Below are 55,387 nucleotides of genomic sequence, written 5' to 3'. Positions count from 1 at the left end.
GCGGCCTCCGGCGCGGTCGCCGGCCTGGTCGCCATCACCCCCTCCTGCGGCTCGGTCTCCCTGCTCGGCGCGCTCGTCGTCGGCCTCGCCGCGGGCGTGGTCTGCTCGTACGCCGTGAGCTGGAAGTTCAAGCTGGACTACGACGACTCGCTCGACGTCGTCGGCGTCCACCTGGTCGGCGGAATCATCGGCACCCTCCTGATCGGCCTGTTCGCCGAGAAGGCGATGACCGGCGGCGCCGAGGGCCTCTTCTACGGCGGCGGGCTCGGCCAGCTCGGCAGGCAGGCGGTGGCGGTCGTGGCCGTCGCGGCGTACGCGTTCGCGGTGACCTACGGCATCGGCAAGCTGATCGACAAGGCGATGGGCTTCCGGGCCGCCGAGGACCAGGAGCACACCGGCCTGGACCTTACGGTGCACGCCGAGACCGCTTACGATCACGGGGTCCTGGGCCACGGCGCCCCGGTCGCCCACTCCGTCCCCACCGCCCAGAAGGTCAAGACCCAGCCATGAAGCTCATCACCGCGATCGTCAAGCCCTACCGCCTCGACGCGGTGAAGACCGCGCTCCAGGAGATCGGCGTGCACGGCCTGACCGTGACCGAGGCCAGCGGATACGGCCGCCAGCGCGGCCACACCGAGGTGTATCGGGGCGCCGAGTACCAGGTCGACCTGGTCCCCAAGGTCCGCATCGAGGTCGTCGTCGAGGACGCCGACGCCGAGCCCGTGATCGAGGCGATCGTCAAGGCCGCGCAGACGGGGAAGATCGGGGACGGGAAGGTGTGGGCGGTGCCGGTGGAGACGGTCGTACGGGTGCGGACGGGCGAGCGCGGCCCCGACGCCCTCTGAACAGCGGACGCCCTCTCAGCAGCGGCGGCAGGCCCCGGCCCCGGCGTGTTCGGGCGAACAGCGCGCCCCCGGCCGCTCCGGCGACGAAGGCCACCGCCACCACCAGCCACGGCAGCGCGAGGAACGACGCGCTCGCCGACTCCTTGGTGCCGGCCGCGCTGGCCGTCAACGTCACGTTGCCCCAGTCGAGTTGGGGTGCGTCCGACCAGCGCACGGTGAGCTTGACCCGCTCCCCCGGCAGCAGCTCGGAGGGGACCCCGGTGAGGTCACGGCTGAGCAGCGTACGGCCGAACAGGCCCTCCGCCCGCAGCCGCACCTTCGGATCCAGGGTGACGTTCCCGGTGTTGTGCAGGGTGTAGGAGATCGTCGCCGTGCTGTCGCCGAGGCCGGGCACGAGCGGCTGGTGATGGCTGAGGTGCACGTTCTCGACGGTGAGGGCCGGGAGCGTCGGCCCGCTCACCCGTAGATAGACCCGGGCGCCGACCGCCCGCTGCACGCCGAGCGCCAGGGACCCGGCCCCCGGATCGACCTTCTCGTCCAGCGCGACGATCGCTCCGGGATGGTCTCCGGGCTCGGCCCCCTGCGGCACATGCAGCGTGAACGGAACCGTGACCGTCCTGTGCGGCGGGACGGTGACCCGCGCCTTCCCGATCTTCGCCCAGGCCCCCACCCCCCGCATCTTCTCCTTCACCGTCCGGACGGCGAAGCCGCCGTCCCGCGCGGTGTTGTAGGCGTCGGCCGCGTACAGCCGGAAGGTGAGCGGCTTGCCGGTCTTGTTGGCGACGGCCACCTTGTCGGTGATCGTCTGCCCGGGGTCGAGGGAGAGGTAGAAGTACGGCCGCGCCGCGATCTTCGAGGCGACCGGGTAGACGGACCAGCTGCCGTTGTCGGCGGCGCGCGCGGGACCCGCCGTGCACAGGACGCCGAGGATCAGGCTCAGGAGGAGGACATACGGCTTGGCGCGACGCATGGGTGCGGACCCCCGGTCGGAAGCGGGTCGGTGGCGACCGGGTCTTTCACTGTTCGAAAGCCCGGCCGCCACAAGGGAGTTGGCTCAGGTGAGCGTCAGGGTCAGGACCCCGGAGTACGACCCCGGAGGCGTGAAGGCCGGTACGTCCAGGGAGAGTCCGGCGTCGACCGTGAACTCACCGCCGGTCAGCGTGGCGTCCGGGGTCGACGCGAGGGTCGCTCCGGAACTGCCGACGGTGCCCGCGGAACCGGCCGCACAGGTGCTGGGGCTGCCCGACTTGGTCGCACAGCTGGGGCTCCAGCTGAGCTTCCCGGCGTCGATCTTGGCGCCGGGGCCGGTGAAGTCGGTGACCTTGCCGGTGAGCGACCAGCCGGCCGGCCCGCCACGGAAGTCCTTGACGGTGACGGTCTGCAGGCTGCCCGTGGACGCCCCGCCCTGCCCGAAGTCGACCGCCGACAGCGCGACGGAGTCCCCGGCCTGGGACATGGACAGGGTCCCCGCCTTGACGGTGGTCGTCAGCTTCTGACTCCCGTCGGGCACCGGCGTGGTGTCGTTGACGACGTAGGCGGCAGGTCCCGCCCCCGTGTCAGCACTCCACGAGCTCCCCTCGTAGGCCACGATCCCGGTCGTCGTCTTGTCGTTGACGGCGATGGGCGCGCTGAAGGAACCGTCGGTGCCCGCGGTGGCCGTCGCCGTGTCGGCGGTCTGGCTGCCGCCGGACCGCCCGGCAAGGGTCACCGTCGCCCCCGGCGTGAAGTTCTGCCCGCTGACGGTCACGCTGTCACCGGGGTTGCCGGAGGCCTTGTCCAGGCTGATGGCACGGTTGTTGACCGGCGTGGTGGCGGTCGCCGTGACGGTCTCCGACACCGGGGCGGGCGGGTTGGTGACCGTGCACGGGGTGTCCAGCTCCAGGATGTAGCTGGTGTGGATGTTGTAGTCACTGGGCGAGAGCGTGATGGCGCCCGGCGAGGTGACGGTGAACGTCCCGGTCATGGAGAACGACGGGAAGACCCCGTACCCCGGCACCGGATCGTTCTTCTTCGGCCCGGTCACCGTCACATCACCGGTCTGCGCCCCGCCCAGCGTCACCTTGCCCGTCGGCGTCATGATGTCGGCCGGCAGGGCGAGCGCGGTGGGGTTGTTGGCGGCGGGCGTGACCACGGTGTAGGTCACGGTGACCGTGTCGCCGACCTTCGGACTGGTGTTGTCCACCGAGATGTTGGCGGTGGTGGTGCCGTCGATCGGCGGGAGGCCCGCGATGGCCGGCGGGATGCAGTGGGTGGCGAAGTCGACGTTCGTCCCGACGGCACCGGCCGGGCAGGCCAGCGCGCCGCCCGCCGTGACCGCGAGCGCGGTCGCCCCGAACAGTGAGATCCAGCGCCACCGTCGGGATCTTCGTGATCTTGGGGGTGAACCCATGGAAGCCCCCTCCTGAGGGTTGCGGGCGCAGCGGCTCCTCTGCGCCGACAGGGGGCCATTGATGTGGAGGCCGCGTGAGAAGTCAATGGAGATGCCGCAGAAACCTGACGGTTCATCAGCTTCTGCGGCATCCGGAACGAACCGCTCGCCCTATGACCCGGTGTACGTGGTGAAGACGAACGGTCCCGGGGACTGGGCAGCGCTGGTCGTACAGGTGACGGTGATGCCGAAGACGACCATCTTCAGCGAGCCCTGATAGAAGTCCAGGCTGTCGCCGACGGCCACGGTGCCGGGGAGCGGGCCGATGTCCACCGCGGCACCGGCCGCCATGGCCGGGTTCACGGTCCCGCTGAAGACCCGGTTGGCACCGGTGGAGTTGGTCATGGTGAGCGTGGAGGTGATGCTGTTCGCCGACAGGGCGAGCGGAGTGGTGATGGCGCTGGAGGTGAGCTCGATGGTGGCCGTGGTGTTGCTGGTCTGGGTCGCCGTGAGCGTGGCCGTGCCGCCGCCGAAGAGGCCGCAGCTGGCGGTGATGGTGGCGGAGGTCGGGGTGACGGCGGCGGATGCCGTGGGCGCGAAGGCCAGCGCCGTGGCGGCGAGGGCCCCCGCCGCGAGTGCCGCACCGGTGGCTATTCGTTTCATGGGGATGGGCTCCCTTCCCGTTACGTGGGAATGCCATGTGGGGATGGCGACCCCGGTCCGGGTGGGTGCGGACACACCGCGGGGCCGAATCTGACGGTCCGTCGGAACTTACGGTCCCATTGATGCGCGAGCGACACAGACCTACAAGGTTGAAATTTGGCCGACTACGGGGAGGGGCGGCGGCGGTGCATGAGCGACTGCGGGTACGCGAGGGCTGATCGCGCAGTTCCCCGCGCCCCCAATCAGGTGGGACCAGCACAGGCGCGCCCCAAAGGGGCGCGGGGAACTGCGCGAGCAACCACGACGACGCCGCACCCGCCCACACACGTCCACCCACCCCAGTCAACCCACCCCGGCCCCTCCCCCGACGGAGTCAGACAAGTCCTCGCTTCTCAGCGGAGCGAGTCGGGTGGGCGGGTGGGCGGGTGGGCAAAGGTCAGGCCGGGACAGTGAGCCGCACTTCCCCGTCCGCCCCCGCCAGCAGCACCGGCGTCCCCGGCCCCCCAAGATCCCGCACCGCGGCCAGGTCCTCCGCCGTGACCTCCTCGGCTCCGCTCACGACCGCCGCGGCCTCCAAGGACTCCGCCCCCGACGCCACCGCCATCGCCACCGCCGTCCGCAGCGCGCTCAGCTTCAGCGAGGCCAGCTCCACGGTCCCCGCCACATACGTACGGCCCGTCGAGTCCCGTACGGCCGCCCCCTCAGGCACCCCGTTACGGGCCCGGGCCGAGCGGGCCAGGGTGACGATCTTGCGGTCCTCGGCATCAAGCGCGTTGCTGTCGGTCATGCCCCGAGCATACGAACAACCCGGACCGGCCCCGCGCTCCTCCCCCGCCACCGGACGGAGTCAGCCGAGGGCATGGACCTTCTGACTCCGTACAGCCGTGTGCAGCACCCGCCCGGGCCGGTCGGCATCCCGCCCCCTCCCAGCGGGCAACCGGATTCACGGCCGGTCCAGGCGCAGCCGTTCCTTCTTCGGCAGGCCCGCGACGACGAGGTCGTACGAGTCCTCGATCAGCTCTTTCACGAGCCGCTCGGGAAGATCGCCGTCCACGGTCACGGTGTTCCAGTGCCGCTTGTTCATGTGGTACCCCGGCGCGATCGACCCCTCGTGCTCGCCGCGGAGCCGGATCGCGTCCTCGGGGTCGCACTTGAGGTTGACCTTGAGGGGCTCCGCGTCCATCCAGCTCAGCGCGAACATCTTGCCGAGCACCTTGAAGACCGAGATGTCCGGGTTGAAGGGGAAGTCCTCCTCGGCCGCGTTGAAGGAGAGGCAGAAGGCTCGGAGCTGGTCCGGAGTCACTCGGGGTCGCCCTCCGAGGCGTCGGGCGCCGGCACCGGCTCCACCAGCACCGTCACGATCTTGTTGCGGCGGCCGGCGGCCGACTCGGCGGTGAGGGCCAGCCTGCGGCCGTCGGGGAGTTCGACCTGGGCGGCGGCGCCGGCGATCGGCACCCTGCCGAGGGCCTTCGCGAGCAGGCCGCCGACGGTCTCCACGTCCTCGTCGTCGTACTCCTCTAGGCCGTACAGCTCCCCGAGGTCCGTGATGTCGAGGCGGGCGGTGACCCGGTAGCGGTCGTCGCCGAGGTCGGTGACGGGCGGGAGTTCACGGTCGTACTCGTCGGTGATCTCGCCGACGATCTCCTCCAGGATGTCCTCGATGGTGACGATCCCGGCCGTGCCGCCGTACTCGTCGATGACGACGGCGACGTGGTTGCGTTCCTTCTGCATCTCGCGCAGCAGGTCACCGGCGTTCTTGGTGTCGGGCACGAAGAACGCGGGCCGCATCGCGGTGGAGACCAGGTCGGACTCGGCGTCCCGGCTGATGTGCGTCTTGCGGACCAGGTCCTTCAGATACACGATCCCGACGATGTCGTCCTCGCTCTCCCCGGTGACGGGGATCCGGGAGAAGCCCGAGCGGAGCGCCAGGGTGAGCGCCTGGCGGATGGTCTTGTACCGCTCGATGACGACGAGGTCCGTGCGCGGGACCATGACCTCCCGTACGAGGGTGTCGCCCAGCTCGAAGACCGAGTGCACCATCCGGCGCTCGTCGTCCTCGATCAGCGACTCCTTCTCGGCGAGGTCGACCAGGGCCCGCAGTTCGGCCTCGGAGGCGAACGGGCCGCGCCGGAAGCCCTTGCCGGGGGTGAGCGCGTTGCCGAGGAGGATGAGGAGATACGGGATCGGGCCCATGACGCGGGCCAGCGGCAGCAGCACGTACGCCGCGGCCGTCGCCGTGTTCAGCGGGTGCTGGCGGCCGATGGTGCGCGGGGAGACGCCGACCGCGACGTACGACACGAGCACCATCACGCCGATCGCGGCGAGCAGCGCCTGCCAGGTGGTCGGGATCTCCTGGAGGCAGGCGTAGGTGACCAGGGCCGCGGCCGCCATCTCGCAGGCGACCCGGACCAGCAGCGCCACGTTGAGGTAGCGGGTGGGGTCGGCGGCGACCTGGGCGAGCTTGGCGCTGCCACGCCGCCCCGACTTCACCGCCTCCTCGGCCCGGAAACTGGAGACGCGGGCGATACCGGCCTCGGCGCAGGCGGCCAGCCAGCCGACGACGACCAGCACGATCGCGCCGAGGACGATCTGCGGACTCATACGAGGACGACCCGCCTACGAGACCGTCGGCGCCGGCGAGGGCCCGGTCAGGCCCTGCTCCCCGCGCCAGCCGTCCACGATGGCCGCCTGCAGGCCGAACATCTCGGCCTTCTCGTCGGGCTCCTCGTGGTCGTAGCCGAGCAGGTGCAGCACGCCATGGACGGTGAGCAGCTGGAGCTCCTCGTCCATGGAGTGCTGGGTGTCGGCCTCGGCCCCCTGCTTGGCGGCGACCTCCGGGCAGAGCACGATGTCGCCGAGCAGCCCCTGCGGCGGCTCTTCCTCGTCCTTCGACGGCGGCCGCAGCTCGTCCATCGGGAAGGACATGACATCCGTCGGACCGGGCAGGTCCATCCACTGGATGTGCAGCTGCTCCATGGCGTCGGCGTCCACGACGATCACCGAGAGCTCGGAGAGCGGGTGGATGCGCATCCGCGCGAGGGCGTAGCGGGCGATGTCGAGGATCGCCTGCTCGTCGACCTCGGTTCCGGACTCGTTGTTGACGTCGATCGACATGGCGCTGTGCTTGTCTACTTCCCCTTGTGCGCGGACTTCGAGCGGCCGCCCTGGTGCGCGCCGTTCTCCGTGCCGTGCTTGCTGTCGTACATCTCGTACGCGTCGACGATACGGCCCACCAGCTTGTGCCGTACGACATCGTGAGACGTCAGCCGGGAGAAGTGCACGTCCTCGACTCCGTCCAGGATGTCCTGCACCTGGCGCAGACCGGACTTGGTGCCGTTGGGCAGGTCGACCTGGGTGACGTCGCCCGTGATCACGATCTTCGACTCGAAGCCGAGCCGGGTGAGGAACATCTTCATCTGCTCGGGAGAGGTGTTCTGGGCCTCGTCGAGAATGATGAAGGCGTCGTTGAGGGTGCGGCCGCGCATGTAGGCGAGGGGCGCCACCTCGATCGTCCCGGCCGCCATCAGGCGCGGGATCGAGTCCGGGTCGAGCATGTCGTGCAGCGCGTCGTACAGCGGGCGCAGGTACGGGTCGATCTTCTCGTAGAGCGTGCCCGGCAGGAAGCCGAGCCGCTCGCCCGCCTCGACCGCCGGCCGGGTCAGGATGATGCGGTTGACCTGCTTGGACTGCAGGGCCTGCACCGCCTTGGCCATGGCCAGGTAGGTCTTTCCGGTACCCGCGGGACCGATGCCGAAGACGATCGTGTGCTTGTCGATCGCGTCGACGTACCGCTTCTGGTTGAGGGTCTTGGGGCGGATGGTGCGGCCGCGCGAGGACAGGATGTTCTGTGTCAGAACCTGGGCCGGGGTCTCCTCCGGGCCCTCCCCGTTCTCACTCGCCCGCAACATGGCGATCGAGCGTTCCACTGCGTCCTCCGTCATCGGCTGTCCGGTGCGGAGCACCAGCATCATCTCGTCGAACAGGCGCTGTATGAGGGCGACTTCACGGGCATCGCCGACCGCGCTGATCTCATTGCCCCGGACGTGGATGTCGGCCGCCGGGAAGGCCTTCTCGATCACGCGCAGCAGCGAGTCGCCGGATCCCAGCACGGTGACCATCGGGTGCTGGGCGGGAACCTCGAACTGAGCTCGGGCCTGCTGCTGCGCGGGGGTGTGAGCTGTGGGTGTCTGAGTCATGGGCCGGCGCTTAAGGCCTGCGGTTCCTCCTCATCACGGCCGCGTAGCTGAGGGCGGCCTCGCGATACCAAGCGTACGACGCGGGACTGACAACGCCGTAGGCCTTTTCACAGCGGAAGGCGCCCCCACTGCAGCCATGAGCCCTGCATGCGCTCCTGCACGCCGGGGCAGAATCCGAGCCGTCACTGCCATACGTGGTCGGGGGGCCGCGTCCGCTCCACGCCACCTGTCCGCACAGAAAGCAGGTAGCCGTGCTGCTGCGTCTGCCCACGTCGGTGTCCGAGGCCCGGGAATGTCTGGCCGAGGGGGCGATACCCGTCGGCGGAGCGACCCTGATCTGGGCCGCGTGGCAGCGGGACGGCTTCCCGGAACAGGCGGTGTCCCTGCGGGAGGTACCGGAGGCGACGGCGGTCGGGGACGGCGTGCTGGGCGGCGCGGTCCTGCTGCACCAGGTGGACGACCGGGTTCCGGAGCTGCTGCGGCAGGCGGCGAAGGGCGTCGGCACGGGGGCGGTGCGCCGGACGGCGACGGTGGGCGGGAACATCGCCGGGTCGAGTCTGCGGGACCTGCTGCCGGCGGCGATCGCGCTGGACGCGTGGGCCGACGTGCTCACGGCGGACGGGGTCTACCGGGTGGACCTGGCCGAGGTGCAGGCCAAGTCGCCGGTGCTGCTGGCGCTGCGCTGGCGGGAGCCGGTGAAGGGGGCGTACGCGAAGGTGGCGGATCCGGCGGGCGGGGAGGTGCCGATGATCGCCGCCGCGGCGGTGGACACGGAGGGTGTGCTGAGGGTTGCCGTGCGGGAGGGGTATGCGGTGACCAGCGGGAGTGTGGGCGCCGACGGGGGCGGGGTGGAGGAACTGTTCGCCGGTGCGTTGTCGGGGGTGTCGGAGGCGGGCCTCTCGCTGGTGCGGGAGCAGGTTGCCAAGGTGCGGGGGGAGTAGGCCGGGGCTGTGCCGGTTTCGTCGTCGGGCGCGGGCCGGCGGGGGTTGCTCGCGCCCACGCGGCGGAGCCGCAAATCAAATACAGCCCCGCGCCCCTTACGGGGCGCTGCCCAGCCGCCCCTTTTCAGCTACCCAGCTGCGGGCAGGCGTGCCGCAGGGCGGCACGGGTGGGCGCAGCGGCACCGTGCCAGCGCCGCAAGCGAAACCCCCGCCCCAGCCCCCACGCAGCCGCACCCGCACCCTCGGCAGTCACCCCGCGCGCCCGAACCCGATCGTCGGCACCGCCCGCCGCAGGGGCCACGGCCTCACCTGGTCCTCCTCCGGCACCAGGCCCTCCAGGAACGCGTACCGCCGCAGCGCGGCCGGATCCTGTCCCGCCACCGACTGGACCTTCCGCCACCACGCGCCGATCTCCGACCACCCGGGAGCGGACAGCGACCCGCCGAACTCCTGGACGGACAGCGCCGCCGTGAGCCCCGCGAAGGCGAGCCGGTCGGCCAGCGGCCAGTCGGCCAGCGTGCCGGCGACGAAGCCGGCGACGAAGACATCGCCCGCGCCGGTGGGGTCGAGGGCCTCCACCGCGATCGCCGGCACCTCCGCGGACTCCCCGGTCCGCCCGTCGACCGCGTACGCGCCCTCCGCCCCGAGGGTGACGACCGCGAGGGGCACGTACTCGGTGAGGGCGTGCGCCGCGGCCCGCGGGCAGTCCTCGCCGGTGTACCGCCTCGCCTCCTCCGCGTTCGGCAGGAACGCCTCGCAGTGTTCCAGGTCGGCAAGGCCCGCGAGGTCCCACGCACCGGTGTCGTCCCAGCCGACGTCGGCGAAGATCCGGGTCCCCTCGGCGGCCGCCTTGGCGATCCAGGGGTTGCGTTTGCCGGGCGTGAGGGAGGCGACGGCGGCACGCGCACGGGCGGGGTGGCCGGGTGCGTTCTGCTGACGGAACAGCGTGTCGGCGGGCGGCTCGTGCCCGTGCGACACCATGGTCCGCTCCCCCTCGTACGCCATGGAGACGGTGACCGGCGAGTGCCAGCCGCGCACGGTCCGGGACGGGGAGAGGTCGATGCCCTCGCCCTGGGCGAGCGCGTCCCAGCAGTACTCGCCGTAGTGGTCGTCGCCGAAGGCGGCCGCGAGGGAGGTCTTCAGGCCGAGGCGGGCGAGGGCGGTGGCCATGTTGGCGATGCCGCCGGGGCTGGAGCCCATGCCCCGGGCCCAGGACTCGGTGCCGCGCACCGGCGCGGAGTCGAGGCCGGTGAAGACGATGTCGAGGAAGACGGTGCCGGTGAGGTAGACGTCCCAGGGCGGGTCGTCCGGCGTGCGCAGGCCGGCCAGCGGGTCGACCTGCGCGGCGCAGTGCGGTGCTGTTGCTCCCCTGTCGTCGTCGAGGTACTCCGGTTCCTCTCCGGCGAACGCGTTGGACGCGGTCACGGTGCGCTCCCTGACGTGGTGCGGATCCGGTCAGTCTGCACCATGGCGCGGGAGAGGCGGCCGCTCTCGCCGTACGTCCGCCCGAACGAGCGGCGCCACCAGCGGGGTACCGCCGGTGCACGCCCCGCGGGGTGGGCGGGCGCCGGCGAGGGTGAGGTTCACCGGACGGCCCCCACGAGGTCGAGGCCGGCGGTGAGCAGCGCGTCGAGGTCGGCCAGGTCGGCGGTGGACGGGTCGGTGAGCGGGGCGCGCACGGGGCCCACCGGCCGGCCGCGCAGCCGGGCCGCCGCCTTCACCAGCGACACCGAGTATCCGGGCACCCGGTCCCGCAGTTCGACGAACGGCACGTAGAAGTCGCGCAGCAGCTTGTCGACCGTGCCCTGGTCGCCGCCCTGCAGGGCGGCGAAGAAGGCGTCGGCGATCTCCGGGGCGAAGGCGTGCACGGCGGAGGAGTAGGCCGGGACACCGACGGTGGCGTAGGCGCGGGCCTGGATCTCGGCGGTGGCGGCGCCGTTGAAGAAGAGGAAGCCGTCCGGGGCGGCGAGGGTGAGCCGCTGGAGCCGGTCGAGGTCGCTGTGCCCGTCCTTGAGCCCGATGACGCCGGGGATGCCGGCGATCCGCACCAGCGACTCGGCGGTGTACGTGACCTGACCGCGCTGGTAGACGACGAGCGGCAGTACGGTCCGGCCCGCGATCGCCTCGACCTGCGCGACGAGTCCGTCCTGCGGGGCGCCGACGAGGTAGTGCGGCAGCACGAGCAGGGCGTCCGCGCCGGCCTCCTCCGCGATGCGCGCGAACCGGACGGCCTGCGCCCAGCCGTAGCCCACCCCCGCGACCACGGGCACCCGCCCACCGGCCTCCGCGACCGCCGCGCTCACCACCTGCCGGTACTCCTCCTCGTCCAGCGAGAAGAACTCCCCGGTGCCGCAGGCCGGGAAGAGGGCGCCGGGCGCGGCGGCCAGCTGCCCCGCGACGTATGCCCGGAATCCGTCCACGTCGAGGGACCCGTCGGCGTGGAACGAGGTGAGCGGGAACGACAGCACCCCGCCCGCCATCCCGTCCCGCAGCCTCCGCACCACATGCTCCGGCTGTCCGGCCACCCCACCCATCTCCATCTCCCTATATAGACAGCATCCATGTACAAGAACTGAGACTAGATATGCGAACGCACCCCCGTCAACGGCGCACACCGCCCTGCCCCTCTACGATCTGCACATGTCCGAGACAGCAGGCGTCCGCGAGGTGAAGTCCGCGGCGCGCACGGTGGAGCTGCTGGAGCTCCTCGCCGCCCGCGGCGACCGCCCGGCCCGCCTCCAGGAACTGGCGGACGAACTCGGCGTCCCGCGCAGCTCGATGTACGCCCTCCTCCAGACGCTGATCACGAGGGGCTGGGTGCGCACCGACACCACCGGCTCCCTCTACGGCATCGGCATCCGCACCCTGCTGACCGGCACCAGCTACCTGGACTCGGACCCGCGCGTCCGCCTCGTACGCCCCTACCTCGACGAGGCCTCGGAGGTGCTCGGCGAGACGATCCACCTGGCCCGCCTGGACGGCCCGGACGTGGCGTACCTGGCGACCCGGGAGTCCCACGAGTACCTGCGCACGATCAGCAGGGTGGGCCGCCGCCTCCCGGCCCACGCGGGAGCCCTCGGCAAGGCGCTGCTGGCGGAACGCCCGGACGCCGGCCTCCCGCAGGGCCCCTACCGGCCCCTCACCCCCCACACCCACACCACCCCGGACGCCCTCGCCGCCGACCTGGCCGAGGTCCGCGCCCGCGGCTACTCGATCGACCGCGAGGAAGGTGTCCTCGGCATCACCGGCTTCGGCTTCGCCCTGCGCTACGACACCCCACCGCAGGACGCGATCAGCTGCTCGGTACCGGTGGCCCGCCTCACGCCGGAGCACGAGGCGGAGATCGTCGCGGTGATGCAGGAAACCCGGACCCGCATCGAATCAGCGACAACGGGCGGCACGGTCAACTGGCGCTGACCAGACGGCAGCCGACGTATCAATACGCGGCCGAACAGCCACCCGAGAGGCACAGCGCTGTATCGATGTGCGGCTGAACAGCCAACCCAGGGGCGCGGGGAACTGCGCGATCAGCCCCCACTCACCCGCACCCGACCCACCACCACCGAACCCCCCACGGCGCGCGGCGCTCCTACCCCCTCCCCCGCGCCCAAAACCCCACCGTGCCCCACATCACACCCCCCGCCCTTCTTCCGGTCCCCCTCCCTTGATACAAATTCTCCGCGCGTTCCTGTCCCTCGACGGCCTGCGCCCAACCCCCTTCTTGAGCCGCTCCTTTCGCATGCCCTGGGAACGCCCGTGTCCGCCCCCCGCACCACCCCCTGGCCCCTCGTCGCCCTTTTCACGGCCGGGTACCTGGCCCCGTACCTCCTCCCGACCACCGTCGGCAGGCTCGAATCGGGGCTCCCCCTCTCCGCCACCCAGGCAGGCGCCATCGGCAGTACCCTGCTGCTGAGTTCGGCGGCGGCAGGCTTCCTGCTCGCGTCCCGAGTGGACCGCACCGGCCCCCGCACCCTCGCCCGCCTCGGCCTCCTGCTCGCGGTCCTCGGCTACGGCGGGGCGGCCCTGACCACCGCCGTCCCCGCGGTCATAGCCGGCGCAGCCGTCGGCGGATTCGGCTCCGGCACGATCACCGCCGTCGCCGCCACCGGCATCGCCGCACAGCGCGACCCCCACCGCACCACCACCCTCGGCCTGCTCGGCGTCTCCGCCCTCGCTGGTGCCGTCTACCTGACGGTCCCGCACCTCGGCCCCGGCCACGCGCAGCCCCTCGCCGCGATCGCGCTCACCGCGCTCGCGGTCTGGCCGCTCACCGCCCGCCTGTCCCCCCGTACCGCCCCGGCCCTCCCCCGCACCGCCGCCGGCTCCCGGCTCCCGCACCTGCGCTCGGGCCTGCTGCTGGCCGCCGCGATGCCCTGCTGGTCGGCCGCGCAGAACTCGCTCTGGGGGGTCAGCGGCCGGATCGGCCTGACGCAGGCGCATCTCGGCGAGGCGACCGTCGGCGTGGTGTTCGCGGTGGCGCTCGGCACCGGCCTGCTCGGCGTGGTCGGTGCGGGCGCCCTCGGCCCGCGGCTCGGCCGGGCCCTGCCGATCGGTCTCGGCACCGTGCTGATCGCGGGCTGTATCGCGCTCAGCGCGTCCGCGACCGACCTCACGTCCTTCGCGACCGGCGAGATCGCCTGGAACCTGCTCTACCCGGTCGTCCTGTCGTACGTCATCGGCCTGGCCGCCGCCCTGGACCCGCGCGGCCGCTGGGCGGTGCTGGTCGGGTCGGCGTCGTCGCTGGGGACGGCGGTCGGCCCGATGACCGGCAGCCTGCTGGCGGCGCGGGCCGGTTTCCCGGCGATGGGAACGGTCCTCGCGGTGGGCCTGCTGGCGGTCGCGGTACCGCTGACGGCGGTGGCACTGCGGCGCAGGACCACCACCGTCGCGACCCACCCGGCGCACACCGGGGAGACCGCACGGCTGGACGTGGCGGCCTAGCCGAACTCGAACGCCTCCACCTCGGCGAGGTACCGCGCCCGCAGTTCCTCGTCGTCCTCCAGGAAGGAGGCGAGGAAGGAGTTGCGGGCCAGCTCCCGCATCTGCTCCCTGGACAGGCCCAGGGCGTCGCGCACGGCGTGGTAGTTGTCGGCGACGTAACCGCCGAAGTAGGCCGGGTCGTCGGAGTTGACCGTGCACAGCAGTCCGGCGTCGATCATGGCCGGAAGCGGGTGTTCGGCGAGCACGTCGACCGCGCGCAGCCGGACGTTCGACAGCGGGCACAGCGTCAGCGGGATCCGCTCCCGCACCAGCCGGGCGACCAGCTCCGGGTCCTCCAGGCAGCGCAGTCCGTGGTCGACGCGCTCGACGCCGAGCAGGTCCAGCGCCTCGGTGATGTACTCCGGCGGCCCCTCCTCACCGGCATGCGCCACCCGCCGCAGCCCCAGCTCGGCCGCGGCCGCGTACACCTCGCGGAACTTGACCGGCGGATGCCCGACCTCGGCCGAGTCCAGCCCGATCCCGGTGATCCGGTCGAGGTACGGCTTCGCGGCCTCCAGCGTCCGCATCGCCGACTCGGCGGACTCGTCCCGCAGGAAGCACATGATCAGGCGGGTGGAGACCCCGTGGTTCCCGACGCTGCGGCCGAGCGCCCGCCACAGGCCCTCGACGACCGTCCCCATGCCGACGCCCCGGGCGAGGTGCGCCTGCGGGTCGAAGAAGATCTCGGCGTGCCGCACGCCCTGCGCGGCGGCGCGCGCGAGATACGCGTTCGCGAGGTCCTCGAAGTCCTGCTCGGTGCGCAGGACGGCCATGAGCTCGTAGTAGAGGTTCAGGAAGGACTGCAGGTCCTCGAACTGGTACGCCTTGCGCAGCGCGTCGGTGTCCGCGTACGGCAGCTCGACGCCGTTGCGAGCGGCCAGCCGGAACGCCAGCTCGGGCTCCAGGGTGCCTTCGATGTGGAGGTGCAGTTCTGCTTTGGGGAGGGGCATCAAAGCATGGTACGGCCGCTTCACCTGCGCTTCGGAACCGGCACTCGGAGCAGGTCGTAGGCGACGGTCAGCTCGCCCTCGTAGCCGGCGGCCCGTGCCTGCCGTTCGAAGTCCTCGGGGTCGGCATAGCGCTGGCTGAAGTGGGTCAGCACGAGGTGCCGCACGCCCGCGTCCCGGGCGACCGCCGCCGCCTGACCGGCGGTCAGGTGGCCGTGTTCCTCGGCGAGTCCGGCATCCTCGTCGAGGAACGTCGACTCGATGACGAGCAGGTCGCAGCCCTCTGCAAGGGCGTGCACGCCGTCGCACAGCCGGGTGTCCATCACGAACGCGAACCGCTGACCGCGTCGCACCTCGCTGACCTCGTCGAGCGTGACGTCCCCGAGGACGCCCTCCCGCTGGATCCGGCCGACATCGGGGCCGGTGAGGCCGTGCGCGGCGAGCCGTTCGGGCAGCATGCGGCGGCCGTCGGGCTCGGTGAGCCGGTAGCCGTACGACTCGACGGGGTGGGAGAGCTTCCTGGCCTGAAGCGTGTAGGAGCGGGTGACCGCGAGGTCGCCGTCCGCGTCGATGGGGGCCTCGGTGATGCCGACGGTCTCGCGGTAGGCGGTGGCGTACCGGAGCCGGTCGAAGAAACGCTGCCCGGACTTCGGGTAGTGCGCGGTGACCGAGTGCGGGACCTTGTCGAGGTTGATGCGCTGGATGACCCCGGCGAGGCCGAGGGAGTGGTCGCCGTGGAAGTGGGTGACGCAGATCCGGTTCAGGTCGTGCGCGGCGACCCCGGCCCGCAGCATCTGCCGCTGGGTGCCCTCGCCGGGGTCGAAGAGGATGCCCTCGCCGTCCCAGCGCAGCAGATAGCCGTTGTGGTTGCGGTGCCGGGTGGGGACCTGGCTGGCGGTGCCGAGGACCACCAGTTCACGTACGGACACGGCGAGTTATCCGGGAGGCCACTGCAGGCCGCGGCCGCCGATGACGTGGGCGTGGGCGTGCCACACGGTCTGGCCGGCGCCGCTGCCGGTGTTGAAGACGATGCGGTAGCTCTCCAGCTTGTCCTCGTCGGCGACGGCCTGGGCCTCACGCAGTATGTCGGCGGCCACGGCGGGGTCGCCTGCGGCGAGCTCGGCCGCGTTCCTGTAGTGGACCTTGGGGATCACCAGGACGTGCGTGGGCGCCTGGGGGTTTATGTCCCGGAAGGCGACGGTGGTGTCCGTCTCCCGGACGATCGTCGCCGGGACGTGGCCTGCGACGATCTTGCAGAACAGGCAGTCGTCCTGGGGTTCCCCTGCCATGCCGTTTCCTTCCTGGGCACCGTGATCGATCTTCCGGGGCATCGTATCGTCGTCGGGTGCGGGTCCGGTGGGGGCTGAGCGCGCCCACGCGGCGGAGCCGCACATCGGAACAGCCCCGCGCCCCTTAGGTGGGCAGAGTGGGCGGAGTCTTCGCGGGCGTCGTCTCCAGCGCCTCCAGGGCTATCCGTACCGCCTCGTCCAGCTGGGGGTCCCTGCCCGCGCCCCAGTCCTGCGGTGTCTGTACGACCTCCACGTCCGGGTCGACGCCGTGGTTCTCCACGCCCCAGCCGTAGCCCTCCAGCCAGAACGCGTACTTCGGCTGGGTGACCAGGGTGTCGTCGACCAGCCGGTAGCGGCTGTCGATGCCGATCACGCCGCCCCAGGTGCGGGTGCCGACCACCGGGCCGATGCCCAGTGCCTTGATCGCCGCGTTCACGATGTCGCCGTCCGAGCCGGAGAACTCGTTCGCGACGACCACGACCGGTCCCCGGGGCGCGTCCCTCGGGTAGCTGAACGGCCGCATGCCGCGCGGCAGGTCCCAGCCGACGATCCGCCGGGCCAGTTTCTCCACCACCAGCTGGGAGGTGTGCCCGCCGCGGTTCTCGCGGACGTCCACGACGATGCCCTCGCGGGCCATCTCCACGCTCAGGTCGCGGTGGATCTGGGCCCAGCCGGGTGCCTGCATGTCGGGGACATGGAGGTAGCCGAGGCGGCCGCCGGACACCTCGTGGACATGGGCCCGGCGGTCGGCCACCCACGCGTGATAGCGGAGCGGCTCCTCGTCGGCGACCGGGACGACCACCGGGTGCCGCAACTCGCCGCCGCCCGCGGGGGACACGGTCAGTTCGATCGCCTTGCCGGCCGTGCCGACGAGCAGCGGGCCGGGGCCGGTCACCGGGTCGACGGGCCGCCCGGCGACGGCCACGATCGCGTCGCCGGGGTGTACCGCGACGCCGGGTGCGGCGAGCGGGGAGCGCGCGCCGGGGTCGGAGGTCTCGGTGGGCAGGATCCGGTCGATGCGCCAACTGCCGTCCGGGTGGCGGGAGATGTCGGCGCCGAGCAGGCCCTGGCGGGCGCCGCGGCCGCGGCCGCCGTTCGGGGTGACGTAGGCGTGCGAGGTGCCGAGTTCGCCCTGGACCTCCCAGAGCAGGTCCACGAGGTCGTCATGGGTGGCGACCTGCTCGACGAGCGGGCGGTAGCGGTCGAGGACGCCGTCCCAGTCGACGCCGCCGAGGTCGGGGCGCCAGAACTGGTCGCGCATGATGCGGCCGGTCTCGTCGAACATCTGCCGCCACTCGGCGGCCGGGTCGACGGTCTGCCGGACCCGGGCCAGGTCGACGGTGATGTTGGTGTCGCTGTCGTCGTCGCCCGAGGCGCGGCGGTCGCTGGGTACGACCTTGAGCTTGTTGTCGGCCCACAGCAGGACGCGTTTGCCGTCGCCGCTGACCTCGAAGTGGTCGGCGTCCGAGGAGAGGTACTCGATGCGCTGCTGGGCGAGGTCGTAGCGCTCCAGCTCGGTCTTGGGCGCCGGGTCCTCGGGGTGGGCGCGGGAGGCGCCGAGCACGCCGCGCACCGGGTGGCGCAGCCAGAGCACGCCGTCCTTGGCGGTGCGGAGCGTGGAGTAGCGGCCGGCCTCGACGGGGAAGGGCACGATCCGGTCGGCGAGGCCCTCCAGGTCGATGCGGGTGGCGGGGGTGCCCTCGGCGTCCGGGGTCTCGTCCTTGTCGGGGGTCTCGAAGGGACGGCCGTGCCGCTGCGGGCCGAACGGCGAGGGGGTGGTGGCGGCGAGGGTGATCAGGTGCGGGCGGTCGCCGACCACGAAGGCCAGGTCGAAGACGTGCTCGTCGTAGACCGGGTCGAAGGAGCGGGTGGAGAGGAAGGCGAGATGTTTGCCGTCGCGGGTGAAGGCGGGGTCGTAGTCCCGGAACCGCAGCGGGGTCGCCTCGGTGACGGTGAGGTCGGTGGTGTGGGCGATGCGGAGCTGGCAGAGCCCGCCGGCGCCGGGGTGGGACCAGGCGAGCCAGCCGGAGTCGGGGGAGAAGGCCAGTCCGGAGACGTCGCCGTCCTCGCTGCGGTCGACCTCGCGGACCTCGCCCGTCTCCCGCTCGACGAGGAGCAGCCGTCCGTCGTGGGCGGCGACGGCGACCCGGCCGCCGTCGGGGGCGACGGCGAGGTCCAGGACCCGGCCGAGCTGTCCGGCGGCGATCCGGCGCGCGGTGGAGCCGGGCGCGAGCCCGGTCGCGGGGGCGAACTCCAGGGCGTCGTCGCCCTCGGCGTCCGTCACCCACACCACCCACTCCTCCGCGTCCGCGCGGAAGGTGACGGGCAGCCGGGCCCGCACCCCGGGCTGTGCGACGAGCGCCCGCGCCGGGCCCGAGCGGTGGGTCACCCAGTGCACGCCGCCGCGCACCAGGACGGCGCTGCCGCGCGCGGTGTGGTCGGGCGAGGCGTGGCTGAACCAGCGGGCCGCGTTGACCGGGTACGGCTGCCGGTCCACGCGGGGGCCGCCGAGCCGGATGTCCAGGCGGCGCGGTTCGGCGCCCTCCAGGTCGTCGAGGAGCCAGAGTTCACCGGCCGAGGCGTAGACGACCCGGGTGCCGTCGCCGGCCGCGTGCCGGGCGTAGAAGCCGTCGAGTGGCGTGTGCCGGCGCAGGTCGGAGCCGTCGGCGAGGGAGGAGTAGAGCGCCCCGGTGCCCTCGTGGTCGGACAGGAACGCGATCCGCTCCCCGGCCCACACCGGGTACTCCAGGTTCCCGTCCAGCTCCGCGTGCAGCCGTACGAACTCGCCGGCGCCCTCCCCGTCGTGGCCGTCCCGGTCTGTCCACAGCTTGCCCGCCGTACCGCCCCGGTACCGCTTCCACCAGGCCGCCTCCCGCCCCATCGGCGCGGACAGCAGCACGGTGTGCGGCCCGAAGGCGACATGGCCGACCGGGCCGTAGGGCAGGACGGTGGACGGGCCGCCGTCGAGCGGGACGGTGTGGGCCCAGCTTCGCCGGAGGCTGGCCTGGCCGTGGGTGGTGACCGCGAGGACCCGGCCGTCGGCGGTCCAGCCGCGTACCTGGGTGCGGGCGCTCCCCCAGTGGGTCAGGCGGGTCGAGGAACCGCCGTCGACGGGGGCGAGGTGGATCTCGGGGGCGCCGTCGCGGGTGGAGGTCCAGGCGACCGTGGTCCCGTCGGGCGAGATGCGCGGCAGCGTCACGGGGACGTTGTCGGCGCTGACCCGCCAGGCCCGGCCGCCGTCCAGGGGCGCGAGCCACACGTCGTCCTCGGCGGTGAAGGCGACCAGATCGCCGTGGACGTGCGGAAATCGGAGGTAGGACCGCGGTCCGTTCGCTGCACCCTGAGTCACTCGCTCAGCCTATGCATCGGGGCGTGTTCCCGGTGGCCGATTTCGATCACTTGCCCTGCACCGGCCAGCACTTGGGGTCGCCCTGGCACCAGACGGTCTTCGTGACGGTCACGGTGGGGCCGGGCTGCTGCCCGTACGTGGGCGGCCGGTAGGTGCTGTACGTCGGCCCGGGTGTCGCATCGCAGTCGCCCAGCCCGTTCACCCGGAACCACTCCTTGCCGCCGACCTCGGCCACGAGGTTCCCGCGCACACAGGCCCCGCTGACGGCCTTGGTGACCCGGCCGGTGACGGTGATGCTCCGGCCGTCCTTGGTCCGGCCCTGGCAGTCGACGGAGACGACGGTGGTCGAGGTGGCCGACGGCGTCTTGGCGCTCTTCGTGCTCCCCGTGCTCCCCGTGCTCTTCGCCGACGAGCCGTAGTTGCCGGTGCAGGTGAGCCAACTGACGTCGACGTGCTGGCGTTTCAGCTCGGCGGTGGCGGTCTGGTCGGTGGTGTAGGCGACCGTCGCCGTGTTCAGATCGCTCGGCTGGCAGGCCACCACACCACCCACGGCGATCACCGCGAGCCCTGTCACGGCCGCCACCCTGGTCCCGCGCGGCCGGCGCCAAATCCGCCTCAATGCCCCCATGGAGGGCAGCCTGCCACCGTGCCGCCGGTGGCGGTAGGGGGCATACGGCCACTCACGTGTTCGGAGGGGTCCCCCGTGCCGGTGCCCGCTTCCCCAGGGGGTTTCTCAGGTGCGCAGCAGCAGCCACTCCTGCAGCTCCACCAGGTTCCCCTCCGGGTCCTTGAGGTGGGCGACCCGCATGCGTTCCGTCATCGGCGCCGGCCCGTGCACGAGGACCGCCCCCCGCGCGACGATCTGCTCGCAGTAGCCGTCGAGGTCGTCGACGCGCAGCACCACCAGCGAACGGTGCCCGGTCGCCGTGTCCCCCAGCTCGCCCAGTATCGCGGCCATCATCGCCCGGTCCTGCAGGGCGATCCCCGCCGACCCGGCGTGCGGGCTGAACTTCTCGTACGGCCCCTCGCTCGCCCCCGACTGCGGCTTCAGCCCGAGCACCTCGGCGTAGAACCGGTAGCAGGCGGCGAAGTCGCTGACCAGGAGCCGTACTTGGGCGAGTTCCACGGCGTGTCCCCCAGGGTGCGGTGCGGTTGGTTCAGGACCACCGGCCGGTGCGGCCCAGCAGCAGGGCCGCGGCCGCCGTTCCGGCGGTCGACGTGCGCATCACGGTGGGCCCCAGGGTGTACGCCTTCGCACCCGCCTCCTCGAACAGCGCCACCTCGTCCCGGGCGACGCCGCCTTCGGGCCCGACGACCAGCACGATCTCGCCCTCGGCGGGCAGCGGTACCCCGGCGAGGGGCTCGCTGCCGTGCTCGAAGTCGGAGTGGAGGACGGCGGCGAGGTCGGCCTTGGCCAGAAGTGCCGCAACCTGCCTGGTCGTCATCGCGTCCGCGACCTCCGGGAACCGCACCCGGCGGGACTGCTTGCCGGCCTCACGGGCGGTGCCCCGCCACTTCGCCAGCGACTTGAGACCCCGCTCGCCCTTCCACTGGGTGATGCAGCGGGCGGCCTGCCAGGGCACGATCGCGTCGACGCCGACCTCGGTCATGGTCTCCACGGCGACCTCGCCCCGGTCCCCCTTGGGAAGTGCCTGCACCACGGTGATCCGGGGCTGCGGCAGGGGCTCCTCCTGGACGCTCTCCAGGTCCATCACCACCAGCCGGTCCTTGCCCTCGGCCGCCCGCACGACGCCCTCCATCCAGCGGCCGCGCCCGTCGGTGAGGATGACGTCCTCGCCGGGCTGAAGCCGCTTCACGGAGACGGCGTGCCGCCCCTCGGGCCCGTCCAGGACGACCTCGCCGCCGGAGAAGTCGGGCACCACGAGCGGGTCGAGCACGAACACCGGAGCGGTCATGCCCGCTCCCCCTCTCCCTTGGTCGACAACGCTGTCGACGCGGCGGCGAGTTCCTCCGCGAGGGTCTCCACCAGCTGCCCGGCGGGCAGCTCGCGGGCCATCCGGTGCCCCTGCCCGGCCCACAGGGCCATGCCCTGCGCGTCTCCGGCCCTGGCGGCGGCCTTGCGCAGCGGGGAGGTGAGGTGGTGGACCTCCGGGTAGGCGGCGGGCGCGTACGGACCGTGCTCGCGCATGAACCGGTTGACCAGGCCGCGGGCGGGCCGCCCGGAGAACGCCCGGGTCAGCGCGGTCCGTGTGAACAGCGGGTCGGTGAGCGCCTGCTTGTGCGGGTCGGCGGCGCCGGACTCCGGGGTGGCCAGGAAGGCCGTACCCAGCTGCGCGGCGCTCGCCCCCGCCGCCAGTACGGCCGCGATCTGGCTGCCGCGCATGATGCCGCCCGCGGCGACGACCGGGATCCCCACGGTCTCCCGCACCTGGGTGACCAGCGACAGCAGCCCGATCCCGGACCCGTCGTTCTCCGGGACGTCCCGGTGGGTGCCCTGGTGTCCCCCGGCCTCCACGCCCTGTGCGATCACCGCGTCCGCCCCGGCCCGCTCGACGGCGAGGGCCTCCTCGGCGGTGGTGGCGGTGACCAGCGTGAACGTCCCGGCGCGCCGCAGGGAGTCCAGTACCTCCCGGGTCGGCACACCGAAGTGGAAGGAGGCCACGGCCACCGGGTTGTCGAGCAGCACGGCCAGCTTGGCCTCGTACCCGTCGTCCCGGCCGCTGTCCGGGTCGCCGAGCTCGGTCTCGTACCAGGCGGCCTCACCGGCCAGCTGATGCGCGTACACCTCCACGGCCCCGGACTCGGCGTACTCCGGCTGCGGCATGAAAAGATTCACGCCGAAGGGGCGACCGGTCAGCCCCCGCAGTTGCTTGATCTCCTGGTACATCCCGTCGGCGGTCTTGTACCCGGCGGCAAGGAATCCCAGCCCGCCCGCCTCGGACACGGCGGCGGCGAGCTGCGGCACGGAGACCCCGCCTGCCATGGGGGCCTGCACGATCGGAAAGGGCAAGAGATCGGTCAGTGCGGAGGACATGACGGCATGTTGTCACGTCCTCCGAACAAGACCGAATCGGGCCGCCTCTTTGGCACATGCCAGAAATTTCCCCGCCCCACAGCCACCTTGACCTGCTGTCCGACCGAGCCGGGGGGCCTCACCTCACAGCCGACCGAGCCCGCGACGACCTCGCCCCTCGGCCGACCGAGCCCGGGGCGACCTCGCCCCTCGGCCGACCGAGTCATGGGGTGGCCTCGCCTCTTCATCAGCCGAGTCGGGCGGTGGCCTCGCCTCTTCATCGACCGAGTCGGAGGGCCTCGCCTCTTCATCGACCGAGTCGGTGGCCTCGCCTCTTCATTGACCGAGCCGGGTGGTGGGTGGGCATAGGTCCCGGGGGTCCAGGGGGCGGAGCCCCCTGGTGGGGTCGAAGGGGCGGAGCCCCTTCACGGTGCCCCGTCAACGCCCGTTGAACGCGTCCTTCAGCCGGCTGAACAGCCCTTGCTGACCCGGCTGGAACTGCCCCGTCGGCCGCTCCTCCCCGCGCAGCTTCGCCAGCTCCCTCAGCAACCGCTCCTGCTCAGGATCGAGCTTGGTCGGCGTCGTCACCTCGACGTGGACGATGAGATCGCCGCGCCCGCCACCGCGCAGATGCGTGACACCCCGCCCGTGCAGCGGAATCGACTGCCCGGACTGCGTACCCGGCCGGATGTCGACCTCCTCCAGCCCGTCCAGCGTCTCCAGCGGCACCTTCGTACCGAGCGACGCCGCCGTCATCGGAATCGTCACCGTGCAGTGCAGATCGTCCCCGCGCCGCTGGAACGTCGAATGCGGCAGCTCGTGGATCTCGACGTACAGGTCACCGGCAGGACCGCCACCCGGCCCGACCTCACCCTCACCGGCGAGCTGGATCCGCGTGCCGTTGTCGACACCGGCCGGGATCTTCACGGTCAGCGTCCGCCGCGACCGCACCCGCCCGTCACCGGCGCACTCGGGGCACGGCGTCGGCACGACGGTCCCGAAGCCCTGGCACTGCGGGCACGGACGCGAGGTCATGACCTGGCCGAGGAAGGACCGCGTCACCTGCGAGACCTCACCACGGCCCCGGCACATGTCACACGTCTGGGCGGAGGTGCCCGGCGCCGCGCCCTCACCGTTACAGGTGTTGCAGACGATCGCCGTGTCGACCTGGATGTCCTTGGTCGTACCGAAGGCCGCCTCGTCCAGCTCGACCTCGATCCGGATCATCGCGTCCTGGCCGCGCCGCGTACGCGACCTCGGCCCGCGCTGGGACGCCGTACCGAAGAACGCGTCCATGATGTCCGAGAAGTTCCCGAACCCGCCGGCCCCGAAGCCGCCCGCACCCGCGCCGCCGCTCTGCGACAGAGGGTCCCCGCCGAGGTCGTAGACCTGCTTCTTCTGCGGGTCGGAGAGCACCTCGTAGGCGGCGTTGATCTCCTTGAACCGCTCCTGGGTCTTCGGATCCGGGTTGACGTCCGGGTGCAGCTCGCGTGCGAGCCGACGGAAGGCCTTCTTGATCTCTTCCTGCGACGCGTCGCGGCGCACGCCGAGAACGGCGTAGTAGTCCGTGGCCACTTACGACTCCGCCAGGATCTGTCCGACGTACCGTGCCACCGCTCGTACCGCTCCCATCGTTCCCGGGTAATCCATGCGGGTCGGTCCGACCACGCCGAGCTTGGCGAGTGCCTCGCCGCCCGAACCGTAGCCGACCGACACCACGGACGTGGAGTTGAGTCCCTCGTAGGCGTTCTCGTGACCGATGCGTACGGTCATGCCCGAATCCCCGGCCTCGCCAAGGAGCTTGAGCAGCACGACGTGCTCCTCCAATGCCTCCAGGACGGGCCGGATCATGAGGGGAAAGTCATGTCCGAAGCGGGTGAGATTGGCGGTACCGCCGATCATCAGCCGCTCCTCGTTCTCCTCGACGAGTGTCTCCAGCAGGGTGGAGAGCACCGCCGAGACCGCGCCGCGGTCCTCGGCCTCGAAGGCTTCCGGCAGATCCTCCACCAGCCGGGGCACGTCCGAGAACCGGCGCCCCGCGACCCGGCTGTTCAGCCGCGCCCGCAGGTCCGCCAGAGACGTTTCCCCGAAGGGTGCCGGGCAGTCGACCATCCGCTGCTCGACCCGCCCGGTGTCGGTGATCAGCACCAGCATCAGCCGGGCCGGCGCGAGCGAGAGCAGTTCCACATGCCGCACGGTCGACCGCGTCAGCGACGGGTACTGCACGACCGCCACCTGCCGCGTCAGCTGTGCCAGCAGCCGGACAGTCCGCGCGACCACATCATCGAGATCGACGGCGCCGTCGAGGAAGTTCTGGATGGCCCGCCGCTCGGGCGCGCTCATCGGTTTGACGCCGGCCAGCTTGTCGACGAACAGCCGGTAGCCCTTGTCGGTGGGAATCCGCCCCGCGCTGGTGTGCGGCTGGGCGATGTACCCCTCGTCCTCCAGGGCGGCCATGTCGTTGCGCACGGTCGCCGGGGAGACGCCGAGGTTGTGCCGTTCGGTCAGCGCCTTCGAACCCACCGGCTCCTCGGTGCCGACGTAGTCCTGGACGATGGCGCGCAATACCTGAAGCCTGCGTTCACTCAGCATCCAGCGCCACACCTCCAGAAAGTCGTCCCCGCGGCCTTTCGGGTCCTTCGGGCCTTTCGTCTGGCACTCTGCGAACGCGAGTGCCAGCATCCCCGGCCCAGTGTACGGCCGTGGGGTACTGACTGGGCAAGGTCGGTCAGGACCCATGGCGTTCTACGGCTAGCGTCGCGGCATGACGGTGACTTGGGAAGAGCTGGGCTGGGAGCGGGTGGCCGAAGGGGTCGGCCGGTGCCGGCTGCCGGGCTGGGACTGCACGGCGGGCCTGGTTCTGGGCGCGGGCACGGCCCTGATGGTGGACGCCGGCTCGAGTCTGGCGGAGGGCGCACGGTTGCGCATGGAGGCGCAGGCGCTGGCCGACCGCCGTGTGACCCATCTCGCGCTCACCCATCCGCATTTCGACCACGTCTTCGGGGCGGCCGCCTTCGCGGGCGCGAACCTGTACGCGGCGGTGGGTACCGAGGGCGTCTTCGCGTACGACCGCGAGGCGCTCCGCCTGGACGCGGTCCGCAACGGCCTCCCCGCCCCCGAGGCCGAGGAGGCGGCCGACGCCCTGCCCCGCCCCCGCCACCTGGTCTCCGGCGAGTGGACCCTCGACCTCGGCGACGGCCGCCAGGCCCTGCTGGCCAACGTGGGGCCCGGCCACACCGCCCACGACCTCGCCGTCCTGGTTCCCGGCGACCCGGAGGTGGTGTTCTGCGGCGACCTGGTGGAGGAGTCCGGCGATCCCCAGGCCGGCCCCGACGCCGTACCGTCCCGCTGGCCCGCGGCCCTGGACCGCCTGCTGTCGCTGGGCGGCGACCGCGCCCTGTACGTACCCGGTCACGGAGCGGTGGTGGACGCGGCGTTCGTACGGGCGCAGCGCGACGCCCTGGCGGCCCGTTTCGGCGTGTCGCGGTGACCGTGGCCGGGCTTCTCCTATCGTCATCCGAATGCGCCAGTACTCCGCCGACCTGACCCCGCCGTGGAAGAAGCCGAAGCCGGTGCCCGAGGTGGCCGCCGAACCCGGTCTGGTGGTGGAGGAGCCCGGCACCGGTTTCTGCGGCGCGGTGATCCGCTGCGAGGCGGGCACGGTCACCCTGGAGGACCGCTTCGGCAAACACCGCGTCTTCCCGCTGGAGCCGCGCGGCTTCCTCCTGGAGGGCCGGGTGGTCACCCTCGTACGCCCCACGTCGGCCGCCCCCGTACGACCCGCCCGCACCGCCTCCGGCTCGGTCGCCGTCCCCGGCGCACGCGCGCGTGTCGCCCGCGCGGGCCGCATCTACGTGGAGGGCCGCCACGACGCGGAGCTGGTCGAGAAGGTCTGGGGCGACGACCTGCGCATCGAGGGCGTGGTGGTGGAGTACCTGGAGGGCGTCGACGACCTCCCCGCCATCGTGGCCGAATTCACCCCCGGCCCCGACGCCCGCCTCGGCGTCCTCGTCGACCACCTGCTCCCCGGCACCAAGGAGTGGCGCATCGCCCAGTCGGTCACCAGCGACCACGCCCTGGTCGTCGGCCACCCGTACATCGACATCTGGGAGGCGGTGAAACCGTCGTCCCTGGGCATCGGCTCCTGGCCCCGCGTCCCGCACGGCCAGGACTGGAAGACGGGCGTGTGCCGGGCCCTCGGCTGGCCCACGGACAACACGGGCGCGGTATGGCAGGCGATCCTCGCGCGCGTGGGCTCCTACAAGGACCTGGAGCCGGAGCTGCTGGGCCGGGTGGAGGAGCTGATCGATTTCGTCACGGGCAGCGGCGGGGCCTGACCCGGGGCGGTCAGTCCACCAGATCCCTGACCACCGCGTCCGCCAGCAACCGCCCCCGCAGCGTCAGCACGGCCCGCCCCTCCTCGTACGGACCGGCCGCCAGCAGGCCCTCCCCCCGTGCCCGCCGCGAAGCCGCCAGCCCCTCCTCCCTCAGCAGATCCAACGGCACCCCCTCCCGCAGCCGCAGCTCCAGCAGGATCCGCTCCACCCGCCGGTCCTCGTCCGTCAGGACCTCACGCCCGGCCCCCGGCGACCGCCCGGACGCCAGCGCCGCCGCGTACGCCCCCGGGTGCTTCACGTTCCACCACCGCACGCCCCCCACGTGCGAGTGCGCCCCGGGCCCCGCGCCCCACCAGTCGGCGCCCCGCCAGTACAGCTCGTTGTGCAGGCAGCGGCCGGCCTCGGAGGTGGCCCAGTTGGACACCTCGTACCAGTCGAAGCCCGCCTCCGCCAGCACCGAGTCGGCGATCAGGTAGCGGTCGGCGTGGACGTCGTCGTCGGTCATCGGGACCTCGCCCCGGCGGATCCGGCGGGCGAGCTGGGTGCCCTCCTCGACGATCAGCGCGTACGCCGACACATGGTCGGGACCGGCCCCGATCGCCGCGTCCAGCGAGGCCCGCCAGTCGTCGTCGGACTCGCCCGGGGTGCCGTAGATCAGGTCCAGGTTCACGTGCTCGAAGCCGGCCGCGCGGGCCTCCGCGACGCACGCCTCCGGGCGTCCGGGGGTGTGCGTCCGGTCGAGCACCCGCAGCACGTGCTGCCGGGCGCTCTGCATGCCGAAGGAGATCCGGTTGAAGCCGCCCTCCCGCAGAGCCGCCAGATACGCGGGGCCGACGGACTCCGGGTTCGCCTCCGTCGTGACCTCCGCGTCGGCCGCGAGCCCGAACTCGTCGCGGATCGCGTGCAGCATCCGTACCAGATCGGCGGCGGCCAGCAGCGTCGGCGTACCGCCGCCCACGAACACCGTGCGCACCTCGCGCGGGTCGTCGCCGAGGACCTTGCGCGCCAGCCTGACCTCGTCGATCAGCGCGTCCGCGTAGTTGTCGCGGGAGGCGAGGACACCGCCGGTGCCGCGCAGCTCGGTCGCCGTGTAGGTGTTGAAGTCGCAGTAGCCGCAGCGGGTCGCGCAGTAGGGGACGTGCAGGTAGAACCCGAGGGGGCGGGCGGCGGCACCGGCGAGCGCGGACGCGGGCAGCGCGCCGTCGTCCGGAACCGGCTCGCCGTCGGGAAGTGCGGAAGGCATGTCCCCCATTGTCCCGCACGGCCGCGGTCACTCCGCCTGGAGCACCAGCAGCGCCAGGTCGTCCTCCGGCTGTCCGCCGCCGAACTCGTGGACGAGCCGTCTGATGCGTTCGGCGATCAGGTCGGCACTCAGCCCCGCGCAGCCGGCGAGCGCCAGCGCGAGCCCGTCGCCGTCGTCGAACTGGCGGCTGCCGGAGCGGCGCTCGGTGACCCCGTCGGTCACGCACAGCAGACTGTCGCCGGGCGCGAGCTCGATGGTCTCGCTGGTGTACGTCTCGTCCTCGACGACCCCGAGCAGGGTCTGCGGGTGGGCGGCGGTACGGACCTCGCCGTCGGGGCCGAGGACCAGCGGCAGCGGGTGCCCCGCGGAGGCGAGGGTGCAGCGGATGCCGCCGCCGTCGAGGGGGGTGAGTTCGCCGTAGAGGAGGGAGAGGAAACGGGTCTGCGGGCCGTCTCCGGGCGGCGTGGGGCGGCCGCCGGCGGCGACCAGGGCGCGGGCGGCGGCGTCGGCTGCCTCGGTGGCGTCGTCGAGGAGGAGCTGGTTGAGCCGGTCGAGGACGTCGGCGACCCGGTACCCCTCGCGGGCGAGGAGCCGCAGCCAGGGCCGGGCGAGGCCGATGACGACGGCGGCCTCGGGGCCCTTGCCCTGGACGTCGCCGACCGCGAAGCACCAGCGGCCGTCGCCGGCCGGGAAGAGGTCGTAGAAGTCGCCGCTGGGGCCGCCCTTGTCACAGGGTTCGTAGACGAGCGCGCTGCGCACGCCCGGGATCTCCGCGACCGCGCCGGGCAGCAGCCCGCGCTGGAGTACGGCACTGATGGTGGCCTGGCGGGCGTACTGGCGGGCCGCGCCGATGGCGAGGGCGACCCGGCGGCCGAAGTCCTCCACCAGGCCGGTGATCTCGTCGGGGATGCCGTCCGGGCCGGAGCGTCCGATGACGAGCGTGCCGAGCGGGCGGCCGCCCGCGACCAGCCGGTAGGCGAGCGCCGAGCCGAGGGCGCCCTGCGGGCCGAGCGCCGCGCCGGGCCAGGGATACGGCTCGGGCCCGGACCGTAAGCCGCTCTGCGCGCACGGCGGGTCCTTCTCCAGGGCGCGGCGCAGTTCCTCGATGCGGTTCTCGCTGCCGTGCCAGACCCGGGCCAGCCGCGGGCCGCCCGCGCCGCCCGCGCCTGCCGGGTCGCCCCAGCCGCCCCCGCGCCCGGTCGCCTCGTCCTCCAGCCACACCGCGCACCAGTCGGCGAGCCGCGGCACGATCAGCTGGCCGGTGAGCGCGGCCACCAGGTTCTCGTCGAGCTGCCCGGCGAGCAGGTCGGAGGCCTCGGCGAGGAAGGACAGCGCGCCCCGGTTGAGCCAGTCCCGGTCGCGTTCGGGGCGGTGGGAGCATGCCACGCTCTCCGTCGCGGCCACGTGCGCGTGCGTGCGCGTGCCCGCGTGCGCGTGCTGAGGTGGCTCGGGGGCGAGGATCTCGGCGACCTTCAGCTGCTGCTCGTCGGGGAGCGTGCCGCCGCGGCCGGTCAGCCGGGCCCACACCGACTTCGCACCGGTGCGGTACGTCACCCCCCAGGACTCGGCGAGCGAGGCGACCAGACGCAGCCCGCGCCCGAACTCCGGTGTCTCGTAGGGCGTCTCGCCCGGATGGTCGCGGGGCGCCCGGGAGGGATGGCGGTCGGTGACCTCGACGACGAACGCCGTCTCCTCCCGCTTCTCCAGCCACCAGTCGACCTCGACGTCCGTGCCGGCGTGCACGACGGCGTTGGTGACGAGTTCGCTGACGACGACCATGGCGTCCTCGGCGATCCGCTGCTGCTCCGGGCAGAGGAGTCCGCAGTCGGTCCACTCGTCGAGGGAGGCGCGCACCAGGGCGCGGGCGGAACCGGGCGCGAGGGGGCTCCCGGGCAGGGTCGCGTGCCTCTGCGCACGCGGGCCCGCGGTGTCGTGCGCGGGCGCCGCGTCGTGCGCAGGCTCCTCACGGACCCGGGAGACGGTCTCCCGTTGCGTGGGTATGGCCCCCATGTCCAGCTCCCCGAGCAGTTCGGACGAATACATCCCGATCGATGCGGACAGAGTGACAGACTGACTGCGCCCATAAGCACCGAGTTACCGAAGTGGGCCGCCATGAGTGAGAACAGTGCTACGCGCGTGCTCGAAGACGGACAGAAACCGGAACAACTCCGAGCATCCGAACCGCGCCCTCTGCTCGCCGCGATGGCCGCCGCCCGCGACGGCGACCTCTGCAAGGTCCCGGAGACCGGGATCGCGGGGACCGCCGGGGAGGGGATCGTCGCCGGACTCATCGCGGTCTTCGACCAGATCATGGACCGCGGCATTCACTTCAACACCGAAGTACGGCGCGTGAAGCGGGAGCTGGTGCACCACGGCCGCCTGGACGTGCGGCTGTCGGCAAGCCCCGGCCAGAGCGCCCGGACGTCCCCCTTCAACGACGTCAACCAGGTCCTCGACGCCGGGCGATACCGGGCGACCGGGAGAAGTCCATCGCACGCGGCGCCAACGACTACGTTCCCGAGCCGGTGGACGCCGACCGGCTGCTCACCGTCGTCTGCGCGCTCCTGGACCCCGACAGCACGCGGAACGGCGAGACGGCCGACGGCGAAGGGACGGAGCAATGACCGCTGACGAGCGTGCCGGCATCCTCCTGGTCGACGACATGGAGGACAACCTGATCGCACTGGAAGCCGTTCTGCGGTCGCTGAACGAGCCGATCGTCCGGGCCCGCTCCGGCGAGGAGGCGATGAAGGCCCTGCTGCGCCGCCGCTTCGCCGTGGTCCTCCTCGACATCCGCATGCCGGGCATGGACGGCTTCGAAACAGCCGCGAACATCAAACGCCTCGACCAGACGAAAGACGTCCCGATCATCTTCCTGACGGGGACGGAGGAGGACGCCGGGTACACGTTCCGCGGCTACGCGACGGGCGCGGCGGACTATCTGACGAAGCCGTTCGATCCGTGGGTGCTGCGGGCGAAGGTCAACGTCTTCCTGGAACTGCACCGGAAGAACCAGCAGTTGCAGGAACTGCTGGCACGCGAACAGGCGGACTTCGGCGAGCTGAGCAAACGACTGACGATCCTGGAGGAGCGGCTGTCCGAAGAACCTCTCCACGCGGCATCGCTAAGAGAAGAAGCCAGGGAACTACGGCGACTGTTAAGCAGAGCTGAGCGGTCCGGCTAAAGGGGTGCGGGGAACTGCGCGACCAGCCCCCACTCCCCCGCACCCGACGACGAACCCCTAGGCCTCCCGAGTCCCCGCGTACATCTCGTCAATGAGGTGCTTGTACTCCCGCTCCACAACCGGCCTCTTCAGCTTCAGACTCGGCGTGATCTCCCCGTGCTCCACGTCCAGGTCCCGGGGCAGCAGCCGGAACTTCTTGATGGTCTGCCACCGTTGCAGCCCTTCGTTGAGCTGCTTGACGTACCCGTCGACCATCTCGACGGTCACCGGCGCGGCCACCACCTCGGCGTAGGACTTGCCGTCCAGGCCGTTCTCCTTGGCCCACTCCAGGATCGCGACCTCGTCGAGGGCGATCAGAGCGGTGCAGAAGTTCCGGTCGGCACCGTGCACGAGGATGTTGGAGACATAGGGGCAGACCGCCTTGAACTGTCCCTCGACCTCGGCGGGCGCGATGTACTTGCCGCCGGACGTCTTGATGAGGTCCTTCTTGCGGTCGGTGATCCGCAGATAGCCGTCGGGGGACAGCTCGCCGATGTCACCGGTGTGGAACCACCCGTCGGCCTCCAGGACCTCCGCCGTCTTCTCGGGCAGCCCGTGGTAGCCCTCCATGATGCCGGGGCCGCGCAGCAGGATCTCCCCGTCGTCGGCGATCCGCACCTCGCAGCCGGGCAGCGGCTTGCCGACCGTACCGGTGCGGTAGGCCTCGCCGGGGTTCACGAAGGACGCGGCGGAGGACTCGGTGAGGCCGTAGCCCTCCAGGATGTGCACGCCGGCACCGGCGAAGAAGTAGCCGATCTCGGGCGCCAGCGCGGCCGACCCGGAGACGCAGGCCCGCAGCCGCCCGCCGAAGGCCTCCCGCAGCTTGGAGTAGACGAGCCCGTCGGCGACCTTGTGCTTGGCGGCGAGCCCGAAGGGCGCGGTCGCGGCGCCGGTGCGGCGGAAGTTGTCCTGGGTGACCTTGGCGTACTCGCGGGCGACCTCGGACGCCCACTGGAAGATCTTGTACTTGGCGCCGCCGCCCGCGCGGGCCTTCGCGGCCACGCCGTTGTAGACCTTCTCGAAGATGCGCGGCACGGCGGCCATGTACGTCGGCTGCACCACCGGCAGATTCTCGATGATCTTGTCGACGCGGCCGTCGACGGCGGTGACGTGACCGACCTCGATCTGCCCGGAGGTGAGCACCTTGCCGAAGACGTGGGCGAGCGGCAGCCACAGGTACTGCACGTCCTCGCTGCTGATCAGCCCGGTCGCGGCGATCGCCTTCGCCATGTACGACCAGTTGTCCTGCGGCAGCCGTACACCCTTGGGGCGGCCGGTGGTGCCGGAGGTGTAGATGAGGGTGGCGAGCTGGTCCTTGGTGATCGCGCCGACCCGCTCCTTGATCAGCTCGGGGTGCTTCTCCAGGTACCTGGCGCCGCGCTGCTCCAGTTCGGCGAGGGTGATGACCCAGTCGCCGGTCTCGACGCCGGCCGGGTCGATGACGACGACCTGGGTGAGCTCGGGCAGCTCGGCGCGCTTCTCGACGGCCTTGGCGACCTGTGCCGCGTCCTCCGCGATCAGCACCCGGCTGCCGGAGTCGGAGAGGATGAACGCCGACTCCTCGGCGTTGGTCTGCGGGTAGACGGTCGTGGTGGCGGCGCCGGCGCACAGGATGCCGAGGTCGGCGAGGATCCACTCGACGCGGGTGGAGGCGGCGAGGGCGACCCGCTGCTCGGGCTCGATGCCGAGTTCGATGAGACCGGCCGCGATCGCGTAGACCTGCTCGGCCGCCTGCGCCCAGCTGAGCGACTTCCAGTCGTCCGGACCCTGACCGGAGGCCGCGGGCACCGGGTAGCGGTAGGCCTCGGCGTCCGGTGTGGCCGCCACGCGATCCAGGAAGAGGGCCGCCACGGACGGCGGTCGGTTCTCGATCAGTGTCTGTGTGTCGGTCACGACATCCTCCGGGGCCCGCGACGGTGCGGCTGGCTCAGTGCGGCTGGGGTTTACTCACGGTGGGGTTCGCGCTGGTTGTTTAACTCGCGAGTAACTATCGAGCAGGGATCAGAGTAAGCCGCGACCGGCCTGTACGTAAGGGGCATCGGCCTGTCTGTTTCGCCGCATGGTCCACGCAGAGCGACGCTACGCACGCGTAGGGGTCCGCCGCACTTTCGTACGGCGGACCCCTGTTGTACCCGATTTGCGCCCGCGACGGATTATTACCCGCGGTTACTTCTTGCTCTTGGCCGATCCCGCGCTGTCATCGCTGGAGAGCACCGCGATGAAGGCCTCCTGCGGAACCTCCACGGAACCCACCATCTTCATCCGCTTCTTGCCTTCCTTCTGCTTCTCCAGCAGCTTCCGCTTACGGGAGATGTCACCGCCGTAGCACTTGGCGAGGACGTCCTTGCGGATGGCACGGATGGTCTCGCGGGCGATCACCCGGGAGCCGATGGCGGCCTGGATGGGCACCTCGAAGGCCTGCCGCGGAATGAGCTCGCGCAGCTTGGCGACGAGCCGCACGCCGTACGCGTAGGCCGCGTCCTTGTGGGTGATCGCCGAGAACGCGTCGACCTTGTCGCCGTGCAGCAGGATGTCGACCTTGACCAGGCTGGAGGTCTGCTCGCCGGTGGGCTCGTAGTCCAGCGACGCGTAACCGCGGGTCTTCGACTTCAGCTGGTCGAAGAAGTCGAAGACGATCTCCGCGAGGGGGAGCGTGTACCGGATCTCGACCCGGTCCTCGGACAGGTAGTCCATCCCGAGCAGGGTGCCGCGCCGGGTCTGGCACAGCTCCATGATCGAGCCGATGAACTCGGTCGGCGCGAGGATCGTGGCCCGTACGACGGGCTCGTACACCTCGTTGATCTTCCCCTCGGGGAACTCGCTCGGGTTGGTGACCGTGAACTCGGTCCGGTCCTCCATGACCACGCGGTAGACCACGTTCGGCGCGGTGGCGATGAGGTCGAGCCCGAACTCGCGCTCCAGCCGCTCCCGGATCACGTCCAGGTGCAGCAGGCCGAGGAAGCCGACACGGAAACCGAAGCCGAGCGCGGCGGAGGTCTCCGGTTCGTAGACGAGCGCGGCATCGTTGAGCTGGAGCTTGTCGAGGGCCTCGCGCAGCTCGGGGTAGTCGGAGCCGTCCAGCGGATACAGACCGGAGAAGACCATCGGCTTCGGGTCCTTGTAGCCGCCGAGCGCCTCGGTGGCGCCCTTGGTCTGGCTGGTGACGGTGTCACCGACCTTGGACTGCCGGACGTCCTTCACACCCGTGATCAGATAACCCACCTCGCCGACGCCGAGTCCGTCGGCGGACAGCATCTCCGGCGAGTTGGTACCGATCTCCAGCAGTTCGTGGGTGGCGCCCGTCGACATCATCTTGATGCGCTCGCGCTTGTTGAGCTGGCCGTCGATGACACGGACGTACGTCACGACACCGCGGTAGGAGTCGTAGACCGAGTCGAAGATCATGGCACGGGCGGGCGCGTCGGCGACGCCGACCGGCGCCGGGATCTCCTTGACGACCTTGTTCAGCAGCGCGTCCACGCCGAGACCGGTCTTGGCGGAGACCCGCAGCACGTCGTCCGGCTCGCAGCCGACCAGGTTCGCCAGTTCCTCGGCGAACTTCTCCGGCTGCGCGGCCGGCAGGTCGATCTTGTTGAGCACGGGGATGATCGTGAGGTCGTTCTCCATCGCCAGGTAGAGGTTGGCGAGGGTCTGCGCCTCGATGCCCTGGGCGGCGTCGACGAGGAGCACGGTCCCCTCGCAGGCCGCCAGCGACCGCGAGACCTCGTAGGTGAAGTCGACGTGCCCCGGGGTGTCGATCATGTTGAGGATGTGCGTGCTGCCCTGGTCCGGGCCCTCCGTCGGGGCCCAGGGCAGACGCACCGCCTGGGACTTGATCGTGATGCCGCGCTCGCGCTCGATGTCCATCCGGTCGAGGTACTGAGCACGCATCTGCCGCTGCTCGACCACACCGGTCAGCTGGAGCATCCGGTCGGCGAGCGTGGACTTGCCGTGGTCGATGTGCGCGATGATGCAGAAATTGCGGATCAGAGCCGGGGCGGTACGGCTCGGCTCGGGCACATTGTTAGGGGTCGCGGGCACGCAGGGTCCTGTCTCTTGAGGCGCCTTATGCCTCGGGTCGGATCAATACGTAGTCTCCATGGTCCCATGGAGAGGGACCGGGGACCGGTTTGGGCCGTTGTCCGGCTCGCTGGTAACGTGGGCAGCTGTGTCTCATGCCCTCTCAGCGCGAGGCACGACTTCAAGAAATCATCGGCACGGGACCTTCGCGGCCCCGTGCCAGAACCTGAAAAGGCTCTTTCGTGGCGAACATCAAGTCCCAGATCAAGCGGATCAAGACCAACGAGAAGGCTCGGCTGCGCAACAAGGCCGTCAAGTCCTCCCTGAAGACCGCGGTCCGCAAGGCCCGTGAGGCCGCTGCCGCGGGTGACGTCGAGAAGGCCACCGAGCTGCAGCGCGCTGCCGCGCGTGCGCTCGACAAGGCCGTCTCGAAGGGCGTCATCCACAAGAACCAGGCCGCCAACAAGAAGTCGGCGCTTGCTTCCAAGGTTGCTTCCCTCAAGGGCTGAACACTTGATTTGACGCCGGAAGGACCCGGGCGGGCCCTCTCTCATCCGCCCCCGACCGGCACCCGAGGATCGACGCGCGGCCTGCGTTCGCCACGCGGGCGTCGATCGACAGCTTGAACCGAAGGCCCCGGCACTCGCCCTTCCCCAGGGCGGGCACCGGGGCCTTCGGCCTGCCCGGGCGCCTCCTGTGCCCCCTCTTGCTTGCTACGCCCTACTTGCTACCCCTGGCCTCGTGACCGCGCGGCCCGCGCGATCGTCACCACGGCCTTCTCCAGGGCGTACTCGGGATCGTCCCCACCGCCCTTGACGCCCGCGTCCGCCTCGGCGACGGCCCGCAGCGCCACCGCGACCCCGTCCGGCGTCCACCCCCGCATCTGCTGCCGCACCCGGTCGATCTTCCACGGGGGCATGCCCAGCTCGCGCGCGAGATCGGCGGGCCGCCCGCTCCGCGCCCCGGCCAGCTTCCCGATCGCCCGCACCCCCTGCGCGAGCGCGCTCGTGATCAGCACCGGGGCGACCCCGGTCGCCAGCGACCAGCGCAGCGCCTCCAGCGCCTCCGCGGTACGCCCCTCCACGGCCCGGTCGGCCACGGTGAAGCTCGACGCCTCGGCCCGCCCGGTGTAGTACCGCCCGACGACGGCCTCGTCGATGGTGCCCTCGACGTCCGCGGCGAGCTGGGTCACGGCCGACGCCAGCTCCCGCAGATCGCTGCCGATGGCGTCGACGAGCGCCTGACAGGCCTCGGGCGTGGCGGACCGTCCGACCGCCCGGAACTCGCTCCGTACGAACGCGAGCCGGTCGGCCGGCTTGGTCATCTTCGGGCAGGCGACCTCCCGGGCCCCTGCCTTGCGCGCCGCGTCCAGCAGCGCCTTGCCCTTGACCCCGCCCGCGTGCAGCAGCACGAGTGTGATCTCCTCGGCGGGCGCCCCGAGGTACGCCTTCACGTCCTTGACGGTGTCGGCGGACAGATCCTGCGCGTTGCGTACGACCACGACCTTGCGCTCCGCGAAGAGCGACGGGCTGGTCAGCTCGGCGAGCGTGCCGGGCTGCACCTGGTCGGGGTTCAGGTCCCGCACGTCCGTGTCGGCGTCGGCGGCCCGGGCAGCGGCCACCACCTGCTGCACGGCACGGTCGAGCAGCAGGTCCTCCTGTCCCACGGCCAGCGTCAGCGGGGCAAGCGGATCGTCATCAGCAGTCTTCTTGGCCATCGCGCCAAGCATCCCACGGCCCACTGACAACGGGTCCGGCCGCGTCTTCCCCGCCCCGGGCCGCCCGCGCTCCTACGGCTCCTCCCGCCACCCCTCCCACTCCCCCGCGAACTCGTCCAGCTCCGCCGGGTCCAGCCGTCCCTGCTCGTCCCCGAGCAGCACCAGCCACTGCGCGTCCTCCGCGTCGTCCTCCCCCGCCAGCGCGTCCCGCACCAGCCGCGGCTCCTCGTCGGTCCCGAACCGCTCCCCGAGGGCCTGGGCCGCCTCCTCCGCCGCATCGCGGTCCGGCAGCACCAGCACATGTCTCACATCGCTCACGGCCTCATTCTCGGTCACCGCCGACCAGCGCCGGCCACCGCAACGAGTGGGACAAAGCCTCAGTGGCCTGCTCAGCCCTTCGGGACGATCTGCACGTCCAGGTCGACGCGGATGCTCGGCCCGACCACCGCGATCCCGCGCGCCAGCATCGTCTGCCAGCTCACGGTGAAGTCGTCGCGGTGGAGTTCGGTGGTGGCCCGGCAGGCGGCTCGCACCTCGCCCTCCATGCCGTTGCCGAGCCCGAGGTACTCCGTGTCGAGGGTGACCGTGCGCGTCACGCCGTGCAGGGACAGCGCCCCGGTGACGGCCCACCTGGTGCCGCCCCTGTGCACGAACCGGTCGCTGTAGAACTCCAGCGTCGGAAACCGCTGCACGTCCAGGAAGTCGGCCGAGCGCAGATGGTCGTCGCGCATCCGGACACCCGTGTCGATGGTCGCGGCGTCGATCACGACGTGCATCGCGGACCGCTCCATCTGCTCGGCCATCCGTACCGCGCCCGCGAACGAGTTGAACCGCCCGTGGATCCGGGCCAGTCCGATGTGCCGGGCGGTGAAGCCGATCGAGGAATGCGTCGGCTCGATCTCCCAGTCCCCGGGCGCCGGCAGCTCCGGCGGCCGGGCGACCTGGAGGGTCACGTCACCGAGCGAGGCGAGGCAGTTCTCGCCGACCTGCGCGGTGGCCCGGTACGGCGTGAACCCCTCGGCGGACACCGCCAGCCGGTACTCCCCGGCCGGCACGGTCGTCACGAACGACCCGTAGGGATCCGTGCCCCCGCTGACCACCGTGCGCCCCATGGCGTCGCTGACCGCGAACTCGGCTTTCGTCACCGGTTGGTTGACCGGGTCGAGCACCCGGCAGCTCAGCACCCCGGCGTCGGGCGGAGTCCGCACCGCCGCGAGGGGGCTCGTCCGCTGCACCCGGTTCGTTCGGTTTCCCATCAAGCGGCCGAACATCCTCGCCACCCCTGTACGCCTCGCCACCATCCGTTGCCGAAGAAACATTCGATCACTGATGCGGCTTTCAGGGCAACACGGGCCCACATCATGGGAATCCGGCGCATGCGCCGGAACTACCCACGAGTAGCCTGCTACGCGCCAGTAGAAACATGTTCTCCCATCAAGCACGAATCAGCCATTCCGGTTGACTTTCCCCGGATTTCGCACAGTCGGCACACAGTCCAGCTCGATCCCGAACCGCTCCCGGTAGACCCCGAGCACCTCCTCGTCACGCTCCAACTCCCGTACTTCACGCGCCCCGTCGGCCGCCGTCTCCGTCAACGTCCGCCCGCTGAGCGTGATCCGCCCGCCGTCCTCGGTGACCCGGGAACAGACCAGCGACTGTGTGAAGTGCGACGACGGCGAGGTGCTGTGCCACCACGCCCCGGCCGTGAAGTCCCCGAGCACCCGCGGCCGGACCTCCAGCCGGTACTGCGGCCGCCCGTCGCGCAGCACGTCCAGATCCCCGGCCACCGCGCCGTCTTCGCCCCGTACCCCCGCCGCGTCCGGCCCGGCCGCCGCGATCCGGAACGTCCCGCCGGGATCGGCCTGCTCACCCCGTTCCGCGAACGCCAGCGGGTAGTGGCTGTGCGCCCCGAACCCCACGTCGGCGAGCCACTCGCCCCCGTCCGCCGTCCGCACCCGCAGCGCGAGATGGTCGTACGGGATCCCGAGCCGCCCCTCCGCCCCGTACACCCGCCCCGCCAGCGGCGTCACCCCGAACCCGAGCGCGGTCAGCAACACCGAGAAAGCGCCGTTGAGTTCGTAGCAGAACCCGCCCCGGCCCGCGCCCGCCACCTTGTCCAGCAGCCGCTTCCCGTCCAGCACGATCTCCTCGCCGAGGTGGATCGACAGGTTCTCGAAAGGCACGGTCCGCAGATGCAGCAGATGCAGCTCGCGCAGGGCCTCGGCGGTGGGCCGGGCCGGACGGACGGCACCGAGCCGGCGGAGGTAGGCGTCGATCTGCGCGGGGTTCACCGAGTTCATGCCCTCAGTCTCGCGCCACGTACAGCTCCCCCGCCTCCCCGCCCGTGCCGCCTCCGGTCACGGCGAGCGCCCCGTCCCGGTCGGTCCGCAGCACCACCGCCCCCACGGCCCTCAGCTCGGCCACCGTGCCCGGTGCCGGATGCCCATAAGGGTTTCCGAAAGGTCTCCGACTAGCAGTTCTGGAGACACCGGCCATGACGGCATCACCGCAGGTCAGGGGCACAGCGCGATCGAATCGCTCGAACGCGCCCATGACCACTCAACTCCGGGGCGTGTCCTGCCTCCGCCTGTCCGTGCTGAGGGACGAGACCACCAGCCCCGAGCGTCAGCGGGAAGCCAACCGGGGCGCAGCCGCCTCACTCGGCATTGACCTTGCCGACCGGGAAGCCGTTGACCTTGGCGTATCCGCCAGCAAGACCACGCCCTTTCAGCGCCCGGAATTGGGCGCCTGGCTCGGTCGCCCGGACGAATTTGATGCGCTGGTCTTCTGGCGCTTTGACCGTGCCGTTCGGTCCATGGACGACATGCACGAGTTGGCGAAGTGGGCACGCGATCACCGGAAAATGATCGTATTCGCTGAAGGTCCGGGCGGACGACTGGTGCTCGACTTCCGCAACCCGTTGGACCCCATGGCTCAACTCATGGTCACGCTCTTCGCTTTCGCGGCGCAGATGGAAGCTCAGGCAATCCGGGAACGCGTGACCGGCGCGCAGGCAGCTATGCGGGTGATGCCTCTTCGCTGGCGTGGTTCGCGTCCGCCGTACGGCTATAAGCCTGAGGCACTGGACGGCGGGGGCTACACGCTGGTGCAGGACTCCGACGCCGTGAAAGTCCTTGAGCGCGTCATCAAGGAACTCAAGGGAGACCCCAGCAACGGCATTCCTCCCAAGAGTCTTGCGGCAATCGCACGGGGACTGAATGAGGACAACATCCCTTCGTCCCGCGATCACTGGAGCATCAAGCAAGGGCGGGAGACTGGCGGGAAAACCGGCGGAAAGGCTGGTGAGACCGTCGTGCGTGGTCGGTTTACCTGGCGCCACAATGCGCTCAAGGAACTCCTGACCTCTGAGCGCCTGTTGGGATGGAAGGTCACCGAAAAGGGAGTGGTTCGGGACAGTGAGGGACGTCCCGTCATTGCCACCACGGAGCCGATTCTCACTCGCGAGGAATTTGACGACATTGGCGCTGTTCTCGCTGAGCGATCGGTAGACAACAAGAAACCGGATCGGGTGGACACCGTGGCGCTCCTGCTCCGAGTCATTCACTGCGCGGGGTGCGGAGAGCGTATGTACCTCCACCAGCCGTCCCCCAATAGCAAGAGCACCAGCAAGACTCACACCTACAAGTGCGGCTCATACACGAGGGGACAGCAGTGCGATGCCCCGGCCAGCATCAAGCGCGAGTGGGCCGACGAGTACGCAGAGCGCGAGTTTCTGCGGATGCTGGGGGCATTGGAAGTCACCCAGTCTCGCACCATTCCCGGATACGACCCGCAGCCGGAGATTGACGCCACTCTCGCTGAGTTCGAAGAGCACCAGGAACAGCAGGGCCGGCACAAGTCGCAAACGGCTAAGGCAGCCTGGCAAAAGCATGCAGACGCCCTTGACGCCCGTCTCGCTGAGCTTGAATCGCGTGAGCGCGTGGAGCCCCGTACTGAGGAGATCCGGACTGGCAAGACCTATTCGCGACTCTGGGCGAGTGCCGACATGGCAGGCAGGCGAAAGCTGTTGCAGGACGCCGGGGCGCACTTGAGCGTGAAGCGCAGTACGCGCGGAGGGTGGCGCAAATTGGATGAACGGCGCGTTGATTTCGACGTGCGAGACCCGTTCTACAGCGACGCTGCTGCGGATCTCGTGGCCATGGCGGATGAGTTGACCTGCGGCCCCGCCTGAGCGTCCCTCTGCGCCCCGTTCGCTGGGTCCCTAGTGGATCTGGTGGGCGGGGCGCTCTGCTGCCCGCAGACAGACGCTTAGCACCTGCCGTGACCTGGGCTGATCCTTCAAAGTGCGATCGAACCGCTAGTTACGTGACGTAAGTGAAGGCATTCGCGGGTGAGGAGACACGCCGTGGCAGCTGAAGAAATGATCAGGGTCATCATGTCGTGGGAAAACGAGAATTCGCACCGTGGCCGACTGGTCCGCGCGTTCAAGTCCGACATGGGCAACGACCCTGTGCAGCAGGCAAAGCGTCTGGCCATGCTCGGGCTGCATGCTGAGAAGCAAGCGAAGCGTAAGGCTGGCCTAGTCGCCGCCTGAAAACACTGATTCTGAAGATAAGCCACCCGGCAGCGCGCTGGGTGGCTTTTCTCTGACTCTAATTCGTTGCATTCCTAGCCAGCCTCGCAACGTATCGAAACGCACTAGAGCGCATTGCAACGCACTAACCACGAAAGGCAACGCATTCCGATGACATACCAGCAACTCGTTTCACTACTCCGCGTAGCCGAGACCACCCTATGGGACCTGTGCGGTACCAGCGAGGATGCCGCCCGCCTACAGCAGAAAATCGCTCGGGCCCTGGCCGCTGTCGACTCCGCCGAGAACTGCCGCCAGTGCGGTAAGCCCTTGGTACAGCAAGGGCCAGGGCGCCGTAAGACGTACTGCGGGGCGACGTGCCGGTCTATCGCGTACAGGGCTAAGCAGGCCGACTGAGACAGCGAGAGACAGCACGGAGGAGCAACCCGATCTAGCTACTCTCTGTTGTTTGTTCTCTTATCAACAACACTAAATACATTCCCCATTGCTCTAAGGACTTCCTAGGGAGCTAGAGAAGTTGTTCTGAGTACCGAAAAGGAGAACACCCCTCATGCTAATCATCGGCGGAGGCCCTGACTGCGAGTGGTGCGGGAACTCCGTACCTGGCGAACGGGCCCGGTTCTGTAGTGCTGCCTGCCGCTCTGCTGCCTGGCGTGACGAGACTCGCGCCACGCCCCGAGCAAGGGTCACGTGCACGCTGTGCGGAATGCAGTTCCTACCGAGGTACGGGAACCAGAAAATCTGTGACTACAACAGCGGGCAGGCGGACGACGACTGCAAGGCGCTACAGGACGAACTGATGTACACCATTGAGGACATGCAGGAAGAGCGCATGCGGGCCACCTGTGAGCGCGAGGGATGCGACGAGCCGGTCTATCGCCCCGGTCGTGGCCGACCAAAGCGGTTCTGTTCCCCTCGCTGTCGTACGGCCCATTACCGCGCAGAGAAGCGTGCAGCGTGAGCCGCGCTGTGCTGTAAGTCCAAAGTGCGATCGAACCGCTAGTAATAGAGAGAGGGGCGTTACGCGCCCCGAGACATCTGGTAGGGCTGCACCCCCTGATACCGAGTCTCACCCCATGATCTAGGCCCGTGGGCCCGGATTCGCTCCCAGTCGTGCAGGGCTGGTTGAAGCGAACCGGTGCCTACGGGCCTTTTTTCATGCCCTGGAGCCTGCATGCTGCTCGCCCTGCTTTCCATCTTCGCTGCATTCTGCGCCATTTTCAGCGCTGCCGCTTACGTCGACTGAAGGACACATCGAAATGACTGATATCCCTACGCCGGCCGATCTGGTCGCCCTCAATCGCCCCAAGCGTGAGCGCCAGATCATCAGCGACCTAATCGAAAAGGTCGGTAATCACTTGCTCGACCAAGACGAGCCCAGTGCCGAAGCTGTCGGCGTATTCGCGGACCTGGTGCAGGCGCATGCCGATTTGCTCGCTGCCCGTACTGGCGCGCTGGCCAACTACTACGCGAGCCGGTAGCCGTGCTCTACGCCCTCTCGCTGCCCCTGGTGGACATATTCAGCGCAGAGGACGCACCGGCCGATGGGGCGCCGTTCCTCTGCCCTAGCTGCCATTCCCGCGTAATTCTGCGCCAGCCAGAAACGCAGCGCCCTCACTGGTCCCACGGAAGTACTCACAAAGACACCTGCGCCCTGCGCCGTGACGCTGTATCCGGGCACGGCCACGCCAAGCGCACTGCCCACGAAGTCAATACCTATGCGCCGACCGGCGCCCACAATTGATCGGAGACCAACCATGACTGAGTACACCGGTACCGGTACTGAAGAGAACCCCATCACTCCTTACGTTCGCCCGTCTGCGCCGGACCCGGTAAAGGCTGCCATTGCCTCGATGGGCGCTGACGTTGACAGCTTCGCGGCTGCTTTCCGCTCGTCTGCGGACCTGTCGGCGAACCTGCCCGCTGATGTCCGCCAGATTGTCAGCGAGGCGTCCAGCGCGATTACGGGGACTGTCGCCACGGCCACCAACGCGCGCACCAAGGCGGATGGGTTCCGCGCCGATATCCGGCTCTACCCGGCCGGTCGTGAGGCTCTGGCCGGGGAGGCCATCAAGGATGCGCAGGGCAAGATCAGCGAGTCGCTCGCTGACGCTGATGGAAAGCTGATGATTGCTCAGGCGCTGCTCTATGAGGCTGCTCGCCCGACGCTGGCGCAGGCTGACGCGATGACCGCCCGCGCCGACCTGGACATGGTCACCCGCCGCACGACCACCACGAACAGCCCCGGCGCGCTGGCAGACACACTGAAGCAGCTTGCCAGCGGTTCTGACAGCCTGGCTGCCCTGGTGGCCGACAGCACGTACCTGACGCGCTTCCTGGCCGCTAACGGCGTGGAGAGCGACCTAGCGCAGGCCATCGTGACCAGCGTGCAGGGCGCCGTAGTCAAGGCTGCTGCCGAGTCTGGCGACGCCAAGCGCAGCGCTGCCGGTCGCACCTCGCTGGCCCTGGTCGAGCTGCGCAAGGCTCGCGCTGCGGCTACCTCGTACACCCGACACAAGCTGAGCAGGAAGTAAGCAGCTACGCCCTTGGGGCCGAGTGGACCACCTACCAACTCTGGTATCTGCTCGGCCCCTTGGCTTGAGAGGAACCCATGACTGACCCCCTGTCCACCCTGGCGCCCTACCTGACCCCCTCGCGTGAGCCTGCCTACCTCGCTGCTGTGCGCATCGCTGAGGCTGCCTGCGCTGGTCGTCGTGCGCCTGCCCGCGCTGACTGGCTGATGTTCGATCAGAATCCGGCGCGCGTGGTTCGGACCCTCACTGACCACGTGCTCATGCCGACCGACAGCGCACGCACCGATGTATATGAGGCACTCGGCACGCTGCGTGACCTGCTCGACCTTTGCTGATTCGCGTTCAGCTTCACAGAGAGTGACACGGGGGTGGGGGGTGACCCCTGCCGGCCCTGGGGACCTTGAACGCGGGGGAGGGCGCTGGGGGGTGCGCCCGGTTGAAAGAGTGGTTCTACACCCCAATGCCCGATTCCGCGCATCACTAGGAGTGAGCAAGTGGATTACCTGATCACATGCACTCGCTGTAACCAGGACAAGCCAGAGGACGCCTTTGCATTCTGTGCGCACCGTGGCTTGCAGCGCTGGTGCCGACAGTGCAAGACGGAATACCAGCGCGAGCGTCGCCAGCGCCGAAAGACGGAAGGCGCCTAGCTTGCGCTGCCGTCATCGTCCAAGGCTGCCTGCGCTCGAAGAACGAAATTGTCAATTGCCCGGTTAAGTTCCCGTGCAGTGGTCACGGTTTGTTTGAGGAACCTGCGCTGAAGCCGCTGATTTACAGTCTCGGGATTATCCATCGTATGCTTGAGTAGCGAAGCATTGGATGACAATTCGCCACTCAGGCGCTGAATTTTGATGACTTCCTTACTGACTCGTTGAGGCCCAGCCAAAGAGGCTTCCAAGGCGCTGTTTTTAATTGCTCTCGATGCCTGGAAAAGTGAGTCTGCTCTGGCCTCGTCAAGCTCTTCGAGTATGAAGTCACTTACGGCGAGAAACGTTGATTGCTCGCGAAACTCTGACGCCACAGAAATAAACTCCTTATAGGCCGCCAGGCGCGGTTCTCGCCTTTCCCTGCGGTGTTCGGCCCGCGCAGCGATACGCGCCCCTTCCCGCTGCGCCCAACCCGTCGCCAGCGCTGCGCCGATCGTCGCTAGCGACCCTGCAAGTGCCCCCAGCACGGCGGCTGTTCCCGCGTCCATGCCGTCATGCTCCGGGCGGGCAGCGCGCCGGTCAAGCGATTCCGCACACCGCCCCGATTCGGGCGCGTTTCTATTTCTGGAGTCCCCTTGCTGACCCATCATTCAGTAGCTAACTGGGCCCGATACGCAGCCCTGTTGGCCGCCATGCTCATCAGCTTTGCCACCCAGCAACACCTAGCCATGACCCACGGTGTCCCTGGCTGGCCGTCCTACGCCGTGCCCCTGGCCGTCGACCTGTTCCTTGTCTGGGCCGTCCGGTCCGGCCGTGACGTCCTGCTCGCTGTGTCCGTCGCCGTGGCCGCCAATGTGGCCGGAGTGCTGACCGCCGAGTCACTCGCCAGCGTCGATACCTGGGTGTCCGCTGGGCTGCATGCCGTGTTCCCCGTGACCCTCTACCGGATGCACCGGCCAGCGCGCCCCCTGCCGTCCGCTGAGGCGCCTGCCGTGGCCGTACCGGACCCTGTAGACCTTGCGCCCCTGGTAGCCGCTCCAATGCCCGCTGAGGACACGTGGCCGGCTGATGACCTCTGGCAGGACTTTGCCGACACAGCGCCGGACAGCGAGGCGGACGCCCTGACTACCCCGCCGACCGCCGAGGACATGAACGCGACCGTGGCCGTTCTCGCTGCCCGCTATGGCCGACCGGTGACCGGCCGAATGGTCGCTGACCACTTTGGGGTGTCCGAACGCACCGGACGCCGATACCTACGACTGACTGAAGAGGTTGCCGCATGAGTCACAACCGAATCCGTGTCCACCTACGGCCGGACGAGATGGAAGCACTACACCGCATCGCTGAGGAATCAGGACGCACCTTCAACAAGGTCATGCGCGAGGCACTGCGCAAGCTGGCCGACATGGACGAACCAGAGGCGTAGCCAGCGCCCCGCCCCGTACCCGCTACCTCCCCCGGTGGCCGGTACGGGGCTTTTCGAGTTTGTACAGCTACTTCCTGCCGTTGCCGTTCTCCGGGTTGTCGCCAACCTTGGTCTTCAGAATCTCTTTTGACTCGTCGGCCAGTGCTTCACGGGCTGCTTTTCGAGCGTCCAAGGAACGTTTCACAGCGGCTGCACTCCCGACTACTACCAGTGCGCCAGCCACCCCCGCCCTGACACCCTTGCCGAACCCTTTTGATGCGGCAGCTTTTTCGATGCTGCTGATCAGCTTGTCTACGCCCCCCGCTTTGCCTGCGGCTGTCGTGAACTCCTCGTACGGGCCAAGGTTCCCCGCCATACGCCCTCCCTCGAACTTGTGCCCATTCCCGGCACGGAGCACCGATCATGCCCCCTCAGCAGCCGGACGCGAACCCGGCTTGACCTAACGGCGTTGCTCCGCTACGGCGAGTGCGTACCCTGGGTGTTGAGGTGGTGCCGATGTCCACAGGGTTGGCCGACAACGTCAGGAAGTACCGGCGCACGGCAGGGCTGAGCCAAGAGGGGTTGGCCGAAGCTGCCGACCTGTCGCTGAGCACCGTGCGCAAGGCGGAGCAGGGCGGGCACGTCAGCATGGACACCCTTGCGTCACTCGCTGGTGCGTTAGGGGTGTCGACGTCCGATCTGTTCGCCAGCGAGGCGCCTGAGCCCGTGCTGGGTCAGCGGGACGAAGCGAACCGCAGGAGCCTGGCAGAACTGCGCCGTGCCCTCATGCCCCCTATCGGGCTCGCTGCGCCCCTGGCAGAGCCTGGTGAGGCTGCGGAACCATCGGTCATCAGGCAGGGCGTACAGGACGGCCATGCGCTCTACCAGGCGGATCGGTACACCTCGGTTGCCCGGAAGCTTCCCGGCTTGCTGCGTTCCTCCGAAGCGGCCGTTGCGATCCTTGAGGGCGAAGAGCAGCAGCACGCCATGATCGCGAGGGCGCATGCGCTGCTGTTGGCAGGCAAGTACCTGACCCAGGTCCGGCAGTACGACATGGCTTACTTCGCGCTGGCTGAGGCAATCCGGCTTGCCCGCGAGACTGGCCAAACTCAGTTGGCAGCAACGGGAGTTGTCGGTCTGTGCTGGCTGCTGCTCCGGCAGGACCGATTCGACGAGTCGGAGACTCTTGCAGCGCAGACGGCAGCGGAGATCGAGCCGCGCATGTCCGAGGCGACGCCCGCGCAACTCGCTGTCTGGGGTGAGCTGTGGCTACGGGTTGCGGCAGCAGGGCGGAGGAACAACCGGCCAGACGTGGCGAAGCATGCCCGCCGAATGGCAGGAACGGCCGGGGGCGCCCTGGAGCGGGAACACACGGACTTCCCGACGCATTGGAGCGCGTTTGGCCCTGTCACCGCTGAGGCGAAAGCCGTTGAGGATCTGGCCCTTGTCGGTGACGCGCGTGGTGTTCTGCGGCGCGCTGACGACGGGCCCCTGAGCCCCAAGGCCGTGAAGAACTTCGGGCGGCTGAGTACGAACAACTGGGGCCGTCACCGGCTCGACGTCGCACGGGCTCATGTCCTGCTTGGGTCCCACCAGGACGCCATGGACGAGTTGGGCAACCTGCGCGAGACAGCTGACGTGTGGCTGACTCATCAGCCCATGGCACGGCGCGTGATGGCAGACATCCTGAAGACTCGCAAGCGGACGCTGACGGAAGAGATGCGCACCATGGCGGCACACCTCGGGGTCGCTGGCTGAGGTACCACGGAGCGTGGTAGTTCGGCGCGCCGCCTGACTCAACTACCGCTCTGCGCATGTGGATTGGCTCGCCGGCCGCCCGTACGGTCCCCTTACGGATCAGCGGCGAAGGGGGCCGAAGCGATGCACAGAACAGACGGTGACCGGCCGCGACGGCAGCACCTTGCTGACGTGTCGACGGGACACCGGCCCCGGTTGCTGCCGTGGACGACCGAGGACGGCAAGCGGTGCATGTTGAGCACCGACGACCCGGGCGGGTTCCTGTCTCGGCTCGCTGACGACTTCGAGGCAGTACAGCTTGCGATGGGTGCGGACGTGCTCAGCGCTGCGCGCAAGGTGCTGGCCGACCCGATGACCCCCAACGCTGAAGTCAGGTACACAGCGCTGCGCCTGTCCGAGTGCCTGACTGACGCTCTGCGGATCGCTGAGAGCCGGGGGCTGCGCCTGTCTGCGCCCGACGCCGAAGAGGACGACAGCGACAGCGAGAGCCCCGCTGAGGCGTCCGCATGACCCGCGCGATTCTGCGGTACGTCCCGCACACGATCCGGCACCAGGAAGAGGGCGGGTGGATCTACGAAGCGTTCTGCGCTGCACCGGGCTGCGAGGAGGATTCCGGCCCCCAGGACACCCAAGAGGCAGCGCAGGACTGGGCGCTTCAACACACCGGCCGGAACCCTACGCATGATCTCTTCCGGCGCGTGGCGACTGACCATGCCCGCGTGACGCGGAACGAATGACCCCGGCTCGCTGGGCTACGCCGATTGCTCAGCGTATGTCGGCTGCCCCGTCCGTGCGTTGCTCCCCCGTGGCGCATGGGCGGGGCTCATCGCTGCCGATGTGCTCAGCGCTGACTCAGAGCCTCCCGCAGCGCCGTTTCCAGTGCCCTTGCTGCCGGGGCGTACGACGGTTCGCTGAGTCGTTCCCCGCGCATTTCCGCCACGTGGGCAACCTCCCTCACGGCACCCGCCAACTTTTCGATCAGGGTGAGAAGCTCATCCCGAGAGACTTCCGGACGCTGTGCCATGGCCAGCGCGTAGGCAGCATCGTTGCGTGCCGCGCAAATGACGTGTTCCTCGGTCCGGTCGCGGAGTTGCTCAGTGCCGATAGGCTCGGTCATGCCGACTCCCATTCAGTCGGTTAGCCCCGGCGTGGAAGCCTTCACCCTTCCTGCCGGGGCGCTGTGTTTTCTACCTTGATCAGCGTACGGAAATTCGCGGTTCCTCCGGTGCCCTGAAACCGACGCTCATGCACCCCGCCTGACTGCCGTGTGGGTGCGCTGACCAGGGCAGACGTGCTAGAACTGGAAGTCACGACCCTTCGGGTTGTCCGCCCCGCACGAGATGAGCGCGACCCGTGGCGCAACCAGCCGCAACAACTGCGGATCCTGATAGGCGGACCCGTGATGGGCCACCTTCAGCACATCCACCCGGCCCAGTCCGGCAGCGGCCGGTGATCTCAGCAGCTCCTGCTGGGCCGGGGGTTCGAGGTCCCCGAGCAGCAGCATCCGCAGTCCGGCCGAGCGGACCAGCAGGGCGACACTGGCGTCGTTCGGTCCGTCCGGCTCCGGGGCCGGGTCCGGGGGCGGCCACAGCACCCGCCAGTCCAGCGGCCCGGCCCTGCGCCGCTCCCCGGCGACCGCCCGCGTGACCGGGACACGGTGCTCGGCAGCCTGCCTCCTGACGAACTCGGCCTGGTCCGCGGGTTCCTCGAACCCGGTCGTCTCGATCTGTGCCACCTCACGCCCGCGCAGCACCCCGGGCAGCCCCGCCACATGGTCGGCGTGGAAGTGGGTGAGAACGACGAGCGGGATCCGGGTGATGCCGAGTTCCCGAAGACAGTGGTCGACCAACGCCGGATCGGGCCCGGCGTCCACCACCACTCCCGTGCCCGCGCCCGCCGCGAGCACGGTCGCGTCGCCCTGCCCGACGTCGCACATCGCCAGCCGCCAGCCGGGCGGCGGCCAGCCCGTGATCACCCGGGTCAGCGGCGCCGGCCGTACCACCAGCAGCACGAGCAGCACCCCCAGCACCCCGCACCACCACGGATGCCGCAGCAACCGCCGCCCCAGCAGTACGACGGCCACCGTCACCCCGACCAGCAACAGCGCCCCCACCCAGCTCCCGGGCCAGTCCACGCCCGCACCCGGCAGCCCGGCCCCGGCCCGGGCGATCCCCGCGATCCATCCGGCCGGCCAGCCGGCGCACCACGCCAGCAACTTGGCCACCGGCATCGCCACCGGAGCCGCCACGAGCGCCCCGAACCCCAGGACCGTGGCCGGCGCGACCGCGATCTCCGCCAGCAGATTGCAGGGCACCGCCACCAGACTCACCCGCGCCGACAGCACCGCGACCACCGGCCCGCACACCGCCTGCGCCGCCGCGGCCGCCGCCAGCCCCTCGGCCAGCCGCTCCGGCACCCCGCGCCGCCGCAGCGCCTCGCTCCACCCGGGCGCCAGCATCAGCAGCGAACCGGTGGCCAGCACCGACAGCAGGAAGCCGTAACTACGGGCCAGCCACGGGTCGTACAGCACCAGCAGCAGAACCGCCGTCGCCAGCGCCGGGACCAGGGACCTGCGGCGGCCGGTCGCCAGGGCGAGCAGGGCGACCGCGCCGCAGGCCGCGGCCCGCAGCACGCTGGGGTCCGGCCGGCACACGACGACGAAGGCGAGCGTGAGCGCCGACGCGAACAGCGCGGTCGCCCGCAGCGACAGCCCGAGGCGCGGAGCCAGCCCCCGGCGCTCGGCCTGCTGGGCCAGTCCCGGCGGTCCGACGAGCAGGGCGAGCAGGATGGTGAGGTTGCTGCCCGACACCGCGAGGGTGTGCGCGAGGTCGGTCACCTCGAACGCCTCGTCCAGTTCCGGTGTGATCCGTGAGGTGTCCCCGACGACCAGCCCGGGCAGCAGCGCCCGCGCGTCCTCGGACAGCCCGTCGGTCGCCTCCCGCAACCCGGCCCGCAACCGCCCGGCCAGCCGCTGCGGCCCGCTCGGTTCCCCCACCACCATCGGCGCGGGGCGCTCCCGCACCCGCAGCATCGCGGCGACCCGGTCCCCGCCGGCCGTGGCCGGCGCCAGCCGACCGCTCACCCGCAGCCGTGTGGAGGGCAGCAGCCCGAGCCACCGCGTCCGGCCACCACTACCGGGCGCCCGCACCCCCGTGTCCACGGCCACCAGCACCGGGGAACGCGTCGTCACCGCGGTCCCATCAGCCTTCTCCACCCGCCGTACCTCGCCGCGCACCAGCACGGCGGCCGGAGTGGCGTGGTCCCCCCGCACGCGTGGCCGGGCGGCCCAGGGGTCACCCGTGAGCTCCACCTCCGCGGTCACGGTGGCGTACTCGCGGGCCAGCGCGGGAACCGGTCCGCGGCGTACGTCCGCCCCGTGCAGCCCCGCGGAGGCGGCCGCCCCGGCGACGCAGAGGAGCAGCGCGCCGGCCGAGGCCTGCCGCCAGGCCGGCCGGGCGGACCCGGCGCCGACGGTCACCGTCCCGGGCCGGGGGCGCGCCCGGCCGAGCCGCAGCATGATCATCCCGGCGACCAGGCAGGCGACGGCGGTACCGGCCGTCCACCCGGGCGGCGCGTCCAGTGCCAGCGCCGCCGTCGCCCAGACGGCCAACGCGGGCGGCACCAGCCGCAGGTCGGCCCGCGCGTCCTGCCGGGCGTGCGCGGTCCCGAGCCGCTGCCCCGGGCCGGCGTGCACGGCCCGGTGTCCGGCCACGGGTCCCGGGGCCGCGCCGTCGGTCACGCGCCTCATGGCCGTACCAGGTCCCGCAGGTCGGAGTAGCGGCGGTCACCGATGCCCCTGACCTGGCGAAGTTCGTCGACCGAACGGAAACCGCCGTGCTGGGTGCGGAAGTCGACGATGTGCTGGGCCAGCACCGGGCCGACTCCGGGCAGTGCGTCGAGTTGCTCCACGGTCGCGGTGTTCAGGGAGACGGGGGCGGACGGGCCGGCTCCCGCCGCGGCACCACCCACGGCCTGGCCCGGTGCGGCCGGCGGGGCGGGGCCCCCGACGACGATCTGTTCGCCGTCCGTCAGGAAGCGGGCGCGGTTGAGTCCGTCGGTGTCCGTACCGGGCCGCACCCCGCCCGCCGCCCGCAGCGCGTCGGTCACCCGGGACCCGGCCGGCAGTGTGTGGACCCCCGGGTCGCGGACCTTCCCGGTGACATCCACCACAATCTCCCCAGCAGTCCTGCCGGCTGCGCCGGATCCTCCGGACCCGCCGAGCGCACCGGGCGCCGCGGCGGTACCGGCTCCGGCAGCGGCGGCTCCAGCGGCCGGTGCCTGCTCCTCGCCCTTCTCGTACGGTGCCTCCGCGCGCACCACCTCCGGTGCGCTCACGGACTCCGTCCGGCCCGCCCAGAAGTGCTGCACGGCCAGCGCCGCGGCCACGACGAGGACCACCCCGAGGGCGACCGCGCCCCGGCGTTCCAGCCCGCAGCGCGTCTGCAGCCACACCGGCATCCGCTCCCGTACGGCGAGCCCGACCCGGGACCGCAGCCCGGGCAGCGCCGGCTCGCGCCGCGCCGTGGCCTCACCGGCCAGCGCACGGGCCGACGACATCACGGCCGCTGCCGTGGACAGGGCCGCCGCGGCGGTGCGTACTCCGGCCGTGGCCGTGCGCACCGCGGTCGCGGCCGCGGTCAGTCCGGTCGCCGCACCGGTGCCGGTCACCGTTTCCGCGGTGGGCGGTCCTTGCCCCGGCAATGGCGGCCCGGCGACGGCCCGTTCACCGAAGAGGAGTTCCGCCCGGCGGCGCAGTTCGTCCGCCGGGGCGGGGCGGCGCCGGACACCGGCCCGGACCGGGGACCGCCGGTGCCGGGTGCGGCCGTCGGAGGTGGGGCCCCGGCCCGGGCCACTGGTCGCATGTGTCTCGTGTGAGCGTGATCGAAGTGCCATGCGACGAGGATCGGGCTTCCCGCCGATCCACGATGATCTTGGTCAGTTTCCGTGGACCGCGGCCGGGTTGTGGACAACTCCGCCACCCTCACGAGTGATGATGCCGATGCTCACGCTCCCGGATCCACAGGTCACCGCAGCGAGACGACCGCCCCGAGCAGCCCGGGGCCGGTGTGCGCGCCGATGACCGCGCCGACCTCGCTCACGTGCAGGTCGACCAGCCCGGGCACCCGCGCCCGCAGCCTGTCGGCGAGGGCCGAGGCACGGTCCGGGGCGGCCAGATGGTGGACGGCGATGTCCACCTCGGCGCCGCCCGCGCGCTCGGCGGTGAGCTCCTCGAGGCGGGCGATGGCCCGGGACGCCGTCCGTACTTTTTCCAGGAGCTCGATCCGGCCGCCGTCCAGCTGGAGCAGGGGCTTCACGGCGAGCGCGGAACCCAGCAGGGCCTGGGCGGTGCCGATGCGGCCGCCGCGGCGCAGATAGTCGAGGGTGTCGACGTAGAAGTACGCGGAGGTGCCGGCTGCCCGCTTCTCCGCCGCCGTGACGGCCTCGTCGACGGTGCCGCCCGCCTCGGCGGCCTCGGCCGCAGCGAGCGCGCAGAAACCGAGGGCCATCGCGACCATCCCGGTGTCCACCACGCGCACCGGAACGGGTGCCTCGCGGGCGGCGACGACCGCCGCGTCGTAGGTGCCCGACAGTTCGGCGGACAGGTGGAGCGAGACGATGCCGGTGGCCCCGGCCCCGGCGACCCTGCGGTACGTCTCGGCGAACACCTCCGGGCTGGGCCGGGACGTGGTGACGGGGCGCCGCTTCTGCAAAGCCTGGGCCAGGGAACGCGTCGAGATCTCGGTACCCTCTTCGAGCGCCCGGTCGCCGAGGACCACGGTCAGGGGTACCGCGGTGATGCCGTGGCGCTCCACCGTCCGCGGCGGCAGGTAGGCCGTTGAATCGGTGACGATCGCGACATGGCGGGACATGAGCTGGAGGTTACCTGGCGTAGCCCGGGCACGGCAGCCCGCCCCCGGCGGCTCGGACCGGGACCGGCCGTGTCAAGTGGTGCTCTCCGGCCGGGGCTTCTTCTGCCAGGGGTACGCCCGAGGGCGGCCGGGAGGGGTGATCGCGGGCTGCACCGGGTCCTCGGCCGCGGCGGGCCGGGGTTGCTCGGGCCAGGTCTGACGGTCGCCGGGGCCGGCGGCGGCCTCGGGCCACGGCGCGGTCTGCGCGGCCGGGTCCGGCCGGGTCCAGTGCCGCAGGGCGTCCGCCTCGACGCCGATCTGGGTGCTCAGGGTGTCAAGATCGTCGTCGGCGAAGCGGCGGGCCCGGTCGCGGGCCGCCCAGCGCAACGCGTCCGCGGACTCGGTGATGCGCTCGGTGCGGCGGCGCAGTTCGGGCAGGCGCGTGGCGAGCGTGGCCCGGTCCGGTTCGGACTCCAGGCGCCTGAGTTCGCCGTCCAGTTCCTGCCCGTGCGCGCTGAGGCGCTGGAAGAGGCCGAGGGACTCCTTCAACGACTCGTCCTCGGCGACGCCCGCGTACAACGCGTCCTGGGTGGCCCGCATCGAGGTGCGCAGGGCGAGCCGGAGCTGGGCGATCTCGCCCGCCGGGCCGATCTGGACCATGGACTTGGCGCGCAGCGTGTGCTCCTCGACCGTGCGCCGGGCCTGGGTGATCGTACGGTCCACCCCGCGCTTGGCGGCACCGACCGCCTTGAACGTGACGTACGCCCCACCGGCGACGAAGAGCAGGAAGAGAACGGCGAATACGGCGATCACTGCTTCCACGGTGCTCCTCCTCGCTGCCCACCACCCCGGCCGTTTCCGGGCACGGCGTGGATGGCCGTGCCCCACAACGGTAAACGCAAAGGGCAGGCCCGGAGTTCCAGAAAAACCCCGAACCTGCCCGTAGGGGACCACCCGGAGACGGTCCGCGGTGTCACGCCGTGACGATGTTCACCAGCTTCGGCGCGCGCACGATCACCTTGCGGATCCCGGCACCGCCCAGCGCCTTCACGACCGTCCCGTCGGCCAGCGCCACCTTCTCCAGCTCCTCCTCGGAGATGGCAGGCGACACCTCCAGACGGGCCTTGACCTTGCCCTTGATCTGTACGACGCAGGTGACGGTCTCGTCGACGACGTAGTCCGGGTCGGCGACCGGGAAGTCCCGGTGCACGACCGAGTCGGTGTGGCCCAGCTTGCGCCACAGCTCCTCGGCGATGTGCGGGGCCAGCGGCGCGATCATCAGCACCAGCGGCTCGGCGACCTGACGCGGCACCGCGCCGCCCGCCTTCGTCAGGTGGTTGTTCAGCTCGGTGACCTTGGCGATGGCCGTGTTGAAGCGCAGGCCCTCCAGATCCTGGCGGACACCGTCGATCGCCTTGTGCAGGGCGCGCAGCGTCTCCTCGTCCGCATCGGCGCCGGTGACGGTGACCTCGCCGGTGGCCTCGTCGATGATGTTGCGCCACAGCCGCTGCAGCAGCCGGAACTGGCCTACCACCGCGCGCGTGTCC

General features: G+C 70.7%; 55 protein-coding genes and 1 pseudogene (2 of these 56 cut by a window edge). 20 read left to right on the top strand and 36 right to left on the bottom strand.

The window, feature by feature from the left end; all coding sequences use genetic code 11:
• Together KVT45_RS21085 and KVT45_RS21080 are read left to right on the top strand one after the other, a co-directional pair.
• Window positions 1–510 carry the 3' end of an ammonium transporter gene (locus tag KVT45_RS21085; protein WP_217549655.1) on the top strand. The gene continues 798 nt to the left of window position 1, outside the view, so 510 of the gene's 1,308 nt are visible here — the last part of the coding sequence; its start codon lies off the left edge, out of view; it ends in the stop codon at window positions 508–510.
• Complete coding sequence (locus KVT45_RS21080; RefSeq protein ID WP_217549653.1) at window positions 507–845, top strand: P-II family nitrogen regulator; 339 nt, start codon at window positions 507–509, stop codon at window positions 843–845. Before KVT45_RS21085 ends, KVT45_RS21080 begins: the two co-directional genes overlap by 4 nt.
• Here the strand turns inward: KVT45_RS21080 and KVT45_RS21075 are convergent.
• The 8 genes from KVT45_RS21075 to KVT45_RS21040 form a co-directional block, all read right to left on the bottom strand.
• Complete coding sequence (locus KVT45_RS21075; RefSeq protein WP_217549651.1) at window positions 739–1,815, bottom strand: DUF916 domain-containing protein; 1,077 nt, start codon at window positions 1,813–1,815, stop codon at window positions 739–741. The genes KVT45_RS21080 and KVT45_RS21075 overlap by 107 nt on opposite strands.
• Window positions 1,816–1,899: 84 nt before the next feature.
• Entirely contained in the window at window positions 1,900–3,234 is a 1,335-nt protein-coding gene (locus tag KVT45_RS21070; RefSeq protein WP_217549649.1) for a beta-xylosidase, read from the bottom strand.
• 150 nt (window positions 3,235–3,384) lie between these two features.
• Window positions 3,385–3,882, bottom strand: coding sequence for a hypothetical protein (locus KVT45_RS21065; protein ID WP_217549698.1), 498 nt, complete (start codon window positions 3,880–3,882; stop codon window positions 3,385–3,387).
• A gap of 430 nt (window positions 3,883–4,312) precedes the next feature.
• Complete coding sequence (locus KVT45_RS21060; protein WP_217549647.1) at window positions 4,313–4,663, bottom strand: cytidine deaminase; 351 nt, start codon at window positions 4,661–4,663, stop codon at window positions 4,313–4,315.
• A gap of 156 nt (window positions 4,664–4,819) precedes the next feature.
• A complete protein-coding gene (locus KVT45_RS21055) occupies window positions 4,820–5,179 on the bottom strand; it encodes an MmcQ/YjbR family DNA-binding protein (RefSeq protein ID WP_217549645.1) in 360 nt (119 codons plus the stop codon).
• Window positions 5,176–6,477, bottom strand: a complete 1,302-nt coding sequence (locus tag KVT45_RS21050) for a hemolysin family protein (protein WP_217549643.1) — start codon at window positions 6,475–6,477, stop codon at window positions 5,176–5,178. The genes KVT45_RS21055 and KVT45_RS21050 overlap by 4 nt, the downstream gene beginning before the upstream one ends.
• 15 nt (window positions 6,478–6,492) lie before the next feature.
• A complete protein-coding gene (ybeY, locus tag KVT45_RS21045; protein ID WP_217549641.1) occupies window positions 6,493–6,990 on the bottom strand; it encodes an rRNA maturation RNase YbeY in 498 nt (165 codons plus the stop codon).
• A 14-nt stretch (window positions 6,991–7,004) separates the two neighbouring features.
• The gene (locus KVT45_RS21040; RefSeq protein ID WP_217549639.1) at window positions 7,005–8,072 is read right to left on the bottom strand and encodes a PhoH family protein; all 1,068 of its coding nucleotides are present in this window, start codon (window positions 8,070–8,072) and stop codon (window positions 7,005–7,007) included.
• Between the two features lie 251 nt (window positions 8,073–8,323).
• Here KVT45_RS21040 and KVT45_RS21035 point away from each other — a divergent pair, with 251 nt between their 5' ends.
• Window positions 8,324–9,013, top strand: coding sequence for an FAD binding domain-containing protein (locus tag KVT45_RS21035; RefSeq protein WP_217549637.1), 690 nt, complete (start codon window positions 8,324–8,326; stop codon window positions 9,011–9,013).
• Window positions 9,014–9,262: 249 nt separating this feature from the next.
• On the opposite strand, the gene KVT45_RS21030 is transcribed toward KVT45_RS21035, so the two are convergent.
• Entirely contained in the window at window positions 9,263–10,438 is a 1,176-nt protein-coding gene (locus KVT45_RS21030; protein WP_217549635.1) for a PfkB family carbohydrate kinase, read from the bottom strand.
• Window positions 10,439–10,596: 158 nt separating this feature from the next.
• Window positions 10,597–11,547: a 5-dehydro-4-deoxyglucarate dehydratase gene (locus KVT45_RS21025; RefSeq protein WP_217549633.1), complete on the bottom strand. Its 951-nt coding sequence runs from the start codon at window positions 11,545–11,547 to the stop codon at window positions 10,597–10,599.
• 106 nt (window positions 11,548–11,653) lie between these two features.
• Here KVT45_RS21025 and KVT45_RS21020 point away from each other — a divergent pair, with 106 nt between their 5' ends.
• Both KVT45_RS21020 and KVT45_RS21015 read left to right on the top strand, forming a co-directional pair.
• The gene (locus KVT45_RS21020; RefSeq protein ID WP_217549631.1) at window positions 11,654–12,430 is read left to right on the top strand and encodes an IclR family transcriptional regulator; all 777 of its coding nucleotides are present in this window, start codon (window positions 11,654–11,656) and stop codon (window positions 12,428–12,430) included.
• A gap of 339 nt (window positions 12,431–12,769) precedes the next feature.
• Entirely contained in the window at window positions 12,770–13,954 is a 1,185-nt protein-coding gene (locus tag KVT45_RS21015; protein ID WP_308310832.1) for an MFS transporter, read from the top strand.
• Here KVT45_RS21015 and KVT45_RS21010 read toward each other — a convergent pair.
• From KVT45_RS21010 to hrcA, 10 genes are all read right to left on the bottom strand, one after another.
• Window positions 13,951–14,943 (bottom strand): adenosine deaminase, encoded by a 993-nt coding sequence (locus KVT45_RS21010; protein ID WP_217549630.1) that lies wholly within the window; start codon window positions 14,941–14,943, stop codon window positions 13,951–13,953. The two genes, KVT45_RS21015 and KVT45_RS21010, sit on opposite strands and share 4 nt — an antisense overlap.
• 20 nt (window positions 14,944–14,963) lie before the next feature.
• Window positions 14,964–15,869, bottom strand: a complete 906-nt coding sequence (locus tag KVT45_RS21005) for a ribonuclease Z (protein WP_217549628.1) — start codon at window positions 15,867–15,869, stop codon at window positions 14,964–14,966.
• Window positions 15,870–15,875: 6 nt separating this feature from the next.
• Window positions 15,876–16,229 (bottom strand): histidine triad nucleotide-binding protein, encoded by a 354-nt coding sequence (locus KVT45_RS21000; protein WP_217549626.1) that lies wholly within the window; start codon window positions 16,227–16,229, stop codon window positions 15,876–15,878.
• 124 nt (window positions 16,230–16,353) lie between these two features.
• A complete protein-coding gene (locus KVT45_RS20995) occupies window positions 16,354–19,578 on the bottom strand; it encodes a S41 family peptidase (RefSeq protein WP_217549624.1) in 3,225 nt (1,074 codons plus the stop codon).
• A 46-nt stretch (window positions 19,579–19,624) separates the two neighbouring features.
• Entirely contained in the window at window positions 19,625–20,206 is a 582-nt protein-coding gene (locus tag KVT45_RS20990; protein ID WP_217549622.1) for a hypothetical protein, read from the bottom strand.
• A gap of 105 nt (window positions 20,207–20,311) precedes the next feature.
• Window positions 20,312–20,704, bottom strand: coding sequence for a VOC family protein (locus tag KVT45_RS20985; RefSeq protein WP_217549620.1), 393 nt, complete (start codon window positions 20,702–20,704; stop codon window positions 20,312–20,314).
• 31 nt (window positions 20,705–20,735) lie between these two features.
• A complete protein-coding gene (locus KVT45_RS20980) occupies window positions 20,736–21,494 on the bottom strand; it encodes a 16S rRNA (uracil(1498)-N(3))-methyltransferase (RefSeq protein ID WP_217549618.1) in 759 nt (252 codons plus the stop codon).
• Window positions 21,491–22,573, bottom strand: coding sequence for a nitronate monooxygenase (locus KVT45_RS20975; protein WP_217549616.1), 1,083 nt, complete (start codon window positions 22,571–22,573; stop codon window positions 21,491–21,493). Before KVT45_RS20975 ends, KVT45_RS20980 begins: the two co-directional genes overlap by 4 nt.
• Window positions 22,574–22,990: 417 nt before the next feature.
• Window positions 22,991–24,127: a molecular chaperone DnaJ gene (gene dnaJ, locus KVT45_RS20970; protein ID WP_217549614.1), complete on the bottom strand. Its 1,137-nt coding sequence runs from the start codon at window positions 24,125–24,127 to the stop codon at window positions 22,991–22,993.
• Window positions 24,128–25,144 (bottom strand): heat-inducible transcriptional repressor HrcA, encoded by a 1,017-nt coding sequence (hrcA, locus tag KVT45_RS20965; protein WP_089106784.1) that lies wholly within the window; start codon window positions 25,142–25,144, stop codon window positions 24,128–24,130.
• A gap of 172 nt (window positions 25,145–25,316) precedes the next feature.
• On the opposite strand from hrcA, the gene KVT45_RS20960 reads away from it, so the two are divergent.
• Together KVT45_RS20960 and KVT45_RS20955 are read left to right on the top strand one after the other, a co-directional pair.
• Window positions 25,317–26,042, top strand: a complete 726-nt coding sequence (locus tag KVT45_RS20960) for an MBL fold metallo-hydrolase (RefSeq protein ID WP_217549612.1) — start codon at window positions 25,317–25,319, stop codon at window positions 26,040–26,042.
• Between the two features lie 31 nt (window positions 26,043–26,073).
• The gene (locus KVT45_RS20955) at window positions 26,074–26,889 is read left to right on the top strand and encodes a DUF3097 domain-containing protein (protein ID WP_217549610.1); all 816 of its coding nucleotides are present in this window, start codon (window positions 26,074–26,076) and stop codon (window positions 26,887–26,889) included.
• A 10-nt stretch (window positions 26,890–26,899) separates the two neighbouring features.
• Here KVT45_RS20955 and hemW read toward each other — a convergent pair whose 3' ends face one another.
• Window positions 26,900–28,132, bottom strand: coding sequence for a radical SAM family heme chaperone HemW (hemW, locus tag KVT45_RS20950; RefSeq protein ID WP_217549608.1), 1,233 nt, complete (start codon window positions 28,130–28,132; stop codon window positions 26,900–26,902).
• 27 nt (window positions 28,133–28,159) lie between these two features.
• Complete coding sequence (locus KVT45_RS20945) at window positions 28,160–30,142, bottom strand: SpoIIE family protein phosphatase (RefSeq protein WP_217549606.1); 1,983 nt, start codon at window positions 30,140–30,142, stop codon at window positions 28,160–28,162.
• Between the two features lie 102 nt (window positions 30,143–30,244).
• Here KVT45_RS20945 and KVT45_RS20940 point away from each other — a divergent pair.
• A pseudogene (locus KVT45_RS20940) lies at window positions 30,245–30,592 on the top strand (hypothetical protein); the annotation flags it as partial.
• Between the two features lie 160 nt (window positions 30,593–30,752).
• On the top strand, window positions 30,753–31,316 hold the full coding sequence (locus tag KVT45_RS20935; protein WP_217549604.1) for a two-component system response regulator: 564 nt from the start codon (window positions 30,753–30,755) through the stop codon (window positions 31,314–31,316).
• Between the two features lie 57 nt (window positions 31,317–31,373).
• Here the strand turns inward: KVT45_RS20935 and KVT45_RS20930 are convergent, their stop codons facing one another.
• Window positions 31,374–33,248: a long-chain fatty acid--CoA ligase gene (locus KVT45_RS20930; protein WP_217549602.1), complete on the bottom strand. Its 1,875-nt coding sequence runs from the start codon at window positions 33,246–33,248 to the stop codon at window positions 31,374–31,376.
• A 273-nt stretch (window positions 33,249–33,521) separates the two neighbouring features.
• A complete protein-coding gene (lepA, locus tag KVT45_RS20925) occupies window positions 33,522–35,396 on the bottom strand; it encodes a translation elongation factor 4 (protein ID WP_089106789.1) in 1,875 nt (624 codons plus the stop codon).
• Between the two features lie 221 nt (window positions 35,397–35,617).
• On the opposite strand from lepA, the gene rpsT reads away from it, so the two are divergent.
• Window positions 35,618–35,884, top strand: coding sequence for a 30S ribosomal protein S20 (gene rpsT / locus KVT45_RS20920; RefSeq protein ID WP_089106790.1), 267 nt, complete (start codon window positions 35,618–35,620; stop codon window positions 35,882–35,884).
• A 218-nt stretch (window positions 35,885–36,102) separates the two neighbouring features.
• Here the strand turns inward: rpsT and holA are convergent, their stop codons facing one another.
• The 4 genes from holA to KVT45_RS20900 form a co-directional block, all read right to left on the bottom strand.
• Complete coding sequence (gene holA, locus KVT45_RS20915) at window positions 36,103–37,092, bottom strand: DNA polymerase III subunit delta (protein ID WP_217549600.1); 990 nt, start codon at window positions 37,090–37,092, stop codon at window positions 36,103–36,105.
• Window positions 37,093–37,164: 72 nt separating this feature from the next.
• Window positions 37,165–37,410, bottom strand: coding sequence for a hypothetical protein (locus KVT45_RS20910; protein WP_217549598.1), 246 nt, complete (start codon window positions 37,408–37,410; stop codon window positions 37,165–37,167).
• A 71-nt stretch (window positions 37,411–37,481) separates the two neighbouring features.
• Window positions 37,482–38,363, bottom strand: a complete 882-nt coding sequence (locus KVT45_RS20905; RefSeq protein ID WP_217549596.1) for a YceI family protein — start codon at window positions 38,361–38,363, stop codon at window positions 37,482–37,484.
• A gap of 174 nt (window positions 38,364–38,537) precedes the next feature.
• Window positions 38,538–39,383, bottom strand: coding sequence for an arylamine N-acetyltransferase (locus tag KVT45_RS20900; RefSeq protein ID WP_217549695.1), 846 nt, complete (start codon window positions 39,381–39,383; stop codon window positions 38,538–38,540).
• A 260-nt stretch (window positions 39,384–39,643) separates the two neighbouring features.
• Here KVT45_RS20900 and KVT45_RS20890 point away from each other — a divergent pair, with 260 nt between their 5' ends.
• The 6 genes from KVT45_RS20890 (at window position 39,644) to KVT45_RS20865 (ending at window position 44,516) form a co-directional block, all read left to right on the top strand.
• Window positions 39,644–41,284, top strand: coding sequence for a recombinase family protein (locus KVT45_RS20890; RefSeq protein WP_254647071.1), 1,641 nt, complete (start codon window positions 39,644–39,646; stop codon window positions 41,282–41,284).
• A gap of 174 nt (window positions 41,285–41,458) precedes the next feature.
• On the top strand, window positions 41,459–41,647 hold the full coding sequence (locus KVT45_RS20885; protein WP_217549594.1) for a hypothetical protein: 189 nt from the start codon (window positions 41,459–41,461) through the stop codon (window positions 41,645–41,647).
• A 1,259-nt stretch (window positions 41,648–42,906) separates the two neighbouring features.
• Window positions 42,907–43,128 (top strand): hypothetical protein, encoded by a 222-nt coding sequence (locus KVT45_RS20880; RefSeq protein ID WP_217549592.1) that lies wholly within the window; start codon window positions 42,907–42,909, stop codon window positions 43,126–43,128.
• Window positions 43,129–43,130: 2 nt separating this feature from the next.
• The gene (locus tag KVT45_RS58450; protein WP_217549590.1) at window positions 43,131–43,391 is read left to right on the top strand and encodes a competence protein CoiA family protein; all 261 of its coding nucleotides are present in this window, start codon (window positions 43,131–43,133) and stop codon (window positions 43,389–43,391) included.
• 13 nt (window positions 43,392–43,404) lie between these two features.
• On the top strand, window positions 43,405–44,181 hold the full coding sequence (locus KVT45_RS20870; RefSeq protein ID WP_217549588.1) for a hypothetical protein: 777 nt from the start codon (window positions 43,405–43,407) through the stop codon (window positions 44,179–44,181).
• A 77-nt stretch (window positions 44,182–44,258) separates the two neighbouring features.
• A complete protein-coding gene (locus tag KVT45_RS20865; protein ID WP_217549586.1) occupies window positions 44,259–44,516 on the top strand; it encodes a hypothetical protein in 258 nt (85 codons plus the stop codon).
• Window positions 44,517–44,827: 311 nt separating this feature from the next.
• On the opposite strand, the gene KVT45_RS20860 is transcribed toward KVT45_RS20865, so the two are convergent.
• Complete coding sequence (locus KVT45_RS20860; RefSeq protein ID WP_217549584.1) at window positions 44,828–45,376, bottom strand: hypothetical protein; 549 nt, start codon at window positions 45,374–45,376, stop codon at window positions 44,828–44,830.
• A 144-nt stretch (window positions 45,377–45,520) separates the two neighbouring features.
• Here KVT45_RS20860 and KVT45_RS20855 point away from each other — a divergent pair, with 144 nt between their 5' ends.
• Together KVT45_RS20855 and KVT45_RS20850 are read left to right on the top strand one after the other, a co-directional pair.
• Complete coding sequence (locus KVT45_RS20855; protein WP_254647119.1) at window positions 45,521–46,111, top strand: transfer protein spdA; 591 nt, start codon at window positions 45,521–45,523, stop codon at window positions 46,109–46,111.
• Window positions 46,108–46,254 (top strand): ribbon-helix-helix protein, CopG family, encoded by a 147-nt coding sequence (locus tag KVT45_RS20850; RefSeq protein ID WP_217549580.1) that lies wholly within the window; start codon window positions 46,108–46,110, stop codon window positions 46,252–46,254. The genes KVT45_RS20855 and KVT45_RS20850 overlap by 4 nt, the downstream gene beginning before the upstream one ends.
• A gap of 67 nt (window positions 46,255–46,321) precedes the next feature.
• Here the strand turns inward: KVT45_RS20850 and KVT45_RS20845 are convergent, their stop codons facing one another.
• A complete protein-coding gene (locus KVT45_RS20845) occupies window positions 46,322–46,609 on the bottom strand; it encodes a hypothetical protein (protein ID WP_217549578.1) in 288 nt (95 codons plus the stop codon).
• Window positions 46,610–46,749: 140 nt separating this feature from the next.
• Here KVT45_RS20845 and KVT45_RS20840 point away from each other — a divergent pair, with 140 nt between their 5' ends.
• The gene (locus KVT45_RS20840) at window positions 46,750–47,991 is read left to right on the top strand and encodes a helix-turn-helix domain-containing protein (RefSeq protein ID WP_217549576.1); all 1,242 of its coding nucleotides are present in this window, start codon (window positions 46,750–46,752) and stop codon (window positions 47,989–47,991) included.
• Between the two features lie 231 nt (window positions 47,992–48,222).
• Entirely contained in the window at window positions 48,223–48,501 is a 279-nt protein-coding gene (locus KVT45_RS20835; protein ID WP_254647070.1) for a hypothetical protein, read from the top strand.
• Between the two features lie 331 nt (window positions 48,502–48,832).
• Here the strand turns inward: KVT45_RS20835 and KVT45_RS20830 are convergent, their stop codons facing one another.
• The 6 genes from KVT45_RS20830 to leuS all read right to left on the bottom strand — a co-directional run.
• Window positions 48,833–49,108, bottom strand: coding sequence for a hypothetical protein (locus tag KVT45_RS20830; protein WP_217549572.1), 276 nt, complete (start codon window positions 49,106–49,108; stop codon window positions 48,833–48,835).
• A gap of 177 nt (window positions 49,109–49,285) precedes the next feature.
• The gene (locus tag KVT45_RS20825) at window positions 49,286–51,739 is read right to left on the bottom strand and encodes a ComEC/Rec2 family competence protein (protein WP_217549571.1); all 2,454 of its coding nucleotides are present in this window, start codon (window positions 51,737–51,739) and stop codon (window positions 49,286–49,288) included.
• Window positions 51,736–52,884 (bottom strand): ComEA family DNA-binding protein, encoded by a 1,149-nt coding sequence (locus tag KVT45_RS20820; RefSeq protein ID WP_217549569.1) that lies wholly within the window; start codon window positions 52,882–52,884, stop codon window positions 51,736–51,738. Before KVT45_RS20820 ends, KVT45_RS20825 begins: the two co-directional genes overlap by 4 nt.
• 131 nt (window positions 52,885–53,015) lie before the next feature.
• Window positions 53,016–53,861: a DegV family protein gene (locus KVT45_RS20815; RefSeq protein ID WP_217549567.1), complete on the bottom strand. Its 846-nt coding sequence runs from the start codon at window positions 53,859–53,861 to the stop codon at window positions 53,016–53,018.
• A 72-nt stretch (window positions 53,862–53,933) separates the two neighbouring features.
• Entirely contained in the window at window positions 53,934–54,662 is a 729-nt protein-coding gene (locus KVT45_RS20810) for a hypothetical protein (RefSeq protein WP_217549565.1), read from the bottom strand.
• Between the two features lie 151 nt (window positions 54,663–54,813).
• Window positions 54,814–55,387 carry the final stretch of a leucine--tRNA ligase gene (leuS, locus tag KVT45_RS20805; protein ID WP_217549563.1) on the bottom strand. Its footprint extends 2,306 nt past the window's final position, so only the last 574 of its 2,880 coding nucleotides appear in the window; its start codon lies beyond the right edge, outside the window; its stop codon occupies window positions 54,814–54,816.

The organism is Streptomyces sp. GbtcB6 (assembly GCF_019091475.1).
In the GTDB taxonomy this organism is placed as follows: domain Bacteria; phylum Actinomycetota; class Actinomycetes; order Streptomycetales; family Streptomycetaceae; genus Streptomyces; species Streptomyces hyaluromycini.
Note: the sequence above shows the minus strand (reverse complement) of the source record. Positions and strands in the feature narration are given on the sequence as shown.

Excerpts from the sequence above, each read along its gene's own strand:
- KVT45_RS20975 (WP_217549616.1), bottom strand. The coding sequence starts at position 22,573 with ATGTCCTCCGCACTGACCGATCTCTTGCCCTTTCCGATCGTGCAGGCC.
- KVT45_RS20955 (WP_217549610.1), top strand. The coding sequence starts at position 26,074 with ATGCGCCAGTACTCCGCCGACCTGACCCCGCCGTGGAAGAAGCCGAAG.
- KVT45_RS20855 (WP_254647119.1), top strand. The coding sequence starts at position 45,521 with ATGCTCATCAGCTTTGCCACCCAGCAACACCTAGCCATGACCCACGGT.
- KVT45_RS20815 (WP_217549567.1), bottom strand. The coding sequence starts at position 53,861 with ATGTCCCGCCATGTCGCGATCGTCACCGATTCAACGGCCTACCTGCCG.
- KVT45_RS20860 (WP_217549584.1), bottom strand. The coding sequence starts at position 45,376 with ATGGACGCGGGAACAGCCGCCGTGCTGGGGGCACTTGCAGGGTCGCTA.
- KVT45_RS21050 (WP_217549643.1), bottom strand. The coding sequence starts at position 6,477 with ATGAGTCCGCAGATCGTCCTCGGCGCGATCGTGCTGGTCGTCGTCGGC.
- KVT45_RS20935 (WP_217549604.1), top strand. The coding sequence starts at position 30,753 with ATGACCGCTGACGAGCGTGCCGGCATCCTCCTGGTCGACGACATGGAG.
- KVT45_RS20870 (WP_217549588.1), top strand. The coding sequence starts at position 43,405 with ATGACTGAGTACACCGGTACCGGTACTGAAGAGAACCCCATCACTCCT.
- KVT45_RS21080 (WP_217549653.1), top strand. The coding sequence starts at position 507 with ATGAAGCTCATCACCGCGATCGTCAAGCCCTACCGCCTCGACGCGGTG.
- KVT45_RS20880 (WP_217549592.1), top strand. The coding sequence starts at position 42,907 with ATGACTGATATCCCTACGCCGGCCGATCTGGTCGCCCTCAATCGCCCC.
- KVT45_RS21070 (WP_217549649.1), bottom strand. The coding sequence starts at position 3,234 with ATGGGTTCACCCCCAAGATCACGAAGATCCCGACGGTGGCGCTGGATC.
- KVT45_RS20905 (WP_217549596.1), bottom strand. The coding sequence starts at position 38,363 with ATGTTCGGCCGCTTGATGGGAAACCGAACGAACCGGGTGCAGCGGACG.
- KVT45_RS20840 (WP_217549576.1), top strand. The coding sequence starts at position 46,750 with ATGTCCACAGGGTTGGCCGACAACGTCAGGAAGTACCGGCGCACGGCA.
- KVT45_RS21040 (WP_217549639.1), bottom strand. The coding sequence starts at position 8,072 with ATGACTCAGACACCCACAGCTCACACCCCCGCGCAGCAGCAGGCCCGA.
- KVT45_RS20890 (WP_254647071.1), top strand. The coding sequence starts at position 39,644 with ATGACCACTCAACTCCGGGGCGTGTCCTGCCTCCGCCTGTCCGTGCTG.
- KVT45_RS20845 (WP_217549578.1), bottom strand. The coding sequence starts at position 46,609 with ATGGCGGGGAACCTTGGCCCGTACGAGGAGTTCACGACAGCCGCAGGC.
- KVT45_RS20825 (WP_217549571.1), bottom strand. The coding sequence starts at position 51,739 with ATGAGGCGCGTGACCGACGGCGCGGCCCCGGGACCCGTGGCCGGACAC.
- ybeY (WP_217549641.1), bottom strand. The coding sequence starts at position 6,990 with ATGTCGATCGACGTCAACAACGAGTCCGGAACCGAGGTCGACGAGCAG.
- holA (WP_217549600.1), bottom strand. The coding sequence starts at position 37,092 with ATGGCCAAGAAGACTGCTGATGACGATCCGCTTGCCCCGCTGACGCTG.
- KVT45_RS20820 (WP_217549569.1), bottom strand. The coding sequence starts at position 52,884 with ATGGCACTTCGATCACGCTCACACGAGACACATGCGACCAGTGGCCCG.
- KVT45_RS20960 (WP_217549612.1), top strand. The coding sequence starts at position 25,317 with ATGACGGTGACTTGGGAAGAGCTGGGCTGGGAGCGGGTGGCCGAAGGG.
- KVT45_RS21025 (WP_217549633.1), bottom strand. The coding sequence starts at position 11,547 with ATGGGTGGGGTGGCCGGACAGCCGGAGCATGTGGTGCGGAGGCTGCGG.
- KVT45_RS20980 (WP_217549618.1), bottom strand. The coding sequence starts at position 21,494 with ATGACCGCTCCGGTGTTCGTGCTCGACCCGCTCGTGGTGCCCGACTTC.
- KVT45_RS20865 (WP_217549586.1), top strand. The coding sequence starts at position 44,259 with ATGACTGACCCCCTGTCCACCCTGGCGCCCTACCTGACCCCCTCGCGT.
- hemW (WP_217549608.1), bottom strand. The coding sequence starts at position 28,132 with ATGCCTTCCGCACTTCCCGACGGCGAGCCGGTTCCGGACGACGGCGCG.
- KVT45_RS20830 (WP_217549572.1), bottom strand. The coding sequence starts at position 49,108 with ATGACCGAGCCTATCGGCACTGAGCAACTCCGCGACCGGACCGAGGAA.
- KVT45_RS21075 (WP_217549651.1), bottom strand. The coding sequence starts at position 1,815 with ATGCGTCGCGCCAAGCCGTATGTCCTCCTCCTGAGCCTGATCCTCGGC.
- KVT45_RS21020 (WP_217549631.1), top strand. The coding sequence starts at position 11,654 with ATGTCCGAGACAGCAGGCGTCCGCGAGGTGAAGTCCGCGGCGCGCACG.
- hrcA (WP_089106784.1), bottom strand. The coding sequence starts at position 25,144 with ATGCTGAGTGAACGCAGGCTTCAGGTATTGCGCGCCATCGTCCAGGAC.
- KVT45_RS20990 (WP_217549622.1), bottom strand. The coding sequence starts at position 20,206 with ATGGGGGCATTGAGGCGGATTTGGCGCCGGCCGCGCGGGACCAGGGTG.
- KVT45_RS21000 (WP_217549626.1), bottom strand. The coding sequence starts at position 16,229 with ATGGCAGGGGAACCCCAGGACGACTGCCTGTTCTGCAAGATCGTCGCA.
- KVT45_RS20945 (WP_217549606.1), bottom strand. The coding sequence starts at position 30,142 with ATGGGGGCCATACCCACGCAACGGGAGACCGTCTCCCGGGTCCGTGAG.
- KVT45_RS20850 (WP_217549580.1), top strand. The coding sequence starts at position 46,108 with ATGAGTCACAACCGAATCCGTGTCCACCTACGGCCGGACGAGATGGAA.
- KVT45_RS21010 (WP_217549630.1), bottom strand. The coding sequence starts at position 14,943 with ATGCCCCTCCCCAAAGCAGAACTGCACCTCCACATCGAAGGCACCCTG.
- KVT45_RS20835 (WP_254647070.1), top strand. The coding sequence starts at position 48,223 with ATGTTGAGCACCGACGACCCGGGCGGGTTCCTGTCTCGGCTCGCTGAC.
- KVT45_RS21060 (WP_217549647.1), bottom strand. The coding sequence starts at position 4,663 with ATGACCGACAGCAACGCGCTTGATGCCGAGGACCGCAAGATCGTCACC.